This is a genomic window from Streptomyces sp. NPDC006450, assembly GCF_040612195.1.
Taxonomy (GTDB): domain Bacteria; phylum Actinomycetota; class Actinomycetes; order Streptomycetales; family Streptomycetaceae; genus Streptomyces.
Genome location: NZ_JBEXPT010000009.1, coordinates 57,672 through 108,433, shown reverse-complemented (window position 1 = coordinate 108,433; position 50,762 = coordinate 57,672). Strand labels below are relative to the sequence as shown.

43 protein-coding genes (1 of these 43 only partly in view) are annotated in these 50,762 nt (G+C 71.9%); 21 read left to right on the top strand and 22 right to left on the bottom strand.

Annotated features, from left to right (window positions below; all coding sequences use genetic code 11):
* Positions 1–36: 36 nt before the first annotated feature.
* Positions 37–441 carry a transglycosylase SLT domain-containing protein gene (locus tag ABZY57_RS06260; protein WP_356508667.1) on the top strand — a complete coding sequence of 135 codons (405 nt, stop codon included), beginning with the start codon at positions 37–39 and terminating at the stop codon, positions 439–441.
* A 129-nt stretch (positions 442–570) separates the two neighbouring features.
* On the opposite strand, the gene ABZY57_RS06255 is transcribed toward ABZY57_RS06260, so the two are convergent.
* The 3 genes from ABZY57_RS06255 to ABZY57_RS06245 all read right to left on the bottom strand — a co-directional run bounded on the left by ABZY57_RS06255 (position 571) and on the right by ABZY57_RS06245 (position 6,036).
* Positions 571–3,432 (bottom strand): helix-turn-helix transcriptional regulator, encoded by a 2,862-nt coding sequence (locus tag ABZY57_RS06255; RefSeq protein WP_356508665.1) that lies wholly within the window; start codon positions 3,430–3,432, stop codon positions 571–573.
* A 95-nt stretch (positions 3,433–3,527) separates the two neighbouring features.
* Entirely contained in the window at positions 3,528–4,385 is an 858-nt protein-coding gene (locus tag ABZY57_RS06250) for a dienelactone hydrolase family protein (RefSeq protein WP_356508679.1), read from the bottom strand.
* A 463-nt stretch (positions 4,386–4,848) separates the two neighbouring features.
* Positions 4,849–6,036: a helix-turn-helix domain-containing protein gene (locus ABZY57_RS06245; RefSeq protein ID WP_356508663.1), complete on the bottom strand. Its 1,188-nt coding sequence runs from the start codon at positions 6,034–6,036 to the stop codon at positions 4,849–4,851.
* 187 nt (positions 6,037–6,223) lie between these two features.
* Here ABZY57_RS06245 and ABZY57_RS06240 point away from each other — a divergent pair, with 187 nt between their 5' ends.
* The 5 genes from ABZY57_RS06240 to ABZY57_RS06220 are packed head-to-tail and all read left to right on the top strand — an operon-like array spanning position 6,224 to position 11,099.
* Complete coding sequence (locus ABZY57_RS06240) at positions 6,224–7,021, top strand: ABC transporter ATP-binding protein (RefSeq protein WP_356508661.1); 798 nt, start codon at positions 6,224–6,226, stop codon at positions 7,019–7,021.
* Positions 7,009–7,809, top strand: a complete 801-nt coding sequence (locus tag ABZY57_RS06235) for an ABC transporter ATP-binding protein (protein ID WP_356508659.1) — start codon at positions 7,009–7,011, stop codon at positions 7,807–7,809. The genes ABZY57_RS06240 and ABZY57_RS06235 overlap by 13 nt, the downstream gene beginning before the upstream one ends.
* Complete coding sequence (locus ABZY57_RS06230; protein ID WP_356508657.1) at positions 7,806–8,696, top strand: branched-chain amino acid ABC transporter permease; 891 nt, start codon at positions 7,806–7,808, stop codon at positions 8,694–8,696. Before ABZY57_RS06235 ends, ABZY57_RS06230 begins: the two co-directional genes overlap by 4 nt.
* 40 nt (positions 8,697–8,736) lie before the next feature.
* Entirely contained in the window at positions 8,737–9,831 is a 1,095-nt protein-coding gene (locus ABZY57_RS06225) for a branched-chain amino acid ABC transporter permease (RefSeq protein ID WP_356508677.1), read from the top strand.
* Entirely contained in the window at positions 9,828–11,099 is a 1,272-nt protein-coding gene (locus tag ABZY57_RS06220) for an ABC transporter substrate-binding protein (RefSeq protein ID WP_356508655.1), read from the top strand. The genes ABZY57_RS06225 and ABZY57_RS06220 overlap by 4 nt, the downstream gene beginning before the upstream one ends.
* Before the next feature lie 116 nt (positions 11,100–11,215).
* Here the strand turns inward: ABZY57_RS06220 and ABZY57_RS06215 are convergent, their stop codons facing one another.
* Complete coding sequence (locus ABZY57_RS06215; RefSeq protein ID WP_356508653.1) at positions 11,216–12,004, bottom strand: GNAT family N-acetyltransferase; 789 nt, start codon at positions 12,002–12,004, stop codon at positions 11,216–11,218.
* 114 nt (positions 12,005–12,118) lie between these two features.
* Positions 12,119–12,322, bottom strand: a complete 204-nt coding sequence (locus tag ABZY57_RS06210) for a cold-shock protein (protein ID WP_243336897.1) — start codon at positions 12,320–12,322, stop codon at positions 12,119–12,121.
* Positions 12,323–12,628: 306 nt separating this feature from the next.
* Here ABZY57_RS06210 and ABZY57_RS06205 point away from each other — a divergent pair, with 306 nt between their 5' ends.
* Entirely contained in the window at positions 12,629–13,021 is a 393-nt protein-coding gene (locus tag ABZY57_RS06205; protein WP_356508651.1) for a TOBE domain-containing protein, read from the top strand.
* A gap of 6 nt (positions 13,022–13,027) precedes the next feature.
* Complete coding sequence (locus ABZY57_RS06200) at positions 13,028–13,816, top strand: sulfite exporter TauE/SafE family protein (RefSeq protein WP_356508649.1); 789 nt, start codon at positions 13,028–13,030, stop codon at positions 13,814–13,816.
* A gap of 25 nt (positions 13,817–13,841) precedes the next feature.
* Here the strand turns inward: ABZY57_RS06200 and ABZY57_RS06195 are convergent, their stop codons facing one another.
* Together ABZY57_RS06195 and ABZY57_RS06190 are read right to left on the bottom strand one after the other, a co-directional pair.
* Complete coding sequence (locus ABZY57_RS06195; RefSeq protein WP_356508647.1) at positions 13,842–14,441, bottom strand: hypothetical protein; 600 nt, start codon at positions 14,439–14,441, stop codon at positions 13,842–13,844.
* Positions 14,438–14,812: a PadR family transcriptional regulator gene (locus ABZY57_RS06190; protein ID WP_356508645.1), complete on the bottom strand. Its 375-nt coding sequence runs from the start codon at positions 14,810–14,812 to the stop codon at positions 14,438–14,440. Before ABZY57_RS06190 ends, ABZY57_RS06195 begins: the two co-directional genes overlap by 4 nt.
* A gap of 198 nt (positions 14,813–15,010) precedes the next feature.
* On the opposite strand from ABZY57_RS06190, the gene ABZY57_RS06185 reads away from it, so the two are divergent.
* From ABZY57_RS06185 to ABZY57_RS06170, 4 genes are all read left to right on the top strand, one after another.
* Entirely contained in the window at positions 15,011–15,994 is a 984-nt protein-coding gene (locus tag ABZY57_RS06185; RefSeq protein ID WP_356508643.1) for a helix-turn-helix domain-containing protein, read from the top strand.
* A gap of 45 nt (positions 15,995–16,039) precedes the next feature.
* Entirely contained in the window at positions 16,040–16,720 is a 681-nt protein-coding gene (locus ABZY57_RS06180; RefSeq protein WP_356508641.1) for a class I SAM-dependent methyltransferase, read from the top strand.
* A gap of 216 nt (positions 16,721–16,936) precedes the next feature.
* Entirely contained in the window at positions 16,937–19,084 is a 2,148-nt protein-coding gene (locus tag ABZY57_RS06175; protein ID WP_356508639.1) for a glucose PTS transporter subunit IIA, read from the top strand.
* 148 nt (positions 19,085–19,232) lie between these two features.
* Positions 19,233–20,084 carry a PRD domain-containing protein gene (locus ABZY57_RS06170; protein WP_356508637.1) on the top strand — a complete coding sequence of 284 codons (852 nt, stop codon included), beginning with the start codon at positions 19,233–19,235 and terminating at the stop codon, positions 20,082–20,084.
* 10 nt (positions 20,085–20,094) lie between these two features.
* On the opposite strand, the gene ABZY57_RS06165 is transcribed toward ABZY57_RS06170, so the two are convergent.
* Complete coding sequence (locus ABZY57_RS06165; RefSeq protein ID WP_356508635.1) at positions 20,095–20,781, bottom strand: response regulator transcription factor; 687 nt, start codon at positions 20,779–20,781, stop codon at positions 20,095–20,097.
* Positions 20,778–21,947: a histidine kinase gene (locus ABZY57_RS06160; RefSeq protein ID WP_356508633.1), complete on the bottom strand. Its 1,170-nt coding sequence runs from the start codon at positions 21,945–21,947 to the stop codon at positions 20,778–20,780. Before ABZY57_RS06160 ends, ABZY57_RS06165 begins: the two co-directional genes overlap by 4 nt.
* Positions 21,948–22,081: 134 nt before the next feature.
* On the opposite strand from ABZY57_RS06160, the gene ABZY57_RS06155 reads away from it, so the two are divergent.
* The gene (locus ABZY57_RS06155) at positions 22,082–23,002 is read left to right on the top strand and encodes an ABC transporter ATP-binding protein (RefSeq protein ID WP_356508631.1); all 921 of its coding nucleotides are present in this window, start codon (positions 22,082–22,084) and stop codon (positions 23,000–23,002) included.
* Positions 22,999–23,862 carry an ABC transporter permease gene (locus ABZY57_RS06150; RefSeq protein WP_356508629.1) on the top strand — a complete coding sequence of 288 codons (864 nt, stop codon included), beginning with the start codon at positions 22,999–23,001 and terminating at the stop codon, positions 23,860–23,862. The genes ABZY57_RS06155 and ABZY57_RS06150 overlap by 4 nt, the downstream gene beginning before the upstream one ends.
* A gap of 118 nt (positions 23,863–23,980) precedes the next feature.
* Here ABZY57_RS06150 and ABZY57_RS06145 read toward each other — a convergent pair whose 3' ends face one another.
* The 4 genes from ABZY57_RS06145 to ABZY57_RS06130 all read right to left on the bottom strand — a co-directional run bounded on the left by ABZY57_RS06145 (position 23,981) and on the right by ABZY57_RS06130 (position 27,752).
* Entirely contained in the window at positions 23,981–24,979 is a 999-nt protein-coding gene (locus tag ABZY57_RS06145) for an endonuclease/exonuclease/phosphatase family protein (protein ID WP_356508627.1), read from the bottom strand.
* 356 nt (positions 24,980–25,335) lie between these two features.
* Positions 25,336–25,716: a hypothetical protein gene (locus ABZY57_RS06140; RefSeq protein ID WP_356508625.1), complete on the bottom strand. Its 381-nt coding sequence runs from the start codon at positions 25,714–25,716 to the stop codon at positions 25,336–25,338.
* A complete protein-coding gene (locus tag ABZY57_RS06135) occupies positions 25,713–26,300 on the bottom strand; it encodes a TetR/AcrR family transcriptional regulator (RefSeq protein WP_356508623.1) in 588 nt (195 codons plus the stop codon). The genes ABZY57_RS06140 and ABZY57_RS06135 overlap by 4 nt, the downstream gene beginning before the upstream one ends.
* A 99-nt stretch (positions 26,301–26,399) precedes the next feature.
* Positions 26,400–27,752: an MFS transporter gene (locus tag ABZY57_RS06130; RefSeq protein WP_356508621.1), complete on the bottom strand. Its 1,353-nt coding sequence runs from the start codon at positions 27,750–27,752 to the stop codon at positions 26,400–26,402.
* Between the two features lie 70 nt (positions 27,753–27,822).
* Here ABZY57_RS06130 and ABZY57_RS06125 point away from each other — a divergent pair, with 70 nt between their 5' ends.
* The 3 genes from ABZY57_RS06125 to ABZY57_RS06115 all read left to right on the top strand — a co-directional run bounded on the left by ABZY57_RS06125 (position 27,823) and on the right by ABZY57_RS06115 (position 30,009).
* Positions 27,823–28,836: a helix-turn-helix domain-containing protein gene (locus ABZY57_RS06125; protein WP_356508619.1), complete on the top strand. Its 1,014-nt coding sequence runs from the start codon at positions 27,823–27,825 to the stop codon at positions 28,834–28,836.
* A 177-nt stretch (positions 28,837–29,013) separates the two neighbouring features.
* Entirely contained in the window at positions 29,014–29,427 is a 414-nt protein-coding gene (locus ABZY57_RS06120) for a VOC family protein (RefSeq protein ID WP_356508617.1), read from the top strand.
* 147 nt (positions 29,428–29,574) lie between these two features.
* A complete protein-coding gene (locus tag ABZY57_RS06115; RefSeq protein ID WP_356508615.1) occupies positions 29,575–30,009 on the top strand; it encodes a YdeI/OmpD-associated family protein in 435 nt (144 codons plus the stop codon).
* Positions 30,010–30,111: 102 nt separating this feature from the next.
* Here the strand turns inward: ABZY57_RS06115 and ABZY57_RS06110 are convergent, their stop codons facing one another.
* Positions 30,112–31,386 (bottom strand): FAD-dependent oxidoreductase, encoded by a 1,275-nt coding sequence (locus tag ABZY57_RS06110; protein ID WP_356508613.1) that lies wholly within the window; start codon positions 31,384–31,386, stop codon positions 30,112–30,114.
* Positions 31,387–31,720: 334 nt separating this feature from the next.
* On the opposite strand from ABZY57_RS06110, the gene ABZY57_RS06105 reads away from it, so the two are divergent.
* Together ABZY57_RS06105 and ABZY57_RS06100 are read left to right on the top strand one after the other, a co-directional pair.
* A complete protein-coding gene (locus ABZY57_RS06105) occupies positions 31,721–33,190 on the top strand; it encodes a phosphatidylinositol-specific phospholipase C domain-containing protein (protein ID WP_356508611.1) in 1,470 nt (489 codons plus the stop codon).
* Between the two features lie 264 nt (positions 33,191–33,454).
* Complete coding sequence (locus ABZY57_RS06100; protein WP_356508609.1) at positions 33,455–35,788, top strand: helix-turn-helix domain-containing protein; 2,334 nt, start codon at positions 33,455–33,457, stop codon at positions 35,786–35,788.
* Positions 35,789–35,863: 75 nt separating this feature from the next.
* On the opposite strand, the gene ABZY57_RS06095 is transcribed toward ABZY57_RS06100, so the two are convergent.
* The 5 genes from ABZY57_RS06095 to ABZY57_RS06075 form a co-directional block, all read right to left on the bottom strand.
* Positions 35,864–36,190: a hypothetical protein gene (locus ABZY57_RS06095; protein ID WP_243336993.1), complete on the bottom strand. Its 327-nt coding sequence runs from the start codon at positions 36,188–36,190 to the stop codon at positions 35,864–35,866.
* A 121-nt stretch (positions 36,191–36,311) separates the two neighbouring features.
* Positions 36,312–37,739: a GH1 family beta-glucosidase gene (locus ABZY57_RS06090; RefSeq protein WP_356508607.1), complete on the bottom strand. Its 1,428-nt coding sequence runs from the start codon at positions 37,737–37,739 to the stop codon at positions 36,312–36,314.
* Between the two features lie 92 nt (positions 37,740–37,831).
* Entirely contained in the window at positions 37,832–38,752 is a 921-nt protein-coding gene (locus tag ABZY57_RS06085) for a carbohydrate ABC transporter permease (RefSeq protein WP_356508605.1), read from the bottom strand.
* Positions 38,749–39,756 (bottom strand): sugar ABC transporter permease, encoded by a 1,008-nt coding sequence (locus ABZY57_RS06080; protein WP_356508603.1) that lies wholly within the window; start codon positions 39,754–39,756, stop codon positions 38,749–38,751. The genes ABZY57_RS06085 and ABZY57_RS06080 overlap by 4 nt, the downstream gene beginning before the upstream one ends.
* An 85-nt stretch (positions 39,757–39,841) precedes the next feature.
* Positions 39,842–41,146, bottom strand: a complete 1,305-nt coding sequence (locus ABZY57_RS06075) for an extracellular solute-binding protein (protein ID WP_356508601.1) — start codon at positions 41,144–41,146, stop codon at positions 39,842–39,844.
* A gap of 242 nt (positions 41,147–41,388) precedes the next feature.
* On the opposite strand from ABZY57_RS06075, the gene ABZY57_RS06070 reads away from it, so the two are divergent.
* Positions 41,389–44,166, top strand: coding sequence for a glycosyl hydrolase (locus ABZY57_RS06070; RefSeq protein WP_356508599.1), 2,778 nt, complete (start codon positions 41,389–41,391; stop codon positions 44,164–44,166).
* Between the two features lie 151 nt (positions 44,167–44,317).
* Here the strand turns inward: ABZY57_RS06070 and ABZY57_RS06065 are convergent, their stop codons facing one another.
* The 3 genes from ABZY57_RS06065 to ABZY57_RS06055 form a co-directional block, all read right to left on the bottom strand.
* Entirely contained in the window at positions 44,318–45,355 is a 1,038-nt protein-coding gene (locus ABZY57_RS06065) for a LacI family DNA-binding transcriptional regulator (protein WP_356508597.1), read from the bottom strand.
* Between the two features lie 224 nt (positions 45,356–45,579).
* Positions 45,580–45,741, bottom strand: coding sequence for a carbohydrate-binding protein (locus ABZY57_RS06060; RefSeq protein WP_243337014.1), 162 nt, complete (start codon positions 45,739–45,741; stop codon positions 45,580–45,582).
* Positions 45,742–45,861: 120 nt separating this feature from the next.
* Positions 45,862–48,234 carry a bifunctional serine/threonine-protein kinase/ABC transporter substrate-binding protein gene (locus tag ABZY57_RS06055; RefSeq protein ID WP_356508594.1) on the bottom strand — a complete coding sequence of 791 codons (2,373 nt, stop codon included), beginning with the start codon at positions 48,232–48,234 and terminating at the stop codon, positions 45,862–45,864.
* 296 nt (positions 48,235–48,530) lie between these two features.
* Here ABZY57_RS06055 and ABZY57_RS06050 point away from each other — a divergent pair, with 296 nt between their 5' ends.
* Positions 48,531–50,762, top strand: partial view of a SpoIIE family protein phosphatase gene (locus ABZY57_RS06050; RefSeq protein WP_356508592.1) — the 5' portion only. The gene runs 396 nt beyond the window's last position; 2,232 of the gene's 2,628 nt are visible here — the first part of the coding sequence; the start codon lies at positions 48,531–48,533; its stop codon lies off the right edge, out of view.

The window sequence follows — 50,762 nt, the reverse complement described above, 5'->3', positions numbered from 1 at the left end:
CCGCGACCGCCCGTGTCCCCGTCGAAAGGTCCGTCCGTGTCCAACGCAGTCATCCGCCGCATCGCCGCTTCCAAGAAGACCCTCGCGGGTTCCGTCCTCGCCCTGGGCGTCGCCGGCACCATGCTGGCCGCGGTTCCCGCGCAGGCCGCCCCGATGAGCGCCAAGGCGATCGCCCAGCAGATGATCAAGGACCCGGCCCAGTTCGCGGCGTTCAACAACATCGTCTCCAAGGAGAGCGGCTGGGACCACACCGCCACCAACTCCTCCTCGGGCGCCTACGGCCTGGTCCAGGCCCTGCCGGCCTCGAAGATGGCCTCGGCGGGCTCGGACTGGAAGACCAACCCGGCCACCCAGATCAAGTGGGGCCTGGACTACATGAACGACCGCTACGGCAGCCCCGAGGGCGCCTGGACCTTCTGGCAGAACCACCACTGGTACTGAGCCACCAGCGGACAGCGGAACACGGAAGCGCGCGGCCGGACTCTCCGGCCGAGCGCTTCCGCATGCGTACGAGCCCCCGGGCTCACCGCTCCCGCCCGCCGACCGCAGCCGGCCCGGGTACGTGAGCTTTCACGACTGCCCGCCGCCCCTTTCGGCCCGGTCCACCAGACGTGAGAGTTCCGTCCGGGAGCGCACTCCGAGCACGGCGAAGACGTTGCGCAGGTGGTGGTCGACGGTGCGCGGGCTGACGGAGAGGCTCAGTGCCACCTCCCGGTTGGTGGCGCCCTCGGCCACACAGCGTGCGATCCGCAACTGCTGCGGGGTCAGCAGGGCCAGCCCACCCGCCGGCACGGGGGCGGGCGCGTCACCGGTGGCTCGCAGTTCGGCACGGGTCTGCTGGGCCCAGGCCGGGGCCCCGCAGCGCTCGAAAGTGACCAGCGCGTCCCGCAGCCGGTTCTTCGCCTCGGCCGGACGGCGCCGACGGCGCAGCCACTTCCCGTACAGCAGCTGGGTACGAGCCCGCTCGAAGTCACCGTGCACCGTGTCGTGCCGGGTCAGTGCCAGGGAGTAGAGCGCGTCGGCGGTGTCGTCCGCCGGGGCGATCAGGGCGCGGCACCGGGCCAACTGCGCCGGTGCCTGCGGGTCGGTGCCCTGGTCGGCCCAGAGGGCGAACTCCTCGACGGCCGCCTCCGCTTCCGCCGAAGCCCCTGACTGCACGGCCGCTTCCACGAAGCACGGCAGGGCGAGCATGCGGACGGCGAAGTGGCCGCGCCCTGGCCCCGGCCTGGTCAGCGGGCCGAGTCGGGCGGCGGCCTCGAAGGGCCGGCCGCGGCACAGGTCGGCGCGCGCAGAGGCCCACTCGGCCAGGGTGACGGCTTGGAGGAGCCCGTGCGGGCGTGCGATCTCCACGGCGGCGCCGGCGTGCGCGGCGACCGCTGCCGCGTCGTCCTCGACCGAGGCGACCAGGGCCAGGATGGCGTGCTGACCGGCGGCCACGTTGCGCTGGCCGGCCCGGTGGGCGGCGCGGAGACCTTCCTGCGCGTGGGCCCTGGCCCGGGCGTGCTGACCGGCCCGCAGCTCGGCGTAGGCGAGATGTTCGAGGATCCGGGGGGTGAGGGCGGTCAGCCCCCGCGACCGGGCTTCGGCCAGGGCCCGCGCGTTGGCCCGGCGCGCCGCCTCGATGTCGCCGAGCACCAGCGCGGCGACACCGGCCCGCAGCAGCCCGGCGGGGTCGTCGTCGTGGCGCGCCCGGTCGAGCACCCGGCGCAGCGGCGGCGCGGCCTCGGCGAGGTCTCCGTCGAGCGCTGTGCGCAGGCCCGTCCGGAAGTCGCGCCTCGGATCCTGTGGGGACGATGCGGACCAGGCCTGCGGGACCGGCCGTACTGACGGCACGTGCCGGACCGGTGCGTACGGGGCGGCCCGAGGCGGTGCGCAGGCAGCGGCGGGGTCCGACGGCGCGGCCGGGAGCGGGGCCTCGGCGAGGGCGGCGATGCAGGCCTCGGCGTCGCCCGAGGCCCACGCCGCGTCCATCGCCTCCATCCGGGCTTCCAGGGCCCCCTCCGCGTCGGACGGGTCGAGCCGCTCCGCGGCCATCAACAGTGCCTGGTAGGCGTCGCCGACCGGCCCGTCCCGCAGCGCGAGGCTGCCCCGGACCAGTTCCGTGCGGCCGTGCACCGTATCGGACGCGCCCTCCCCGGTGGCCGCCAGCAGCCTGCGCGCCCTGTGGGGATGTCCTGCCAGGCGGGCGTACTCCGCCGCGGCGGCCAGTCGGGCGGTACGGGAGTCCGCATGGGCGGTGAGCTCGGCGGCCCTGGACAGCGCGGTCGAGCGTTCCATGCCGGACGTCGGAGTACCGGGACCGGCCGCCGCGACGAGCTCGGCCGCGAGCGGGCCGTCGGGGCCCTGCGCGGCCAGTGCGAGGTGGAGCAGGTGGCGAAGGCGGTGCCGGTCGGCGTCGATGACCGAGGCGAGCAGGGCGTGGGCGGCCCGGCGCCGTGACGACGGTGCGCCGGTGTACACGGCCCGCCGGAGCAGGGAGCCCGCGAAGGTGATGCGGTCGCCGTCGTGGTGCACCAGCCTCGCCGCCTCGGCCGGGTCCAGTGCGGCCGGGCCCAGTCCGGCCGCGCGGGCGGCACGCAGGACCAGGAAGGCGTCCGCGCCCGCCGCGTCGGGGTCGGGTTCGTGTGCGGCGGCCGCCAGGAGCAGGACCTGTCGCGTGGAGGACGGCAGCGGGGCGAGGCGGCTGCCGAAGGTGGCCCACAGGGCGCCGCCGTCCACGAGCGGGCGGGGCAGCGGCCGGTGCCCGCCGAGCTGATCGGGCGTCAGCCGCTGGGCGAGGGCCGTCAGGACGGCCGGGTTGCCTTCGGCCTCGGACAGCAACTCCGAGCGTACGGAGGGGTCCAGGCCCTCACCGGTGAGGTCACGGAGCAGGGCGGTTGCCGCGCCGTCGCCGAGCGGGCCGAAGCGGACCACGGGCAGCCCCGCGAATTCGGGATCGTCCGCCCGGTGCTCCGCCACCGAGAGCAGGAGCCCGATCGGGCGCGCGGGGTCGGGACGCCGTGCGGCCGCGCCGAGGGCGGCCCGCGAGGGCCCGTCCCACAGGTGTACGTCGTCCACGCAGACGAGCAGCGGCTCTTCCTCGGGGACGTACTGCCTCAGCAGTGCGGGCAGTCCGGCCGGCCGGACCGATCCGCACGCGGCCCGCGGCGGGGCCGCGCCCCTTCGCTCGGCCGCCGCGCACAGCAGTGCGTGCACGCCGTCGTAGGGACGCGGCTCACCGGGGAGGGGCCGGGGGCGCAGGACCGGCCCGAGCGTGAACGAGTCACCGGCCCAGGCGAGAAGAGCGCTCCGGCCCAGTCCCTGCTCCGCCACGAGCAGCAGCGCCCCGCCGTGTCGGGACCGGAGCCGATCCGACAGAGCGGCCACGGCCGCCAGTTCGGTGGTCCGGCCGTAGATCCGGCAAGGACGTGCCGCAGTCGTTTGTCCGGTCACGCCGGTGAGGTTACTGCTGTGTAAACAAGGGGGGAAGACCGGACGCAGCAGGTGGGGGGCCGAAGCGGAACGGCCTCCCGCCTGCCGGGTGCGGTTCAGGAAGTGTGGGGGCAGTTGCCCCGGTACTCCTCGATGGTCGAGCTGGGGCTCGGCAGCGGGCAGAGGAACTGCTCGTAGCGGGTGTCGTTGTCGATGAACCGCTTCAGCCACGACACGCTGTACTTGGCGATGGTGGTGTCCGAGGTGTTCGGGGTGAAGTGCGTGGCGTTGTTCAGCTCCAGGTACGCCTTGTCGAGGGAGCTGGGCAGGCTCGTGTAGAAGGGCTCCGAATGCGTGGCGACCGGTGCGATCGTGTCGCCGTCGGCCCCGACGATCAGGGTCGGTGTCTTGATCTCCGGCCAGGACTTGTCGGTGTTCCAGCCGGTGAGCGCGATCGCCGCCTGCAGCGAAGGCCTGCTCTTGGCGGCCTCCAGTGTGCCGCCGCCGCCCATGGAGTGGCCCATCACCCCGAGCCTGCTGCCGTCGATCCTGCTGCGGACGGTGCTGCGCCCCGTCAGGTAGTCCAGGGCGGAGAGCAGTTGGCGCCCCCTGCTGTCGGGCTGGTCGAGGGTCGTGAGCGTGTCGATGGTCAGGACGACGAACCCCTGGGATGCCAGGCGTGGACCGAGCCAGGCGATGGACGACTGGGTCGCGGTGAAGCCGGGTGAGATCACCACGGCGCCGAAGGTCCCGTCCGCGGTGGACGTGGGGTAGTAGATGGTGCCGCCGCCGAAGCCGGTGACCCCCAGGGAGGAGACGTTGGTCTGCGACACCGCGTAGGAGCCGCGGAGGGCCTCGATGCTCGCGTTGGTCGGCGCGGGGCCCCGCTCGTACGGGTTGGCCGCGGCCTGTGCCCCGGGCGCCGTGAACGTGGCGATCGCGCCGATCGTCACGAGCGCCGCCAGTGCGGACACGAGTGGACGGAGCCGCGTCCCGCTGCCGACGGGGTCGACGGACCGCCCCCTCGTACCGGTGGCGCCGTGGTCGGAGTGGGCCTGGTGGGCGTTCTCGAAGTGGTGCTGCTGCACGACGGAGTCGTCCTCTCGGTCGTGGCGGAGCCGTTCCGGCGGTGGCCCGTACCCGGCTGCGTGCCGAGTCCGTGCCGCCTGACGGTGGTTCCCGCCGCTGTCGCTGGCCGGACCACTGTCACGGCGCACTCCGCGACCGCACATCGGTGGAATCACCGGTCTCGCCGACGCAATCACCGGTCTCCTCGGTGGACGTACCGGGGCGCCGCAGGACGTACTGGTCTCGTCGACTGGTGCACCGCTCACACCGGCCGGGCGCACCGTCCGCCGCCCGACGCCGCGCCCGACGCCGCGCCCGACGCCGCGCCCGACGCCGCGCCCGACGCACCGGTCACGCCGCCGGGCCCGCTCAGCCTCCCGACAGCCGGTACGCGTCCCGCGCCAGGGTCAGCGCGATCAGGTCCCGGGGGCGGGAGAGGGACTTCGACGTCAGGTGTTCCAGCCGGCGCAGCCGGTTGAAGACCGTGTTGCGGTGGCAGTACAGGCGGCTCGCCGCGCGGCCCGCGGAACCCTCCGCCGCCAGCCAGGCGTCGAGGGTCTCCAGGAGCATCGCCCGGTCCGCCGGGTCCAGGTCCAGCAGCGGGCCGAGCACCGCCTGCACCAGCTCGGCCGACAGCTCGGGCTGGCGCACCACCAGGGCCGTGGGCAGCCGGTCGGTCAGCCGTACCAGCACGCGTTCGTCCTGGCCGCAGGTCCGCAGCGCCGTCTCGGCCAGCCGCCGGGCCCGGCCCAGTTCGGCCAGGCCGTCCACCACCGGGCTGATCCCGCCGGGCCCCGGGCAGCGATCCGCGAGCTCCGCCGCCAGATCGGCCGGCGAGGAGTCGCCCAGCGCCACCACGGCCAGCTCCCGTTCCGTGCGCATCCGCCAGAACAGCCGCATCCCGCCCGCCGCCACCACCCGGTGGACCGAGTCGCCGCGGTCGGCCGGCAGCACCACCACCGCGTACCGCCCCTGCTCCGGCAGGTCCAGGGCGAGCGCCACCTGGGCGGCCAGGGCCGGTGCGGTGTCCCCCTCCAGCAGGGCGTCCAGCAGTGCCTGTGCCCGCTCGTCGCTGCGCCGGCGCATCTCCACCTCCGCGGTGCGGTACGCCTCCGCGGTCGCGGTCGCCTGCTGCTCGATCCCCGCCCACATGGCCCCGGCGGCGCGGGCCAGCACGGGCAGCGCCTCCGGCTCCTTCTCGGTGACGATGTCCAGCAGCGCGTCCCAGGTGAGCCGGCCCGCCCTGCGGTACGCGTAGAGCAACAGGTCCAGAGGCAGCCCCTGCTCGGCCCGCCGGCGGCCCAGTTCCTCCGCGTACGCGAGGTCCTTGCGCGGGACGGACCGGGATGCGGCGAAGGCCTCGATCCCGTAGTGCATGGCCTCGCTGACCTGTTGCCAGTGTTCGTCCCGCGGAACGGCCAGGTCGAACAGCGGCGAGTGCTTCGCCAGGTCCCTGATGAGCTGGTCGGTGAGCCCGGGGATGTCGGCGATCAGTACCTCCGCCGCCGACACCAGGACCGACCACTCCTGTTCCGTGCGCGTTCTGCGTCCACCCATGGCCGCTGAGGATGTCACCCCGCCTCCGCAGCCGTAAGGGGCCCGCACGACAGGTCTGTGCGTCTGCACAACGCGCCCCTGCCCCGGCTGGTCATCGGCAGCGATTCCGCATCCGCCGGTGGACGCCCGCCCCGGCCCGGTGCTGATGTGTGCGCCAGCACAAGGCCACCCAGAGGAAGGAGAGGACGTGGGTTCGCTACAAGTGCGTGCACTGTCCATCGGCTACGGGCCGGTCCGGGCACTGCGCTCCGTATCGCTCGACGTGCCCGCCGGCGCGGTGGTCGTCGTACTCGGCGGGAACGGCGCGGGGAAGTCGACGCTGCTGCGCGCGGTGTCCCGGACGCTCGGGTTCCACCGGGGGGCCGTCACGGGCGGGAGCATCTCCTTCGACGGGAGGCCGCTGGACGGGCTCACCCCGGACCGGGTCGTCGCCGCGGGAGTGGTGCAAGTACCCGAGGGGAGAAAGGTGTTCACCCGGATGACCGTCGCGGACAACCTCCGTGCCGGAGCCCTGGGCGGCCGCGCGGGATCCCGCGCCGATACGGCCCGTTCCCTGGCTCGGGTGCACGAGCTGTTCCCCGTACTGGCCCAGCGGGCGCGGCAGCGGGCCGGACTGCTGTCCGGCGGCGAACAGCAGATGCTCGCCCTGGGCCGGGCCCTGATGGCCCGCCCGCGCCTGCTGCTGCTCGACGAACCCACCCTCGGGCTCGCACCCAAGATGGCCGCCACCATCGCCGAGACCATCACCGAGATCAACGCCTCGGGCGCCTCGGTCCTCCTCGTCGAGCAGAACGCCGCCCTGGCACTGCGACTCTCCTCGCACGCCTACGTCCTGGAGGTCGGCGAGGTCACCCTCGACGGCCCGGCCGCCGAGCTGGCCGCCTCGGACGAGGTACGGCGCCGCTACCTCGGCATCACCGACGAGGCCGCGCCCGACCCGGCCACCACCGGGGCACCGCGGGAACTGCGCAGGTGGTCCGCGTGAACGCCCACGCCTCCCCACCGCCGCTCACCGTCACCGACGTCACCGTCCGCTTCTCCGGCCTGACCGCGCTCGACTCCGTCTCCTTCACGGTGGAGCCCGGCAGCGTCCACGCCGTCATCGGACCCAACGGAGCGGGCAAGTCCACCTGCTTCAACGTCCTGTCCGGGGTCTACCGGGCCACCGGCGGAAGCGTCCGGTTCGGCGCCGCCGAGCTCACCGGCCTCGCCCCGCACGCCGTCGCGGCCCTCGGGATCGCCCGCACCTTCCAGAACCTGGCACTCCCCCCGCACACCACCGTCGCCGACAGCCTCCTGCTGGGGCGCCACCGGCTGATGCGGACCGGCTTCCTGGCCGCCGGACTACGGCTGCCCGCCGCAGCGCGCGAAGACCGCCTGCACCGCGAACGGGTCCGGGAGATCGCCGAGTTCGTCGGGCTGGAGGGCGACCTCACGGCGCCCGCCGGCTCCCTCCCGTACGGAAAACAGAAACTCGTCGAGCTGGCCCGGGCCCTGTGCATGGAACCCCGGCTGCTGCTCCTCGACGAACCCGTCGCCGGCATGACCGCCGACGAGAGGCAGCGCACGGCCGCCGTCATCGCGGGCGTCCGGGACGGCCTCGGCATATCGATCGTGCTGGTCGAACACGACATGGGGGTGGTGATGCGGCTCGCGGACGCGGTGACCGTACTCGACTTCGGCAGGCGCATCGGCGGCGGGACTCCCGCGCAGGTGCAGAACGACCCCGCGGTGGTCCGCGCGTACCTGGGAGAGGAGGAGCCGGCCGCATGACCACCTTCCTCGAACTGCTCCTCGGCGGGCTCTCCATGGGCTCCGTCTACGCCCTGATCGCCCTCGGCTTCGTCGTCATCTTCAAGGCCACCGAAGTGGTCAACTTCGCGCACGCATCCCTGCTCCTGGCCGGCGGGTACGTCACCGCGACCCTGCACGAGGAGCTCGGATTCTGGGGCGCCCTCCTGGCCGGCGCCCTCTCGGCGGCAGCCGTCGGGGCGGCGATCGAGTTCCTGGTGATGCGGCGCTACCGGGGCCAGGACCAGAGCGTGCTGGCCATCGTCACCATCGGCGTCGACATCCTCCTCATCACCGACCTCACCCGGCGCCTCGGCACCGACGTGCTCTCCCTCGGCGACCCCTGGGGCGACCGCGTGGTCCACCTCGGCGCGGTCACGGTGCCCCAGACCCGGATCGCCGCCATCCTCGCCGCCGGGTTGCTGATCACCGTGTTCCTGCTCGTGTTCCGGCACACCTCCTGGGGCGTGGCCATGCGCGCAGCCGCAGAGCAGCCGGAGACGGCCGCACTGATGGGTGTACGGCTGGGCCGGGTCTCGCTCGCGGCGTGGGCCGTGGCCGGGGCGCTGGCCGCCGTCGCCGCCCTGTTCCTGACGGTCTTCCCCACGCCCGGCCTGGAGCGGGCCACGTCCCTCGCCGCCCTCAAGGCCTTCCCGGCCGCGATCCTCGGCGGCCTCGACTCCACCTCCGGCGCACTGGCCGGCGGCCTCATCGTGGGAGTCACCGAGGCCCTGGCCACCGGCTACCAGGGCCAGTTGACCTTCCTCGGCCGGGGCATCGGCGACCTGGCCCCGTACGTGGTGATGGTCGCGGTCCTGCTGATCCGTCCCGCCGGACTCTTCGGCACGAAGGAGCTCGCCCGTGTCTGACACCCGCAGCCCCGTGCTGCAACCCGAGGCCGCCGCCCCGGTGGCTGCCACCCGGCCGCGGCTGCCCGGCGCACGGAACGCGGCAGCGGCGGCCGCCGGCCTGGTGCTCCTCGCGCTGCCGTTCTACCTCGACCGGTTCTGGCTGCAGGCCGGGCTGTTCGCCATCGCCGCCGCCATCGGGGCCATCGGCCTCAACCTGCTCACCGGAGCCACCGGACAGCTGTCGATGGGACACGCCTTCTTCCTCGCCGTCGGCGCCTACGGGTACTGCGCGCTCGCCGGGGACGGCAGCACGGTGGGCAGTCACACGCTGGTCGGTCTCGGCCTGCCCAGCTGGCTCGCCGCGGTCCTGGCCGTCGCCCTCGCCGGGGCGGTGGGCGGCCTCTTCAGCCCCATCGCGGGCCGCCTGCGCGGCGCGTACCTCGGCATCGCCACGCTCGCGCTGATCTTCATCGGCCAGCACGTGCTGTTCAACGCCACCAGTGTCACCGGCGGGTTCAACGGCCGGGCCGTGGAGCCGCTGTCCCTCTTCGGGTTCACCTTCGACGACACCGAGTCCGTCATCGCGGCCGTCCCCTTCCAGTCCGCCGAGAAGCTCTGGTACGTGGGCCTCGCCGCCCTCCTGGCCGGCGCCCTGTTCGCGCGCGGCGTCCTGCGGGGCCGGCCCGGCCGGGCCATGAACGCCCTGCGCGACCACAGCATCGCCGCAGGGGTGATGGGAGTGCCGGTCGCCCGGTACCGGGCCGCGGTGTTCGTCCTGTCGTCCATGTACGCGGGTCTCGCCGGCGTCCTGCTCGCCCTGGTCTTCCAGCGCACCGTGCCCGACTACTTCGGCATGGTGCTGTCCCTGGAGTACCTCGCCATGATCGTGATCGGTGGCCTCGGCACCGTCTCGGGCGCCGTCGTGGGCGCCGTCTTCGTCTCCCTCCTGCCCCAACTCCTCACCCGCTACAGCGACGCCCTCCCGCTGGTCTCCGCACCCGGAACGGGCGGCGTCTCGCCGGGCGAGGCCTCCCGCTACCTGTACGGAGCGGCCGTCGTCGTGGCCGTCCTGTTCCTGCCCGGTGGTCTCACCGGCATCACCCGGATCGTCCGGACCCGCACCCGCACCACACCCCCGAAGGAGCGAACGTGAACAGAAGAAGGCACGCTGCCGCGGTCCTGGCAGCCGCACTCGTCCTGACCGGCGCCGCCGGGTGCAGTGGCAAGGCCAAGCCCGCCGCGGGCACCGAGGGCGACAAGCCCGCCGCGGGCGGGGTCAAGGCCGGAGCAGGGGTGAGCGACAAGACCATCAAGCTCGGCGCGCTCACCGACATGACCGGCGTCTACGCCTCCCTCGGCAAGAGCGTCACCCAGGCCCAGCAGCTGTGGGTGAAGCAGACCAACGCGGCGGGCGGCATCTGCGGCCGCACCATCGAGCTGACGGTCCGCGACCACGGCTACGACCCGCAGAAGGCCCTCGCCGCCTACACGGAGCTGGAACCCTCGGTGCTGGGCTTCGCCCAGTTCATCGGCTCCCCGTTCGTCTCCGCCGTCAAGCAGCGGATCGACGGCCAGGACAAGGGGCTGGTCATCCCCCAGGCCTGGTCCGCCTCACTGCTCGGCAGCCCGTACATCCGTACGGTGGGCGCGACGTACGACGTCGAGACCATCAACGCCGTCGGCTTCCTCCTCGACCAGAAGCGGATCGCCTCGGGCGACAAGATCGGGCACGTCTACTTCGAGGGCGACTACGGCGAGAACGCGCTGACCGGGGCCAAGGCCATCGCCGCGGAGGCCGGGCTGACCGTCGTCGAACAGAAGATCAAGCCGACCGACAACGACATGACGGCCCAGGTCGCCGCGCTCAAGCAGGCCGGGGTCAAGGCCGTGGTCATCAGCGCCGGCCCCCGCCAGGCCGCCTCGCTCGTCGGAGTCGCCGCCGCGGGCGGCTGGGGCGTCCCGATCGTCGGCAACAACTCGGCCTTCGCACCGCAGCTCCTGGCCACCCCGGCGGGCGCGGCCCTGCAGAAGGACTACTACGTCGCCTCCTCGGCCCTGCCGATCGGCTCGACCGAGGCGGGCCCGGCCGCCCTGGCCGCCGCGTACAAGGCGGAGTACCCGGACGCGGGCCTGGACAACGGCGTGGTGGCGGGCTTCACCGCCGGCACTCTGTTCGGGGAGGTCCTGAAGAAGGCCTGCGCCGACAAGGACCTGACCCGCGAGGGCATCCGGGCGGCGCTGCTGAGCCTGAAGTCCTACGACAACGGCTTCGGCATCACGCACGACTTCTCGGATCCGAAGGCCCCCTCCACCCGGCAGAGCGTGATCATGAAGCCCGACGCGACGGTCCCGGGAGGCATGAAGGTGGTCAAGGAGGCCACCGCGGCGCCCGCCGCGACGAAGTTCACGCCCGCCTCCTGAGCACCTGACACGGAAGGGCCGGCGCCGCCCCGACCAGCGTCGGGGCGGCGCCGTTCCCGGTGGCCGGGGACTTCTGCGGGACCACGCGGGTCGAAGGGCCGCGGCCCGCCACTTCCCTACGGGCGGGCCGTGAAGGCCGCCTCCGTGAATTCCGTGACCTCGCTGAAGCCGAGCCGGCGGTAGAGGCGGACGGCGGTGGCGTTGTCCGCACGGACGTTCAGTCCGATGTGGTCCACGGTCCTGGCCAGCCGCCGGCACAGCGCGGCGACGCAGGCGCCACCGGCGCCCTGTCCGCGGACCCGCGGGTGCGTGGTGACGTTCCCGAGCGCGGCGACCCGGTACGGGGCCGAGTGGACGTGGACGCCCGCCACGGCGACCAGTTGCCCGTCCTGGCGGGCGCCGAGGTACTGGCCGGTGTCGAGCATGCGGTGGTCGAACCAGTTGCCCGGGTACGCCTGTTCGAACAGTTCGAGCAGTTCCGGGAGGTCGTCCCGGCTCAGCGGAGCGGGCCGCCACGGTCCGGCGGGATGACGGTCGGCCAGTTCGGGCTCGGTCAGCGCCATCCGGAGCAGGGTGCTGCGCGACTCCACGGCGTACGCGGATTCCAGTGCCTTCGCGGCGTTTCCGGTCAGATGCCCGAGGAAGCGCCGGGGGAGTACGGGCAGCAGCGCCTCGGCCAGTTCCTCCAGGGCGGCCGCTTGCTCCGGGCGGGTGAACCCCAGCAGCGTCGGGACGTCACCGACCGCGTAGAGGAGCGCCACCGGCCCGTCCTCGGTAACGGTGTACCAGCTGGTGTGGGGCCACGGCAGGTCGTCGAGGTCGCCGAGCTCCATCAGATTCATGGCCGGATCCCGTGCGAAGCGGGCGGCCAGGTCCGATCTGTCGTGAAGGCTGTGCAGGATCACCCGCACAGAGTACGGCGGGACCCGCACCAACTTGACGCCGAGGTGTGTGGCCACGGGCGGCGGACGCAGTGACGCCCCGCACCGAAACGGCGCGGGGCGTCAGGATGCTGCGGCTCAGAGGGGACGGATGTCCTCGGCCTGCGGGCCCTTCTGGCCCTGGGTGACCTGGAACTCGACCTTCTGGCCCTCCTGGAGCTCACGGAAGCCCTGGGCGTTGATGTTGGAGTAGTGGGCGAAGACGTCGGGGCCGCCGCCGTCCTGCTCGATGAAGCCGAAGCCCTTTTCCGAGTTGAACCACTTCACAGTTCCGGTGGCCATTTGCTGCTCCCTGTCGGGGACGAGGGCCCTCGCTTGTGAGGACCCTTGGGTGTGGGTTGCCTGCCCTGGTCCTCCGACGCTTGGTGAAGCGGTACTTCGGACACACGACTGCCGATCACGAGGCATGATCTACCCACTTGCCCGAGGAGGGCAAACCGATGATCGGTTTGCCCCGGCATCGGGTCCCTCCCCGGGAGGAGGGACCCGCCCCACGGCGGTGTTCGCACCCCGCCCGGCGAGCCCGCCGGGGCGCGGGCCCGAGGGCGGCCGGCCTGCCCACGACCCGCTGCCTCTAGGGTGGCCCCCATGGAGTCGTACACGATGGGGCAGGCCGCCGAGCTGCTGGGTGTGAGCGTTGACACGGTGCGCCGATGGGCGGACGCGGACCGCTTCCCGACCCACCGGCAGGGCAACCGGCGGATCGTGGAGGGGCCGGATCTCGCCGCGTTCTGCGTGGAGGTCGCCCACGAGGGCGCCGATGGCGAGGGCACCCCGTACTCCTCGGCGCGCAACGCGTTCCCGGGGATCGTGACCGCGATCAAGCTGGGGGGCGTCTCGGCGCAGGTGGAGGTCCAGGCGGGGCCGCACCGGGTGGTGTCGCTGCTGACCCGGGAGGCAGTCGAGGAACTCGGCCTGGAACCGGGCGTGACGGTCACCGCCCGGGTGAAGTCGACCAGCGTGCACGTCGAACGCGGCTGAACGGCTTTGGAATGGGGAGCTGGCCTGGCCGGACTGGCCACCGGCCTGGTCATCGCGGTGGTCACCGCACCGGTCGGCGTCTCCGGGGCGGTGTTCCTGCTGCCCGTACAGCTCAGCGTGTTCGCGGTCCCGAGCCCGGCGGTCACACCGACCAACCTGCTCTACAACGTCGTCGCCGGCCCCGGCGCGCTCCTGCGCCACCACCGCACGGGCACCCTGCACGGGCCACTGGTACGCCGGCTGGTCCTCGGAACCCTGCCCGGCGTGGTCATCGGCGCGGTCATCCGGGTGTTCGCGATTCCGGGTCCGGTCGTCTTCAAGGCCCTGGTGGCCGCTTTCCTGCTCCCGCTCGGACTGTGGCTGGTCATCCGCACGCTCCTGCCGTCCCGGCGGTCCGGACGGGCCCGTGACGCGCTGTCGCCGCGCGCCGTGACCGGCCTGGCCCTGACCGTCGGCGTGGTCGGCGGGATCTACGGCATCGGCGGCGGCTCCCTCCTCGGCCCCGTCCTCGTCGGCCGCGGCATGCCCGTCGCCCAGGTCGCCCCGGCGGCCCTGGCCTCCACCTTCGCCACCTCCGTGGTCGGCGCCGCCACGTACGCCCTGCTGGCGCTCTCCGGGCCGGGCAGCATCGCGCCGGACTGGTTCCTCGGCCTGGCCTGCGGCGCGGGCGGACTCATCGGCGGCTACTTCGGTGCCCGCCTCCAGCCCCACCTCCCCGAGACGGCCCTCCGGCTCCTCCTGGGCACCCTGGCCACCGCCGTCGGCACCCTCTACGCCGCGCAGTCCCTCGCCTGAGGCCCCCCGTACGCGCAGCGGCGCCTCAGGCGCGACGGATCCGCCAGAGCCATGCCGTCGTGCCGGCCAGCAGGACGAACGTCGCAAGGTTGGCCAGGTTGGCCGCGGTGTCGCTCGCCGGTGCGGCGACGAGCAACTTCCAGATGCCGATGGCGAGCGTCGGCAGGACCGCGGCGAGCACGACGCCGGTCGTCTTCTGGGCAGGGGTCCAGTGCACCGAGGTGCAGAGGAGCACCGCGCCGATGACGCGGAACAGGGTGCTCAGGAACCCCGTGACGGCGCTGTAGGGGAGGACCGCGGCGACGAGGAAGGGGACGGTGAGCATCAGGAGCGGGACCAGGGGGTGCACCTTGCCCCGCCGGACGGGTGCCCCGGCGCCGCTCCGGGCCGGGGGACCGGCGACCCCGTCGCCCGCCTCGGCCAGTGCCGTCGCCGCGATCGTCCGGGGGTCCCCCAGCTCCGCCAGGACCTCGCCGATCGTGACGTGCGGACGTTCGGCGCGCGTCACCTCGATGTGTTCGGAGAGGTCGGCGAGGAGTTCCCGGCGACGGTCGGCGGGCAGTGCGGAGGCCTCGCGCTCCACGGCGCAGAGGTAGTCGCGTACGGGGTCGGCCGAGGTCTTCATGCGGGATCTCCGGTGGAGTGGTGCGGGGTGGCGAGGAAGGCGTCGACGGCGTCGCGGAATCCGGGCCAGACGCGGGTGAACTCGTCGAGCGCGGCACGGCCGCTGTCGGTGAGGGCGTAGTAGCGACGGGGCGGTCCGGAAGCGGACTCCTGCCAGGTGGTGGTGACCAGGTCGTCGCGGCGCAGCCGGGAGAGCAGCGGGTAGACCGTGCCCTGGCTGGTGGCCAGGGTGCCGGAGTCCTCCAGGGCGTGGAGGAGCTCCACGCCGTAGCGGGGGCGGTCCCGCATCAGGGCGAGTACGCAGTACTCCAGGACCCCCTTGCGCAGCTGGGCGGCTGCCCGGGCCTGCTTGGTCGAATCACCTGGTTCCATGCGATGCAAGATACCTGGTGAGGCAACCAGCTGGCTAGGGGGGGCGGAATCCGGGCACGGGTCCGTGACCGGGCACGGGCCCGTGACCTCGCCGGATTCGCGTGACCGATACTTGATCGCGTGACGGGGGGAAGCGCGGTGGTGGGACAACCGGTGAAGGACTGGTTCACTGCCAGGTCAAAGGGTGTGGGTGAGCGCATGGGTTCGCTGGTGGCGTCGGAAGCCGTCGAGGCGCGCGAGGACAGGTTCGACTGGTTCTGCGAGACGGTGTCCACCGATCTGATGCCGGTCATGCTCACCACCCCGCACACGGCCGACTTCCGCGCGAAGATCACGGACCTGGATCTCGGAGCGGTGCGGCTGTCCTCCCTGGCGTGCTCACCGGTGCTCTCGCGCCGCACCTCGGCCCACATCCGGCGGGGCGATCCCGAGCACTTCCAGCTGGCACTCGTGACGCAGGGACGCTTCACCATCTCCCAGCGGGGCCGCGATTCCGTGGTCGCCGGGGGACTCGTGCTCACGGACACGTCACGACCCAGCGAAGGGGCCGTCGCGGGCGGGCAGATAGAGGCGATCGTGCTGCAGATCCCCCGCCCGGCCCTGGCGCTGCGCCCGAACCGGGTGGACAGCCTCCTCGCACGGAACCTGGCCGCGGACACGGGGCCGAGTGCGATCCTTGCCGACTTCCTGCGCACGCTGCTCACCCACGGCCCGCGCTGCCGCCCCGAGGAACTGCGCGAGTTGGGGTCCATTGCCCTCGACCTGGCCACCGCGTGCCTCGCGCAGCAGCTGGGCGACCCCGGCGAGGCGCCTGCCGAGGCGCGCACCCGCGAGACCCTGCAGCGGATCCACCGCTTCATCGAGAACAACCTCGGCGACCCGGGACTGACCCCCCAGGCGATCGCAGACCGGCACAACATGTCCCTGCGCGCCCTGCACGCCCTCTTCGCCGGCCAGGACCTGACCATCGCGGCACGCATCCGCGAAAGCCGGCTGGAGCGGGCCCACGCCGACCTCGCACGAGGGGATCTGAGCGGCCGGCCCGTTCAAGTGATCGCGGCCCGCTGGGGATTCTCCAGCGCCACCGCGTTCAGCCGGGCATTCCGCGAAACCTACGGAATCACCCCTACCGAACACCGGGCGTCGTCCCCGGCCGCCCCGGGGCAGGCCCCGGAGGGGTAGGCCCCACGGGGCGGGTCGCCTTGCGCGGATGTTAGCTTCCTCACCGTGGCGGATCACCAGGACGAGACCAGGGCGGCCTACGACGGCATCGTCGAGCTGTACGCGTCGATGTTCGCCGACCGGCTGGAAACGCAGCCCTTCGCGCGAGCCATGATCACCACCTTCGCCGAGCTGGTGCGAGGCACGGGGAACCCGCGGGCGGCCGACGTGGGGTGCGGCCCCGGTCACCTGACGGCCATGCTGCACGACCTGGGACTGGACGCCTTCGGGCTCGACCTCTCCCCGGCCATGGTCGACCACGCCCGCCGGGCCCATCCGGCGCTGCGGTTCGACGAGGCGCGCATGGAGGCCCTCCCCGTCGAGGACGGCGCGCTCGGCGGCGTCCTGGCCCACTACTCGATGATCCACACGCCGCCCGGGGAGCTGCCCGCGCTGCTCGCCGAGCAGGTCCGCGTCCTGGCACCCGGGGGCCTGCTCCTGGTCTCGTTCTTCGGGACCGACGGACGGGACCCGGTCCGCTTCGACCACAAGGTGGCGCCCGCCTACAGCTGGCCGGCGGACCGGCTCGCCGCATTGCTGACCGGAGCCGGACTCGTCACGGTCGCCCGGCTGCTCCACGACCCGGCCTCCGAACGCGGCTTCCTCGACGCCCACTTGCTGGCCCGCCGGCCTGCCGCGCATCGCACCACGGCGGCGCCGTCCATCGCACGCACTTCCCGGTGTTAAGGTTTTGTCTGATCGATCCCGATCGCAGGATTGTTACTCCCCGAGGACGCCACCTTCGTCGCCACGCGACGCCGAGGCGGTGTGCCGCTCGAGGGGAGGCAAGGCCTGGGTAGCGCCGTGTGCGCGACCCGGGCCTTTTTTGTTGCCCGGAATCCGGGCGGGAGAGATCGCGGACCGAAGCAGGATGGCAAGAGCCCCAGGATGCAAGGACGCATCATGAACACACCCGTAGCCGGACCCGGCACGCTCGCGGAGCAGATCCTCCGCGGCGTCGGCGGAGCCGAGAACATCGAGAGCCTCACGCACTGCGCGACGAGGCTGCGCTTCCAGCTCCACGACGGGGCGAAGGCCGACGCGGCCGCGCTCGATGCCCTCGACGGCGTCATGGCCACCGTGCCGCAGTCCGGTGACCGCCTGCAGATCGTGATCGGCGGAGCCGTCGCACGCGTCTACTCCGAGATCATGAACCTGCCCTCGATGAGCGGCGCGGGCACGCCCGGCCCGAAGTCCGACGCCGACGTCAAGGCCGCGATGCGGGCCAAGAGCCGCGGCCGCTACGCCTGGGTCGACAACTTCTTCGAGTACCTGTCCGACTCCTTCCGCCCGCTCATGGGCGTCCTGCTGGGCTCCTCGCTCATCATCGCGATCGCCTCCGTCCTCGACGCCCTCGGCTTCGTCGACTTCCGCGCCGCGGACAAGTCCGCCACCTGGGTGTTCGTCGACGCCATGTGGCGCTCGGTGCTGTACTTCCTGCCGATCATGGTCGCCTACAACGCGGCCAAGAAGCTGAAGATCGACCCCTGGGTGGGCGCCGCGGTGATGGCCGCGGTGATGACCCCGAACTTCACGGGCATGCTCGACCCGAAGTCCGGCATCCCCGGCATCACCTGCACGACCAACGGCACCCTGGGAACCCAGGAGTGCGTGGCGCACGTCTTCGGACTGCCGATGCAGCTGAACGACTACGGCGGCCAGGTCTTCGTGCCGCTGCTGATGGTCGCCCTGCTCGCCCTGGTCTACAAGGGCCTGCAGCGCGTCTTCCCCGAGGCCGTGCACCTGGTCTTCGTGCCGTTCTTCAGCATGCTGATCATGATCCCGATCACCGCCTTCCTCATCGGCCCGCTGGGCGTCTGGGCCGGCAACGGCCTCGGCGAAGGCCTGTCCTGGCTGAACGGCAACGCCCCGATCGTCTTCGCGATCCTCATCCCGCTGCTGTACCCGTTCCTGGTGCCGCTGGGCCTGCACTGGCCGCTGAACGCGCTCATGCTGGTGAACATCAACACCCTCGGCTACGACTTCATCCAGGGCCCCATGGGCGCCTGGAACTTCGCCTGCTTCGGCGCCACCGCCGGTGTCCTGCTGCTCTCGCTCCGCCACCGGGAGAAGGAGATGCGCCAGACCGCCACCGGCGCCCTGGCCGCGGGTCTGCTCGGCGGCATCTCCGAGCCGTCCCTCTACGGCATCCACCTGCGCTTCAAGCGGATCTATCCGCGCATGCTCGTGGGCTGCCTCGTGGGCGGTGTGATCGTGGGCGTCCTGGGCGGCGTGGACACCAAGGCCTTCGCCTTCACCTCGCTGCTGACCATCCCCGTCTTCTCTCCGATGGCCACCTACGGCATCGCGATCACGGCCGCGTTCTTCGTCTCGATGGCGCTCGTGTACTTCTCCGACTTCCGTACCCCGGAGGACCGCGTCCAGGCCAACGCCGAGCGCGACGCCGCGGAGGCCGTCTCCCGTGGGGAGGCCGCGGCAGCCGACGACCGCGAGCTCGTCGCCGTCGGCGCCGCCACCACGGCGGGCGCCACCACGGCCGCCGCGGGTGCCTCCACCGCCGCCGCGGGTGCCTCCACCGCCGCCACCGGCTCCGCATCCGCTGCCGCGGCCGGTGCCCCCGCTCCCACCCCCGCCAGGGGCATCGAGCTCGCCGCGCCCGTCGCGGGCCGTGTGGTCGGCCTCGACGAGGTCGGGGACCCCGTCTTCGCCTCCCGTGCGCTCGGCGAAGGCGTGGGCATCGAGCCGGCCGACGGCCGCGTCGTCGCCCCGGTCGACGGAGAGCTGGTCATCGTCGCCGCCACCGGCCACGCCTTCGGCATCCGTACCGCGGACGGCGTCGAGGTGCTGATCCACATCGGCATCGACACGGTGAAGATGGGGGGAGAGGGCTTCGACGTCCGCGTCGAGTCCGGCCGGCAGGTCTCCGTCGGCGACCTGCTCGTCGAGGTCGACCTCGACGCCGTGCGCGCGGCGGAGCACCCGACCGTCACGCTCATGACCGTCACCAACACCGCCGACCTCGGCTCGGTCGAGCCGCACACCGGGCAGACCGTCGCCGCCGGTACCCCCGTGGTGACCGTACGGCGCTGACGACCGCCACCGGTACGACGCGGGCGCGCGCCACCTCGTGGGTGCGTGCCCGCGTCGTACCGGTTCGGGGGAGAGGGTGGCGTAAGGGGGGCAGACAATGCGGGATCATTGGGCAGAACCGGACCGCGAACGAGAAGGAGAGCAGACGTTGAAGGCGCTGCGTGTCCTCAATAACAACGTGGTCCTCGCGCGCGACGACAAGGGCCAGGAGGTCATCCTCACCGGGCGCGGCATCGGCTTCGGCTCCCGCCAGGGCAAGCCCGTCGACCCCGCGCTGATCGTGCGCGTCTTCGTACCGGCGGACGGCCGTGATCCCGACCACCTGAGCGAGGTCCTCTCCCTCATCGACGAGGAGGTCCTGCGGGCCGTCGTGATCGCCCTCGACGAAGCGGGCATCGAGGGGCGCGAGTCCACCCGGCCCACCCTCGCCATCGCCGTCGCCGACCACGTGGCCGGTGCGCTGGACCGGGCCGCGCGCGGCATCGTCATCGAGTACCCGCTGCGCGCGGAGGTCCAGGCCCTGTACGCATCCGAGTACGCCCGGGCGCAGCGCCTGCTGGATGCGATCAACGAGCGCGTGGACCCGCGGCTGGAGGACTCCGAGGCGATCGCGCTCGCGTTGCACCTGGTCAACGCGGGCTTCGCCACGGGCGACCTGTCCTTCACGTACACGATGACCGGGGTCATCCAGCAGATGCTCGCCGTCGTGCGGGAGCGGTACGGGCTGTCCGTCTCGCAGGAGTCCATGAGCGCGGCGCGGTTCATCACCCACGTGCGCTACCTCTTCGTGCGCATCCAGCAGCACCGGCAGCTGAAGGGACACGAGTCCACGATCGGCGAGGGCATCCGCCGGCACTACCCGGAGGCGACCCGCACCGCGCAGCAGTTGGCCACGATCGTCGAGCTGCGTCTGGGCGAGCGCCTGAGCGAGGACGAGGTCTCCTACCTGGCACTCCACGTGGCCCGCATGACCACCGAGCCGGACGGCACCGCCGCATAGGCGGTTCACCTCACCTCGGGGGCGCGACGAGGCCGAATTCGTAGGCGAGTATCACGAGCTGGACCCGGTCGCGCGCGTCGAGTTTGGTGAAGAGGCGCGCGAGGTGGGCCTTCGCGGTGGCCACGCTGATGGTGAGCTCCCCGGCGATCTCCGCGTTGGACAGGCCGCGGCCGACGAGGGTCAGTACCTCGCGCTCCCGGTCCGTGATGCCGTCGACGACCACCCGGCGGGCTCCCGGGCCGCCGCCCGGCCGGACACCGGGGGAGGGGTCGGGCCGCGCCGCGAACTCCTCGATGAGGCGGCGCGTGACGCTCGGCGCGATGAGGGCGTCCCCGGCGGCGACGACCCGGACGCCGTCGAGGATGGACTCGAGCGGCATGTCCTTGACGAGGAAGCCGCTCGCGCCGGCGCGGAGCGCACCGTAGACGTACTCGTCGTCGTCGAAGGTGGTGAGGACCAGGACGCGGGTCGTCGACCGCGGATCCGCGTCGATCCGGCGGGTGGCCTCGATCCCGTCCGTGCCGGGCATCCGGATGTCCATGATGGCCACGTCCGGCCGCAACCGCGCCACCAGCTCCACGGCGTCGTCGCCGTTCCCGGCCTCCCCGACCACCTTCAGGTCGGGGGTGTCGGCGATGAGGACGCGCAGCCCCGTACGGATCAGCGGCTGGTCGTCGATCAGCACGACGCGGATCACCGGCCCGCCTCCCCGGGTACCGGCAGCAGGGCCGCCACGCGGAAGCCGCCGCCCGGGAGCGGCCCGGCGCTGAACTCTCCGTGCAGCAGGCCGACTCGCTCCCGCATGCCGACGATGCCGTAGCCGGAACCCCCCACGCCGCCCCCGCGGCCGAGGTCGACGACGTCGACGGCCAGCTCGTCACCGCGGTGGTCGACCGTCACGGTGCAGTCCCGGGTTCCGGAGTGGCGCACCACGTTCGTGACCGCCTCCTGGACGATGCGGAAGGCCGCGAGGTCCACGTCCGGGGGCAGTTCGCGACCCTCCCCCCTCCGGCGGACCTCGACCCGGACACCGGCGGCCGCGCTCCGCCCGACCAGTTGGCCGAGGGCGGCAAGGCCGGGGGCCGGCTCCAGCGGCGCGGACTCCTCCTCGCCCTTGCGCAGCGCGCCGAGCATGCGTCGCAGACCGGCGAGTGTCTCCCGGCCGGTGGCCTCGATGGCGTCGAGCGCCTTGCGCGTCTCGGCGGGCTGGGTGTCCATGACCCGGCTCCCCACGCCGGCCTGGATGGTGATGATGCCGATGTTGTGGGCGACCATGTCGTGCAGTTCCCGGGCGATCCGCAGCCGCTCCGCGGTGACCGCCTGCCGCGTGGCCTGGGCGCGTACCGTCTCCGCGTGCGCCCGGTCCTGACGGATCGTGTTGCCGATCAGCCAGGCGATGACGACGGTCGATGCGAGCCCGGCCGGCGCCGAGGGGTTGAAGAAGTTGCCACGGGCCAGCTGCCAGGCCGCATAGCCCGCCAGGGTGGCGGCACAGAGCAGGGCGGCGGTCGCCGAGACCCGCCGTGAGCGGGTCGCGGCGGTGTAGCCGACGGCCGCGTCGGCCAGCAGGAACAGGACGAAGGTCGTCTCGCGCACCGCCATCCCGAGCGAGAACACGGAGCCCGCGAGCGCGATGGCCACGGCCGCCAGGGGCGCGCGGAACAGCAGCAGCGCACCCAGGGTCGTGACGACGGCGGTGACCAGGAGCGGCGCATCCTCCATGTTGCCGTTGTACTGGACCAAGTGCCGCAGCTCGTCCGGCCGTTGCAGCGTGCGCACCAGGATGAGGGTCACCCAGAAGGCGCCCACCCACGCACCCGGTGGCACGCGTCTGAGCAGGGGCGGACGAGGAGGAGCGGTCATCGGCCGATCGTAACCTGGCCCGTTCTGCCGGGACATCGGCCCACGGACCTCATCCTCCGGGCTACCGGCAAGGCGCCGCGGTGTGAACCACCGGCCGACGCGGGGACCGTACCCGCACCGGCAGCGTGGACCTCGTGATCGAATCGACTCGACTGACCAAGCGGTACGGCGACACCCTCGCCGTCGATGACCTGAGCTTCACCGTGGAACCGGGCCGGGTGACGGGATTCCTCGGCCCCAACGGCGCGGGGAAGTCCACCACCCTGCGGATGATCCTGGGCCTCAACACGCCGACCGGCGGGACCGTCACCGTGGACGGGGTCCCCTTCTCGCACCGCCCGCGCGGACTGCGCCACGTGGGCGCGCTGCTGGACGCCCAGGACGTGCACGGCGGACGGAGCGCGCGGGCGCACCTGTCCGCCCTGGCCCGCGGCAACCGCATCCCCCTGCGCCGCGTGGACGAGGTCCTGAGGGAAGTCGGCCTGACGAAGGCGGCGGGCCGCCGGGTCGGCGGGTTCTCCCTCGGGATGAAGCAGCGCCTCGGCATCGCGGGCGCCCTGCTCGGCGATCCGCCGGTGCTGCTCTTCGACGAGCCCCTGAACGGCCTCGACCCCGAGGGCGTGCTGTGGGTGCGCGGGCTGTTCCGGCGGCTGGCGGCCGAGGGCCGTACCGTCTTCGTCTCCAGCCACATGATGGCGGAGATGGAGCACACCGCCGACCGGATCATCGTCATCGGCCGGGGCCGGCTGATCGCCGACGCGAGCCTGGCGGAGTTCTCGGCGCGTCACGCATCCCGGGGCGTGACCGTCCAGACCCCCGACCCGACGGCTCTGGCTGCCCTGGAGGCCGTACTCGTCGCCGAGGGCGCGTCGGTGCACCGGGAGAACGGTCCGGCCGTCCGCGTCACCGGCCTGACGGCGGCCCGGATCGGCGACCTCGCCCACCGGCACCGCATCGTGCTCCACGAACTGGCCACCCCCACCTCGTCCCTGGAGTCGGCCTTCATGTCCCTCACCGCCGACAGCGTCGAATACCCGGCGGGAGAAACCCGATGAGCACGCCGACCCGGTCCGGCACAGGGCCGTCCGCGCGGGCGGCCGAACACGCGGCAGGGTTCGCCGACCTGCTCGCAGCCGAGTGGATCAAGATGCGCTCGCTCAGGTCGACCTACTGGGTACTCGTCCTCAGCGCCGTGGCCGCGATCGCGATCAACGTGAACGCCGTCCACTCCGACTTCCCGTACATCGACCAGCCGCGCCCGCTGCTCCCCGGCGAACCTCCCTACACCTACGACCCGTTGTTCCACGGCCTGAGCAGTGTCGCGTCCGATCTCCTGGCACTGGCGGCGGGCGCTTTCGGCGCCATCACGGTCTTCGGCGAGTACGCCACCGGAATGATCCGCACCACGTTCGCGGCCGTCCCCGACCGGCGAGCGGTGATCACGGCCAAGGTGTCCCTGGTCGCGGTGATCACGCTCGCCCTCGGTGCGACCGTCTCCACGGCCTCCTTCTTCACCACCAACGCGATGCTGGCATCCCGCCACGTCGGGCTCTCGATCCACGACCCCGGCTGCCTGCGGGCCGTGGCGTCCTACGCCCTGGTCATCCCGGTCTGCGCACTCGTCGGGATGGCCTTCGGAGCCGTCCTGCGCCACGCGACGGCCTCGATCGTCGCCGTCGTGGGGATCCTCTTCATCCTGCCCCTGCTCTTCGGCGGCGACAGGTACCGGCCCTTGAAGGAGATCGGCAACCACCTCCCGCTCGCCGCCCAGGCACGGCTGGCCCTGAACCCGGACGCCTCCACCAGTCTGGGCGCCCACCCGGGCACGATCACCGGCTCCTGGATCGCGCTCGCGGTCTGGGCGCTCGTCTCGGTGATCGTCGCCGTCTCGGTCGTACGGCGCCGGGACGTCTGAGGATGTCTGATGACGGCTCAGGACAGCTCAGGACAGCTCAGGACAGCTCAGGACGGCTCAGGACGGCTCCGCGCCCGGCGAAGCCCGGCGGCAGGCCCACGTCCGGGCGCGCCGTTCCTCAACGCAGTCGGAGCACGCTCCTGACGCCGGCGTGGTCGGAGGGCCACAGTCCTGACGGGGTGCGGTCGGCCCGGGCGTGGCCCACCCGGTGGGCCGTCAGCGCCGTGACCTTGCCGCGGAGGAGCACGTAGTCGATGCGCCGCGTGAGGGAGGAGGTGGGGTTGCGCAGGTCGGAGGCCTGGCAGCAGGTGAATCCGGGGTCGCGGGGCCGGACGGCCGTCCAGGCGTCGGTGAATCCGGCGGCCAGGAGGCGGTTGTAGCTCTGGGTGTCGCTCCCCGGTGTCGCCCCGACTCCGCCGGCGGCCGAGTTGAGGTCGCCGAGCAGCACGGTGGGGAGCGTGGTGTTCAGCGGGCCCGCGAGCAGTTCGCCGGCCTGCGCCTCCTGGACGGCGGGGGCGGAGGGCTCGAGATGGGTGCTCACCACGCGGGCGGTGCGGCCGCGCAGCGTGGCGTCGGCCGCGACCCAGCCCCGCTCGACCCGCAGGGCCGGTTGGGGCGGGCAGCCCAGCACGGGGCGGCAGATGGGCAGGTGGCTCTGGAACCGGGCGGACTGCGGGTTGGCCACGGAGAAGGTGCGTGCCGGCAGGTCGGTGCGGGCCAGGAGCACGTCGCGGTCGGTGAGGCGGATGTCCTGCAAACCGCTGGGCGTGGAGCGCGGGGCCTCGAAGTCGCTGCCGACGGTGATGGCGGCCACGGCCGCGTAGTGCTTGCCCCGGGCGGAGAGCTCATCGAGAAGGATCTGCAGGAAGTCGTACTCGACGTGAGTGGCGCTGCCCGGTCCGGCAGGCGTCTGGCTGCGCCACAGCACGGCTTCCTGGACACCCACCACGTGCGGATCGCTTGCGGCGATCTCGTCGGCCAGCGCTTCGGCTCGCTCGGGGAAGTTTGTCGCCTGGACGTTCGCCCACACCGCGGTCGCCGCGGCGACGAGCCCCTGGGGGCTGGTGGCGGCGAGAACGGGCGCGAGGTCGGCGCCGAGGTAGAGGTTGCGGGTCATGACCCGAAGAGAAGCCCCGCCACCTTCGGCGGCCGAGGCCGCGCCGAGTGACCCCGGTGCGAGGAGTGCGAGCGCGCACAGGGCGGAAGTGAACCAACGGCGAGCCATCCGGACAGCCCTTTCGGTCGAAGCGGGCGAATCCCCGCATACGCGCCGAAATCTAGGATGCCGGCCGGCGTGCGGCGATCCCGCTGTGGGCCGGGCGGCCTACGGTGCACCCGGACGCGCCGGAGTCACCTGGCCCGAACGGGCTCTGGCGGACCCCGCGGAGGGGGCCCGCCGGAGGGCGGGGGAGCGCGGGAAGAGATGCCCGGGTCGGGTCCGGTAACGCGTCGGGCAGCGGTTCCGGGGACGGGCTACGCGGCACCCGCCGCTGCCAGCATCGCGACGGGCAGGAGCAGGATCCACTGCGGCAGGCGGAGCAGTGGCCTGGGCCAGCCCACGGACAGGGTGACCACCAGGAAGGCTGCCGCGTACGCGACGAAGTGCGCGGCCACGAACCACGCCACCAGGCCGGTCCCCGGCGTACCGTCCGCCTGGGAGAGGTACAGCAGGGCGAGTCCGGAGAGCGCCAGGTCGACGCTCACCATGTGCCAGACGGCGTGCAGGACACGCTTGGGCTCGTCCGCGAGCCCGGAGGCGAGCAGCGGGCGCACCACATCGCGGCCCCCGCCGATGACGTGCACCGCGGCCACGCCGACAGCGGTGATGCCCGCCGCGAGAAACCAGTTGTTCATCGGACCTCGATTCCCTTGGCCACGACAGCGGCCAGGCGTGCGGCCAACTGCTGGTCGGGGAGTTCCCCGACCAGCCCTACGTGGAAGAACACGGCTCCTGCCAACGTGTCCAGGACCAGGTCGACCGGCGTCGCGGCCGCGATCTCCCCGCGCGCCACGGCGCGTTCGAAGACGATCAGCAGTCGTTCCTTGGACGGGGCCAGGAAGTCGCCGCGGATGCGCGCCTTCAGTTCCGGATCGGCGGCGAAGTCGGCGAGCAGCCCCGGGAGTGCCCCCGCGGCGGCAGGCGCGCTGAACTCGTCGACCAGGCCCTGCAGCAGCACGGTCAGGTCCCCGGCCAGGGTTCCGGTGTCCGGGGGCGGAGCGTCATCGGTGGTCGTGAAGACGGCCTCGAAGACCAACTCCGGCTTGCCCGGCCACCGCCGGTAGATCGTGTCCTTGCCGACACCGGCCCGCGCGGCCACCGCCCCGATCGACGTCGCGGCGTAGCCGACCTCGACCACCAGATCTGCCGTCGCGCCGATGATCGCCTCGTGCGACCGGGGATCCCTGGGACGCCCTCTGGAGGGCGGAGAGGAACTCATGGCATTTACCTTACGGGTCGTCCCGTAAGGTAAACAAGGGGCCGGCACCGACTGGATCCGGGCGTGGGTGCGGAGCGAGACCGCCGACGTGCCGGCCGGTCATCCTCCGTCCGGACCGACAGGCGCCGTCGGAATGCCGCTGTCCGTGGGGGTGGCGCGGCGCAGGGTGCGGATCGCCGGGATCGAGAGCAGTGCCACGCAGCCCGCCAGGCAGGTACCCCCCGAGACCAGCAGCAGCCTCTCCGGGGACGCCAGCTCCGTGGCCGGCCCCGCCAGGATCTGACCCAGCGCGATTCCGGACACCGAGCCGGCCAGCTCGTACGCGGTGACCCGGTTGAGAACCGCCTGCGGCGTGTGCGTCTGCACGCTGGTCGCCCACATCACCGACCAGAACGCCCAGGCGCCACCTCCGAGGACGTGGCACGCCAGCAGCACCGGAAGCCCGGCGCCCCACGCCACGCAGAGCGGCACCCCGGCGAACAGCACCATGGCCATCGCGCCGGCGGCCAGCGGTCGGGCCGGGCGCAGTCGCAGTGCCAGCAAGCCGCCGAGCACCGTTCCGACACCGAGGAAGGAGACCGACAGGCCGTAGGCATTCGGGCCGAGCCTGCCTCCGATCAGCGCCGAGCTCAGCGGCACCAGCGGGCCGAAGAGCAGCACGCCGTAGGCAACCCAGATCAGGATCACCGCCCACATCCAGGTGCGGGAGCGGAACTCCTGCCAGCCCTGGCGCAAGTCACGGCGGAGCGAACTCCCCCGGGTGGCGGCGGAGTCCCCGTCGGCCGGAGCTCCCTTGGACGTGCTCACGGGGGCGAGGCGGATGAGCCCCAGGCACAGAGCGCTGAGGACGAAGGTGCCCGCGTCGATCGCGTACACGGTCCCGGCACCGGTCAGCACGATCAGCAGCCCCGCCAAGGCAGGGCCGAGCAGTTGGGCGAGCGCGTCGGCGACTTTGAGCGTGGCGTTGGCGCGCTGCGGTTCCCGGGCGACCAGCGGGACCATCCCGTTCACCCCCGGCTGGAACATCGCGACGGCGGCACCGGCCAGCGCCGCCATCGTCACCAGCAGCCAGAACGGCGGCCTCCCGGCGAAGAACGCGGCAGCCAGTACCCCCTGGGTAAGCACCCGGACGAGGTCTGCGCCGACCATCATCCGGCGCGCGCCGATCCGGTCGGCGAACACCCCGCCGAACAGGACGAGGAGGACGAACGTCCCGGTCCAGGTGCCGAGGACGAGGCCGACTCCGGAGATCCCGTACAGCGGGCCCACCGCGAGCGCGGCGGCCACCGGCATCATCGCGTCGCCGACCAGGGACACCGCGCGGGCGGCGAAGTAGAGCGTGAACTGCCGGTCCCACAAGGGGGGCCGGGCGGCTGGTGCGTCGCTCCGGACGGTCCGGAGCTGGGTTTGCGCCTCGGTCTGGGCCTGTGTGTGCGTCTCTGCGGTGGTCACAGGACGATGCTGGACTGGACCAATCGATCACCCCAGTGTCCTGAACGACACGATGGGGTACTTTCGCGCCATGACGCCTCGTTCGCTGCCGAAGCCCCCGGCGCTTCACCGGGTCGTGGCCGTGTTGCAGCCCCCTCAGTCGGCCTTCCCGCTCGCCTGCGCGTCCGAGGTGTTCGGCGACCACAGCCCGGCGATCCCCTCCCGCTACGCGTTCGAGGTCTGCACCGAGCACCCCGGCCCGGTGCGAACCCAGGCCGGGTACGACCTGCTGGTCACCACGAGCCTGGACGCGTTGGAGCGCGCGGACACCGTCCTGGTCCCCGGCTGGCAACAACCCGTCGGCACCGAGGTATCGGCACGGCTGATCGCGGCGGTCCGCCGGGCGCACCGCCGGGGCGCGCGAGTCGTCGGCATCTGCTCGGGCGCCTTCGTACTCGCCGCCGCCGGACTGCTGGACGATCGGCGGGCCGCGACCCACTGGGCCCAGGCGCCGGGGCTGGCCGCCCGGTTCCCGAGGGTCCGGGTCGACCCCGCAGTGCTGTACGTGGACCACGGCGATGTCGCGACCAGCGCCGGATCGGCGGCCGGCGTGGACCTCTGCCTGCACCTGGTGCGCACCGACCAGGGCGCCGCGTACGCGATGCGGATCGCCCGCCAGATGGTGATGCCGCCGCACCGCGAAGGCTGCCAGCTGCAATACGCCGAACTGCCCACCTCCGGACCGGTCACCGACTCTTTGGCCCCGCTGCTGGAATGGCTGGCCGGGCGGCTGGACCAGCCGGTCAGCGTCGCCGAGATGGCAGCCCGCTCCCAGGTCTCGGCCCGCACGCTGACCCGGCGCTTCACCGAGCAGTTGGGGATCAGCCCCGGGCGCTGGCTGCTCGACCGGCGCATCGCCGCCACCCGGGCCCTGCTGGAAGAGACCGACCTGCCCGTGGAAACCATCGCGCACCGGGTCGGCCTCTCCTCGGCCGTCAACCTGCGCAGGCGCTTCCACGAAGCCCTGCGCACCACACCCGCTGCCTACCGGCGCGCCTTCCGAGCGGACGGGGCCGCGCTCGGGACCGAACCGGCGACACGGTGACACGGTGAGGTCTGCGGGGACGTCCGGGGGGTGTCCGGATCGATCAGGAATCGAGAAGCGCGGTTCACGGAGCCGCCCCTAACCTGATGACCACGGCCGGCGAACAGGCGCCGATGTGACGTCCGGGCCGTGTCCCGGACGTCCGGCACCCATACACCTACAGTGCAGGAGCAAGGCATGAAAGCGCACGTCAGCTCGATCCTTCTTGGCGTCCGGGACATGGACCGGGCCAAGCAGTTCTACACCGAGGGACTCGGCTGGAAGATCCAGAACGACTTCGGCATCTCGGTGTTCTTCGCATCGGACGGTGCGTCACCCGTCGGCTTCTACAGCCGTGAAGGCCTGGCCGAACAGGTGGGCACGGACCAGGAAGGCAGCGGCTTCAGCGGACTGGTCCTGACCTACGTCGTACGGAGCGAGACGAGGGTCGACGAGATCATGGCGGAGGCCCAGAAGGCCGGCGCCAAGGTCCTCAAGCCCGCCGGCGCTCTGCCGTGGGGCGGGTACGGCGGCACCTTCGCCGACCCGGACGGCTACATTTGGAGTCTCGGCTACAGCGCCCAAGGAACCGACCAGCCCTACGCGGAGTAGCCGCGATCCTTGTCTCAGGGCCGTCCGGGACGGCGGAGCGCGTGCCGCTGCCGTCCGGACGCCCGTGACCCGGGTACGGGAAGCGGGAGCGGCGATCGGAGCCGGGGCGGGATCCGCGGTGAACCGGCAGGACGACAGGAGAAGACCTTGAAGTTTCGGACCTACGTTGAGCCCCCCGAGCCCATGCGGGGTCTCGAAGTCCCGTCCGAGGTGGTGGCAGCGCTCGGCGAGGGCACGCGGCCGCCGGTGACGATCACCATCAACGGGCATTCCTGGAAGAGCCGGCTCGCCCACCTGCGCGGCCGCCACTTGATCGGCCTCAGCCATGCCAACCGGCGGGCCGCGGAAGTCGAGATCGGTGAGGAGATCGAGGTCGAGGTCGAGCTCGACACCGAGCCGCGCGTCGTCGTCGAGCCTGAGGACTTCACCCAGGCTCTGGACGCCGAACCGGCCGCCCGCGCCGCCTACGACAACCTGACGTACAGCCGCAAGCGCGAGCACGTGCGCGCCATCGAGAGCGCGAAGATGCCCGAGACGCGCCAACGGCGCATCGACAAGGCCATCGCCACCCTGCGGGGCTGACCCCCGAAAGCCCCGCGCGCTGCCGTGGCCGGCCGCTCCGGGCCCCGGCCACGGCAGGCTGGACGACGGCCCCTCCCGCCGGCGCCTCCAGATCGACAGGCTCTAGCGGGCGCCGTCCGACGCCTCCCGGACCGGGTCCGCGGAGCCGCGCACCGACTCCGCCGGCGGCCGCTCGCGCAGGGCCCCGTACGCGATGAAGTAGGCCGGCACCCGGTTCAGCCACCGCGAGTCGGTGACGAGCTCCGTCAGCCGCTTCGCCACCTGCGGGTGGCCGAACGCGACGCGCCCGGCCAGCAGGGGTTCGATGACCCGGGCGTGGGCCAGGCGCTGCAAGCCCTGGGTGGCCACCGTCGTGGGCATGCGGCGGCGCTGTACGCGGCGCACGTCGTGGAGGCCCACGGTGCCCGCGCGCAGCGGGCCCACCAGGTGGCGGGCCGCGGCCACCGCGTCCTGCACGGCGAGGTTGATGCCGATGCCGAAGACCGGCGACATGGCGTGGGCGGCGTCGCCGATGCACAGCAGCCCCGGCCGGTGCCAGCGCCGAAGCCGGTCCAGCCGTACGTCGAGCAGCTTGACCTCGTCCCAGGAGGTGAGGGCGTGCGCCCGGTCGGCCAGCCACGGGACGGCGTCCGTGAACTGGGCCATGAACCGGTCCAAGCCCTCCGCGCGACGCTGGGCGTCGGTTCCCTTGGGGATGAGCCCCGCGATCTGCCAGTAGTCGCCGCGGTCGATGAGCGCGCTGAAGAACCCTTCGCCCAGGCCTCCCACGAGCCCGCTGGGATCGCTCTCGTGGCGCGGCAGCCGGAACCACCAGGCGTCCATCGGGCACGGGAAGTCCTCCAGGCCGAGCTCGGGCAGCGCCCTGGCGAAGGACCCGCGGCCGTCGCAGGCCACGGTCAGCGTGGCCCTGAGCTCACCGGTCGCGCCGTCCGCGGTGCGGTACCGCACGCCGGTGACCCGGCCGCGTTCCCTCAGGAAGGACGTCGCCTCGGTGTTCATGCGCAGCCGGAAGGAGGGTTCCCTGGCCGCCTCGTCGGCGAGGAGGTCGAGCAGGTCCCATTGCGGCACCATCGCGATGTAGTTGTACTTCCCGGGCAGCGCCCCGATGTTCCCGATCGTGACGAGGGAGCGGTCCGCCCCGATGGGCAGTTGCACCGAGGTCACCCGCCGCTGAGGCAGCCGGGCGAAGCGTTCGGCGAGGCCGATGTCGTCCAGCAGCGACAGGGTGGACGGGTGCACGGTGTCGCCGCGGAAATCGCGGAGGAAGTCGCCGTGCTTCTCCAGCACGGTCACCTCCACCCCGGCCCGGGCCAGCAGCAGGGCCAGCACCATCCCGGCGGGGCCGCCCCCCACCACACAGCAGGTCGTACGGTCCACGGCAACCATTCCCTTCGCCGGCATCGCGGTTGCGTCCCGGACGACGTATACCCCACCGGGCGCGGCGGTTGCGGTAGCGCCTTGCGGGTCGGTGGGTCCGGCGACCGGCCGGGGGAGGGACGCAGGACTGCCCGGCAGAAGTAGGCGGGGTACCTACTTCTGCCGGTGGAACCGCATGGTCCGGCCCCCTCCCACCGTGTTGGCTCGACGCGGGACGGACGGCGGGGCCGGGCGGCCGGGCATCACGGTGCCCCGGCCCGCCCGCACCGCCGTCCGGCAACCGGTACCGCCGTCCGCTCCGGTTCCGACGACCGTCTTGACCCTGGGGAACGACATGCTTGCAAGAGGCTTCCGCGCGCTGCGAAGGCTGGCCCTACCCGTTCTGTCGCTGGTCTTCCTGGCCGCGATGCTGCCCACCCCGACGACCGCCGCGGCGGCGTCCGGGAGCAAGTACGGAGACGCCCGCCTCGACCAGTGGTCGTCGCTGACCACCCACAACTCCTACGCGACCTCCGGGGTGGCGCCGCCGAGGAACCAGTCGCGCAGCATCTCCCGGCAGCTCGACGACGGCGTGCGCGGGCTGATGCTCGACACCTACGACATCGCCTACGACCAGGAGGGCAACGTCGACCTGATGCTGTGCCACTCCACGTTCTCCTGCTACGAGAGCTTTCGCAGCGGGCTCAGCACCGTGGTGGACTTCCTCAAGGCCCACCCGGACGAAGTGGTCACGATCTTCCTGGAGAACTACGCCAGCCGCGCGTCGCTCACCCAGGCGGTCACCGACGTGCTGGAGGCCGACAACGCCAAGGGCCTGCTGTTCTCGCCCACCCAGTACGACATCGACAGGCGGAACTGGCCGCGGCTGCGCGACATGGTCTCCGACAACCGCCGCCTGGTGGTCTTCCAGGACAGGTGGGGAGACGACGTCCCGGTCAAGTCCGGTGACGGCAGCAAGGAGTACGGGCGCCTCATGTACACCTGGAACCGCACGGTGGAGACGCTCTACGACTACGACGGACGGCCCAGCGGCTGCGCATCGCGCAACAGCAACCCGGTGGGGCAGAACCCCATGCCCGGCACGGCCCTGACGCCGCTGTTCACCATGAACCAGTTCGACTCGAGCGTGCTGAACCCCGAGGCGAAGTCGTCGGGCGACAACGGCTCGGCGCTGAAGAACCGCATCGACAAGGACTGCCGCCCCGCCGCGGGCCGCAACCCGAACTACGTCGCCGTGAACTTCTACGAGAAGAGCGACACCAGCGGCGTCACCCCGATGTCCGTGGTCAACGAACTCAACCGCAACGCCCACGTCTTCGCGCCGCACCCGGCGCTGTGGACCGTCACCCCGAACAGGCAGTTCATCGGGCAGACCTATGAGACCACCGCACCGAACCGGTGCATGGTGCGGGGTGAGAACTTCCCCGACGGCACGGGTGGCGTGATGACACAGCGGGCCTGTGCGAGCCCGGCGCCCAGCAGCCAGCAGTGGACCGTCCCGCTGCCGCCCTACGACAGTCAGAACTACTACTGGATCAAGGCGGGCAACGGCAACTGCCTCACCGTCCCGTGGAACCTCGGCGTGCCCCCCGGCAACGGCATGCAGCTGTTCTGGTGGCCGTGCGAGAGCCGGTGGGCCTCGGACAACCAGCTCTGGGAGGTCATGCCGGCGGAGCAGTACGGCGGGCGGCGCGCCACCTACTTCATCAACCGGTGGACCGGCAAGTGCCTGACCCTGGACCCGGCGACGACCGGTGGCAAGGCCGGCAAGGTCACGCAGGACGTGTGCCCGACCCGCGGATGACCCCCCGGCCCTGATCCGGCCTCCTGTCACCCACGCCCTAGCGGTGCCCGAAGCGGCCCGGCCGAGCAATCGGCCGGGCCGCTCGTGCTTTCCGCATGGAAACGCAGGCGGCGGACGCGGTGCGGCGGTGCCCGGCCGAGCAGGGCGGTCCGCCCACGCCGCGTACGGACTTCCACCGGCAGAAGGAGGAGGGAGCGTCTTGGCATACTTCTGCCGGTAGGACCCGCCGACTCGGGGGGCCGCGCTGACCAGGGGATTCGATTCATGAGCAACGAAGGGTTCGCTGCGCGCCTGCATGCCCTGCGAACGGGTGCGGGGCTGAGCCAGGAGGAACTTGCGCAGGCCGCGGGAGTGAGCGTACGGGCTCTTTCGGACCTGGAACGCGGACGCTCCCGGGGGCCGCAGCGCCGCACCGTCCAGGCCCTCGCCACCGCCCTGGGCCTGGACGGTCCGGCCGCCGCCGAACTGGAACACACCGCCGGCCTCGGCCGCCCCCGCCGCCGGCCCCGCTCCGAAGCCGGGCCCGCCACCCAGCCGGAGACACGGACCGTCCCGCACCACCCCCTCCAACTGCCGCGCGATCTGGGTGACTTCACCGCCCGCGACCAAGCCCTGAACCGGCTCCGCGCCCTGGCCGAACACATCGACCCCGCTCAGCCACCCGTCGCTGTGATCAGCGGACAGCCCGGCCTGGGCAAGACCGCCTTCGCCGTCCACGCCGCCCACACCCTCACCCCGCACTTCCCGCACGGCCAGTACGGCCTCGACCTGCGCGGCATGGACCCCCACCCCACCCCGCCGCGCGACGCGCTCGCCCGGCTCCTGCGGGCCCTCGGCGCCGTGGACAGCGCCATCCCCACCACCACCGAGGACCGCAGCGGCCTCCTGCGCTCCTTACTGCGCAACCGCCGGATCCTCCTCCTCCTGGACAACGCCGCCGACGAGAACCAAGTCCGCCCGCTGTTGCCCGGCCACAGCTCCTCCCTCACCCTCATCACCAGCCGCAACACCCTGGCCGGCCTCGAAGCGGTCCACCGCCCCGAACTCGCACTGCTGCGCCGCGAGGAAGCCGTCGAACTCCTCACCCGGGTCATCGGACCCGAACGGGTGAGCCGTGAGAGTCAGGCCGCCCGCGATCTCGCCGACCTGTGCGGACACCTCCCCCTGGCCGTCCGCATCGCCGCACAACGCCTCGCCGCCCGGCCGGGCGAACACCTCGCCAAACTCGCAACCCAGCTCGCGGAAAGCACCACCCGCCTGGACACCCTGCAAGCCGGCTCACTGCAGGTCCGCGCCGCATTCGCACTGTCCTACCGGCAACTGCCCCCAGCCACCCGCACCGTCTTCCGCCGCGCCGCGCTCGCCGCCGGCCCCGACTTCAGCCCCCGGAGCGCCGCCCTGCTGGCGGGACTGCCCCTGCGCCAAGCCGTCACATGCGTTCGGGACCTCACCGACGCCGGACTGCTCCAGCCCCACCCCACCGCCGACCGCTACCGCTTCCACGACCTCCTGCGCCTCTTCGCCGCCGAACAACTCGCAGAGGAGGACGAGCCCGCGCACCTCACCAGCGCCCAGAACCGGGCCGATCTCTGGACACTGCACCGCGCGACCGCCGCGGCCCAACTCTTCGACACCGCACCCCACCCCGACACCAGCCCCACCCCCGATCCGGATCCCGCCACCGCACCTGCCGACCACGAACAGGCACGGGTCTGGCTGGAGGCCGAGAAGGCCGAGTGGCTCGCCGCGCTGGGGCGCGCCCGAGCCCGGGGCCTGGACCAGCAGGTCATCGACACCGCCGAGGCGATGCACTGGTTCTCCGACCGCACGCCGCACTGGGAAGCATGGGCACAGGTCTTCCAGTGGGCCGTCGACTCCGCCCGCGCTCTGGGCAGCACGCGCGACGAGGCCGTCCACCTCAACTACCTGGCCTGGGCCTACAACATGTGTCTCTACGACCACACCGCCGCGCTGAGCACCGCACGGGCAGCCCTGGCCGCGGCGCGCGAAAGCGGTGACCAGCTCCAGATCGGCTGGGCCCTGGGCTACGCCGCCGGCGCCCTGCACCGGCTCGGGCGAACGGACGAATCCATCACCTGGCTCCAAGAAGCCGCCGACCACCTCGGCAAGCAGACCGGCCCGGAGAGCCGCCTTGCCGAACTCACCGCGCTCAACTCCCTGGGCCAGCAACTGCGCCAGACCGGCCGAGCCCGGGAAGCCCTGGCCATCCACCGGCGCAGCGAAGCCATCTGCCACACCGGCGTCCCGGGCAAGCCTCCGGAACTGATCGGCCTCTACCTCGCGGTAACCCGCCAGCACATCGGCAACGACCTCGCCGCCCTCAAGCGATGGAACGAAGCGGAAGACCTCCTGCGCCACGCCCTCACCCACTTCCAGGCGGCACAGATGCCCGCCTGGAGCGAACCGGCCCGCCTGGACCTCGGCATCGTCCTGCGCCATCTCGACCGGCGCGACGAAGCCCACGCGGTCCTGACCACCGCTCATGACGCGCTCGTCCGGCTGAACAACCCCCGCAGGTCCGAAGCCGCCGAACAGCTCCACCTGGTCCGCGACGACGCACCCGGCCCGACCGGCTGAGAAGGGCCGAGCAGGTCCTGCGGTATCGACGTCCTGCGCATGCCGCGCCGCACCCTGGCGGCGCCCGGTTGGCGGTCAGGGCGACTGCTGACCGTCCTCGCGGGCGAGACGCAGGGCGAGCTCCTGCAGGATGGCGTCGGTACCGGGCTCCGCGCCGGTTTCGTCGTAGGCGTAGGCGACTGCCGCGAAGGCGGCGATGAAACCGTTGACCAGGGCGCTCAGCGGGGCCGAGAGCTGATCGAGCACGGCGCCGCCGACTTCCTCGGGATCGGCTCCCGCCGGCACCAGGAAGTGACCGGGGGTCACTTCCGCCAGCAGGTCGGAGGCGAGGCCTTCGCCGACATCCGCGCGCAGGGCGGTGAGCGCGGCAATGGCTTTGAGTTTGATCTCGTTTTCGTGCACGGCTCGAGACTACGACGCGGGCGGCGCCGCTTTCGGTGCCCTGCTCCTCGGTCGTGCGCGTGGTTGGACGCCGGCGGCCCCGGGGAGGCCCCAGGGCCGCGAAAAGCAGGAGGGATCCTCCTCAGCCCCGCGCCAGCCCGTTCCGCGCGATGACCTCCGCGTACCATCGCGCACTGTCCTTCACCGTCCGGCGCTGGGACGCGAAGTCCACGTGGACGATGCCGAAGCGCTTGCTGTAGCCGTACGCCCACTCGAAGTTGTCCAGGAGGCTCCACAGGAAGTAGCCGCGGACGTCCACGCCGTCCTCGATCGCCCGGTGCACGGCCGTCAGGTGCGCGTCCAGGTACGCCACCCGCTCCGGGTCGTGGACCTGCCCCTCCGGATCGGCGTAGTCGTCGTACGCCGCCCCGTTCTCCGTCACCAGGAGCGGGAGGTGCGGGAGTTCGTCGCGCAGCCGGGTCAGCAGCTCGTACAGGCCGTTCGCGTCCACCGGCCAGTCCATCGCCGTACGAGGGCCCGCCGCCGGGGTGAACGCCACATGCTCCTCCGCGCCCGCCCAGGGGGCGGGGGAAGAGGAGGAGCCCGCCGAAACCACGCTGGGGGAGTAGTAGTTGATGCCCAGCGAGTCGATGGGAGCGGACGTGACCTCCAGGTCGCCGTCCCGGACGAAGGACCAGTCCGTCACGCCCGCCGTGTCCTCCACCAGGCCCTGCGGCAGCCGCCCGTGGAAGACCGGGTCCAAGAAGATCCGGTTCGCCACCGTGTCGATCCGGCGCACCGCGTCCCGGTCCGCTGCCGTGTCCGTCAGCGGGCGCAGAACGTGGAGGTTCAGGGTCAGGGAGATCTCGGCAGTGGACGGGAGGCGGTCACGCAGGACCCGGACAGCGCCGCCGTGCGCCAGGTTGAAGTGATGGGCCGCGCGCAGTGCGGCGAGGTCACTGGTGCGGCCGGGGGCGTGGACCCCGTTCCCGTACCCGAGGAACGCCCCGCACCAGGGCTCGTTCAACGTCGTCCAGGTCGGCACCCGGTCGCCCAGCGCCCGGGCCACCAGGTCCGCGTACTCCGCGAACCGGTGTGCGGTGTCCCGTTCCGGCCAGCCGCCCGCGTCCTCCAGCTCCTGCGGTAGGTCCCAGTGGTAGAGCGTCGCGACCGGCCTGATGCCGTTCGCCAGCAACTCGTCCACCAGGCGGCGGTAGAAGTCCAGGCCGCGCTCCACGGCCGGGCCCCGGCCCATCGGCTGGACCCGGGGCCAGGAGACGGAGAAGCGGTAGTCCGTGACGCCGAGCTCCTTCATCAGCTTCACGTCGTCCGGCATCCGGTGCAGGTGGTCGGCGGCGATGTCACCGGTGTCGCCGTTGCGTACCTTGCCGGGCGTGCGGCTGAAGGTGTCCCAGATGGAAGGCGTCCGGCCGTTCTCGGCGGCCGCCCCCTCGATCTGGTAGGCGGCGGTGGCCGTGCCCCAACGGAATCCGGTGGGGAAGCGCAGTCCCGTACCGGCCCCGGGACGGGTGCCCGTGGAGGTCGCCGGGCGGGCATCGACAGCGGTCATGAGACGGACACTCCAGGAAGTAGGGGGGGAGGGGACGATCGGATGGGGCTGAGGGGGCCGAGCTCCGGCCGTTGCCGAAGGGCAGGAACGGGTCAGCCCTTGACCGCGCCCTGCATGATGCCGCCGACGATCTGCCGGCCCAGCAGGCCGAAGACGAGCAGGACCGGCAGTGTGCCGAGCAGCGTGCCGGCCATGATGACCGACTGGTCGTTGACGTAGCCGCCGCCGAGCTGCCGCAGCGCGACCTGCACGGTCGGCTCCTGTGAGGACAACGCGATGACCGGCCAGAAGAAGTCGTTCCACGCCGTCATGAACGTGAGCATGCCGAGCACCGCCATCCCCGGCCGCGCGATCGGGATCACGATCGACCAGAAGATGCGGGCCGTGGAGGCCCCGTCCACGCGGGCCGCCTCGATCAACTCGTCCGGCAGCGACTGGATCAGGTACTGGCGCATGAAGAACACCCCGAACGCCGACACCAGACCGGGCAGGATCACCGCCTGGAGCTGGTTCACCCACTGGAGTTCGGCGATCAGCATGAACAACGGGATCACGCCGAGCTGCGGCGGGATCATCATCGTCCCGATCGTCAACGTCAGCAGGGCACCCCGGCCCCGGAACTTCAGCTTGGCGAAGGCGAACCCGGCCAGCGTGCAGGAGAGCACCGTGCCCACGGTGATGGCCCCGGAGACGATCAGCGAGTTCAGCAGCGCCTTGCCGATGTCGGCCTCTTCGAGGACCGCCTCCACATTCTTCATCAGGTTCGGGCCCGGCAGCAGGCTCGGCGGCACCCGTGCCAGGTCCGCGTTGGACCTGCTGGCCGCGACGATCGTCCAGTAGAAGGGGAACGCCGAGATCAGCAGCGCGAAGCCGAGGACGAGGTAGGCGAGCCAGCCGCCCGTCATCGTCCTCCCGGCCCCGCCGCGCTTGCGGAGCCAGGGGCGCCTGCCGGGCCGCTCCCGCGGAGGGCGGCGCTTCTCGGGCGCGGTCGGCGGTGGGGCGAGCGCGGTCATCGGCCGGCCTCCTTGCGTGCACGGCGGCGCGCGATCAGGGCATTGACCCCGACGAGCACCACGATCAGGACGAACATCACCCAGGCGATGGCCGCGGCCCGCCCCAGGTGGAAGAAGCCCCAGCCCTGCTCGTACATGTACAGGCCGAGGGTCTGGTACTGGTGCGAGATGCCGCCGGAGATCGACCCCTCGAACAGCAGCGGCTCACCGAAGAGCTGGGTCGCGCCGATCGTCGAGATGATCACGGTGAAGACGATGGTCGGCCGCAGCCCGGGAAGGGTCACGTGGATGAACTGGCGCCAGCGCGACGCCCCGTCCATCCCCGCGGCCTCGTACAGCTCGTGCGGGATCGACTGCATGCCCGCCAGGTAGATCAGTGCGTTGTAGCCGGTCCAGCGCCAGATCACGATCGTCGACACGGCGATCTGCGAGGCGACCGTGCCCGTCTGCCAGTCCACCGGGTCGATGCCGATGAGCCCGATCACGTAGTTGATCAGCCCGAAGTCGCGGCCGAAGAGCTGCGCGAAGACGAGCGTGGCGGCGGCCACGGACGTCGCGTAGGGGAGCAGGACCGCGGTCCTGATGAACGTCCGGCCGCGCAGCTTGTAGTTGAGCAAGTGGGCCAGGCCCAGTGCCATCGCGAGCTGAGGGACGGTGGACAGCACGCCGATGGTGAACGTGTTGCGCAGCGCGGTCCAGAAGTACTCGTCGGTGAAGAGCGCGGTGTAGTTGGCGATGCCCCGCCACTCCATCTCGCCGCTCGTCTGGAGTTCGACGCGGTAGAGGGAGACGAACGCCGTGTAGAGGAGGGGGAAGAGGCCGAAGGCGAGGAACAGGGTGAAGAAGGGGGCGACGTAGGCGTACGGGGAGGCCTTGCGCCAGGTACGCCGCAGAGCGGCTGCCGGACCGTCGCCCGGGTCGGTCCCGGGGCCGGAAGCGGATCCGGGACCGGCTCCGGCTCCGGCCCGGCGGGGTCCGGCCTTCGCGAGGGAGGTGGGGGACACGATGCGGCCCTTCGGGATCGGGGCGGGAGGGATGACAGGGTGGGAGGGTTGACGGGCGCGGGAGGGGTACGGCGTGCGACCGGTGTCAGCCGATCACGTTCGCCACGCCCTTCTTCGCCGTCTCCCATGCCGTGTCCGACGAGACCCCCTTGCGCTCGACCTCGCTCAGCGCGTTCGTCAGCTGCTGCATCACGTTCTGGTCGTGCACGCCCAGCACCTGGACCGGGGACGCCTTGGCCGCGTCACCGAAGATCTGACCGATCGGGGCGTCCGAGAAGTACGGGTCCTTGGCGTCCGCGATCTTCGCGATCGCGCCCGTCGAGGAGGGGAAGTTGCCCTGCTTCTGGAAGACCTTCGCCTGCTGCTCGGGCGCGGTGAGCCACTCGATCAGTTGGTACGCCTCCTTCTTGTGCTTGGCCGCACGCGGGATCGAGAGGTACGAGCCGCCCCAGTTGCCCGCTCCGCCGGGGAGCTTGGCGACGTCCCACTTGCCCTGGCCCGCGGCACCGGCCTGGCCCTTGACGTAGCCGAGCATCCAGGCCGGGCACGGGATCGTGGCGAACGAACCGGCGGCGAAGGCTTGGTTCCACTGCGGCGACCACTGGTCGAGCTTGGCGCTCAGGCCGGCTTCGGCGGCCTTCACGGAGGTGTCCCAGGCCGTCCTGACCGCCGGGTTCGTCTCGTAGACCAACGTGCCGGAGGCGTCGTAGTACCGCTCCTTCTCCTGGCCGATCATGACTCCGTAAAGGGATCCGATGCTGTCCAGCCACGCGCTCGTGGCAGGTGCCTTCTTCTTGTACTCCTTGCCCAGCTCCAGGTAGCCGTCCCACGTGGACCACTTCTTCGCGAGCTCCTCGCGGTCGGTGGGGAGACCGGCCTGCTTGAAGAGGTCGGTTCGGTAGCACATGGCCTCGGGGCCCACGTCCGTGCCGAGGCCCAGGACCTTGCCGTCCTTCGTGGTCGCCGCCGACCACTTGGCCTCGGCGAACTGGCCCTTGAGCTTGTCCGCCCCGAACGCCTTCAGGTCCTCGAACTTGTCGGACTGCTGCTGGGTCACCGACGCGATCCGGCCCACCTCGACGCCCTGCACGTCCGCGAGACCGCCACCGCCCGCGAGGCGGGTCTGGAGCGACTTCCAGTAGTCCGCCTCGTCCTGGGTGTCGCTCTGCTTGATCGTGACGTCGGGGTGGAGACTCTGGTACTCCTCGTAGAGCCCGGCCTCCTTGAAGCCGAAGGACCCGAAGAGGTCGACCGTGAGGGTGACCTTGCCGCCCGCGCCGTCGGAGGAGTCCGGTGGGGCGCTGGATCCACAGGCGGCGAGGAGGGCCCCTGTGAGGACGACCGCACCCAGGCGGGCTGTGGCTCTCTTGGCGGCTCGGGCGATGGGCATGGGAAGCCTCCCTTGACTTCGGGATGAACAGAGCGCTTTGAGAGCGCTCTCAGTGCGTGCGTCTGGAGCGTCCCCCACCGCCTGCTCCCCGTCAAGAGTCGAACGCATAACAGCTTGGTGTTCCCTCCAACTGCCCGCAGTGCTGGTTCTCTTGACACTGAGGTTTCAGGAGATTTACGTTCCTTGGCACTTGAGAGCGCTCTCGAACGCGCTCTTCCCCCCACTGATCGAGGTGCTGTTTCGTGCAAGCCTCCCTCGCCAGACCTGCAGCGGCGACGCTCCTGGCCATCGCCCTGGCCGCCGTCGGCCTGGGTTCCGCCGCCTCCCCCGCGGTCGCCGCCACCATCCCCGCGGGTTCCGGCAGTTACACCGATGCCCGGCCCGCGGGTACGTCCGGACCCACCACGAACACCGGTGCCCCCGTCACCCCCAAACTCACCGCCGCCGCCCGGGACAAGCCGGTCCCGACCAACGACTGGTGGACCTCGCTCGCCTACCAGCGCTACGGCGACAACCCGTACTCCACTCCCATGTACGGTCACCCCCTCACGTACCAGGCCAAGGCCTCCGGCCTGGAGGTCGGCTACCCGACCGCGCCCGCGATCGTAGGTGACGGCCGGCAGTACGAGTACGCCCACAAGGCCGACCTCACCGTCGGCCTCACGGGCCTGAACTCACCCGACACCAAGGCCGACGCCTGGTCGGACTGGACGGTCACCCCGTACTGGGCGGACGGCTCCCGTACCTTCCGGGCCACCATCGGCCACGGCATGCCGTTCGTATACGCCAAGGGCTCCGGCGGCGACGCCCGCATCACGGCCGCTTCCACGCCCACCGTCTTCGCGGACAACGGCAACGTCCTCGGCATCACGGTCGCCGGGCACCACTACGCGCTCTTCGCCCCGACCGGCGCCGACTGGAACGTCTCCGGCACCACGATCACCGCCGGACTCGCGGGCAAGGACTACTTCTCGCTCGCGGTCCTGCCCTCCACGGACGCGCTGGCGACCTACCGCAAGTACGCGTTCAGCTTCGTCACCGGCTCCCAGGTGGCCTGGCAGAACGCCGGCGGCGACGTCCGGGCGACGTACACCCTGACCACGGAGGCCAAGGAGGGCACCGAGCGCGGCACGCTCCAGGCCCTCTACCGCCACCAGTGGCTTCACACCACCGACGCGCTGACCCCGTACACGTACGTCTCACCGCGCGGCACCATGAAGGTGCGCGAGTCCGCCTCCTTCACCACCAGCCAGAAGAACAACGGCGTGGTGCCCGCCCTGCCCGCCTCCAGCGGCGTCGACCGGGCGCGGCTGACCGGCTACCTCAACGAGGTCGCCAACGCCTCCGACCCGTTCTCCGGGGCTTCCGACACCTACTGGACCGGCAAGGCGCTCGGCCGGCTCGCCCAACTGGTTCCCGTGGCCGACCAGATCGGCCAGACCGCGACCCGCGACAAGCTCCTCGGCCTCATGAAGGGCCGGCTCCAGGAGTGGTTCACGGCCGGCGGGGCGAGCGAGTTCAGCTACGACAGGGACTGGAAGACCCTCACCGGATACCCGGCCTCGTACGGCAGCGACACCGAACTCAACGATCACCACTTCCACTACAGCTACTACGTCTACGCGGCGGCGATCATCGCCCAGTACGACCAGGCCTGGGCGGCCGACTCGGCCTGGGGCACGATGATCAAGCACCTGATCCGCGACACGGCCAACCCGAGCCGCACCGACTCGGCGTACCCCTTCCTGCGGGGCTTCGACGTGTACGCGGGCCACAGCTGGGCCTCCGGCCACCAGGGCTTCGCGGCGGGCAACAACCAGGAGTCCTCGTCGGAGTCCATCAACCTCAGCGCCGGTCTGGTCCTCTGGGGCGCGGCGACCGGCGACACCTCGCTCCGCGACCTCGGCAGCTACCTGCTGACGACGGAGTCGGAGGCGATCACCCAATACTGGTTCGACGCGAGCGAGCAGGTCTTCCCCGCTGCGTACAAGTACGGCACGGTCGGCATGGTCTGGGGCAGCGGCGCCGCGTACTCCACCTGGTGGACCGCCAACCCGGAGGAGATCCACGGCATCAACGTCCTTCCCGTCACGGGCGGTTCACTCCACCTGGCCCGTGAGAAGGCCGCCATCACCCGGAACATCGCCGAGATGGAGCGCGAGAACGGCGGCCCGGCCCAGGAGTGGCGCGACCTGCTCTGGGAGTTCGAGGCGCTGACCGACCCGGCTTCGGCGAAGACCAAATGGGACGGCATCAACGGCAATTACACCCCCGAGCAGGGTGAGTCCAAGGCGCATACCTACCACTGGATCAACACGCTCAGCACACTGGGCGCACCGGACATGACGGTCAGCGCAGACCTGCCGACCTCCGCCGTCTTCACCAAGAACGGCACGCGTACCTACACCGCGCACAACCACGGCTCCACCGCCCGTACGGTGACCTTCTCGGACGGCAAGACCCTTTCCGTTCCGGCCCGTTCGACGGCCACGGGCACCGGCGCCGGCGGAAACCCGGACCCGGAGGAGCCGGGCCCGTCCACCGGCAACACCTTCCGTCTCAAGACCGGCGGCATCCTCACCACCGCCACCACCGACCCGGCCGGCGTGGACACCCTGGCCTCGGCCGACGGCGTCAACCGGGACGGCACCCCGTACCGGCCGACCGTCTACGAGGTGAGGCAGGTCAACGGCAAGGTCACCGCCGGGGCCGCAACCACGTTCCGCCTCCGGGTGGACGCGGGCACCAAGGTGGGGCTCGCCCCGCAGGTCCGGGTCAGCTACGACCTGTCCGGTGACGGCACCTTCGACCGCACCGAGACCTTCCGCTACTTCGCGACCGATCCGGTCGCGGGCTGGGAGGAGTACACGCAGGCCGTCGGCGCGCAGGCCGTCACCGGCAGCCTGGGCGAACTCAGGAACGGCACCGTCCGCCTGGAGATCTGGAACGCGCTGGGCAACGGCACGTCCCAGGTCCAGACGGGCACGGACGCGGCGGTGCTGAGGATCCCGTACGTGTGATCCCGTTGATGCCTCGTCATCCACCGCCGTGCGATCCACCGCGCGGATGAACCAGATGTACGGGCACGATCGGTGCGGCGGGTCCCCGGCTCCTCGGGCGGGGACCCGCCGTACGCGTTCGCGTAGGCGTGCGCCAGGGGCAGGGCCAGGCTCAGGCCGAGGCCCGCCGGACCAGCATGGTCGGGGTGATCACCGAGTCCGGGGCCGCGCCGTTCCCCGCACGGTCGAGGTTGCGCAGCAGCAGCCGTGCCATCAGCCGCCCCTGGCCCTCGATGTCCTGGTTGACGGTGGTCAGCGGCGGGTCGGTCTCCTTGGCCACCGGATCCATGTCGTCGAACCCTACGACGGCCACCTGCCCGGGCACCGTGATCCCGCGCTCCCGCAGGACCCGTAGAGCCCCCGAGGCCATGAGGTCGTTGGCGACGAACACCGCGTCCAGGTCGGGCCTGCGTTCCAGCAGCTCCGCCATCGCCCGCGCCCCGCTCTCCACGGTGAAAGCGCCCTCGGCGACGAGCGTCGGGTCCATGTCCAGCAGCACGTCCCGGTAGCCGTCGAGACGGTCCATCGCCGAGGTCTGGTCGGGCGGCCCGCCGATGTGCGCGATCCGCTCCCGCCCCAGGTCCCGCAGGTACTGCACGGCGACGCGGGCCCCGCCCCGGTTGTCGGCGTCGACGTACGGAACGGCCCGTTCGCCGGGGTCGGCGGTCCATCCGGGCCGGCCCCCGAACACGGTCGGAATCCCGGCTCGCCGGGTGATCCCGGGCAGCGGGTCGTTCGTGTGCAGCGAGAAGGCGAGAGCGCCGTCCACGTGCCCGCCGGACAGGTACCGGGTGATCCGGTCGAAATCTCCCGGCCCCTCCACCAGCAGCAGCACGAGCTGGGTGTCGTGGGCGGTCAGCTCCTTGCTGATGCCCCGGATCTGCTGGGAGAAGAAGGGGTCCGAGAAGATCCGCACCTCCGGCTCCGCGATGACGACGGCCACCGCGCCCGTCCGCCGGGTCACCAGCGTCCGGGCCGCGTGGTTGGGTACGTAGCCGAGCTCGTCGACCGCCCGGAGCACCTTGTCGACCAGCGGTTTGCGGACCCCGTCGCCCCCGTTGACGACCCGCGAGGCGGTGGCCCGGGAGACTCCCGCACGCGCCGCGACGGCTTCCAGGGTGGGGCGGGACCCGGGGGACTGCTCGGGCAAGGCGGTCGCTCCTCGTCGACGGGGGCGGCGACACGCAAGGTGGTGCGGACCTGTGCCGTCGCCGGATCGTCTACAGCTTAGCGCCGGGACGGGCGGATGGCTGAGAGCGCTTCCAAGCGGGGCCTGCCCAGCTCACCGCGGGCTGGGAGCTGCCCGGCGAACGCGTCCGGCACCGCTCGGGGAAGGTCGGCACGCGGGTGCGGCGGGTTGAGCGTGCGGGCCGCTCAACCGGCGTAGGGCTGCCACATCTTGACGGTCGTGGCCGGATTGCTCGCGGAATTGGACTTGTGCGTCACCAGGCACCGGTACTGCCTGCCGAAATGAACGACACGGTCGTTCTCCGCGTACTGCCGGTTGACTTTCCATTCCGAGAATCCTGCTGCCATGTGACGCCGCCTTTCATCGGGCCGGCACACTGCCGGCCCGCGAGAAGCATCGCACCCTCCTGAGCAGGGCAGACACCCGATCCTGTCGGCCCTGGCCGCCGCGGCCCCGTCCGGGACGGTTCAGGGGGCACCGGGGCCGCTCTTCACGGTCGTCCAGCTGCCGCCCTTCACCGCGTACACCGTCAGCTGCCGGTTGACCGTGTCGCCGTACTCGTCGAAGGCCACGCGCCCGGTGACTCCGTCGAACGCCAGCCCCGACACGGCCTGCGGCATCTTCGCCCGGGCGTCCTGAGGGAGGACTCCGCCGTGGGCCTTCATGACGGCCTTCACCGCTTCGATGACGGCCCAGGTCGCGTCGTACGCGTAGGGGCCGTACGAGCCGGCCGCCTCCGGGTAACCCGCCTCCTGGTACTCCGAGAGGAAGTCCCGTCCCTTGGCCAGCTCCTCGGCGGGAACGCCGATGCCGGTGGCGAGGTCGCCCTCGGCCTTCGGATTCGTCGTGATGAACTGCTGGTCGAAGACGCCGTCGCCGCCCATCAGGGGGATGGTCACGCCCGCCCGCTTGAGCTGCTCGGAGAGCGGCCCGGCGGTGTCGTAGTAGCCGCCGAAGTACACGGCATCGGCGCCCGAGGCCCGCATCTGGGAGGCCAGGTAGGAGAAGTCCTTCTGCGCGGGATCGACGCGGTCCGTACCCACGACGGTTCCGCCGAGCTTCGTGAACGCGGTCCTGAACCCGGAGGTGAGGCCGGTGCCGAAGGCGCTGCCGTCGTCGATGACGTAGAGCTTCCTCTTTCCGGCCTCGTCGTGGAGGTACTGGGCGGCGAACGGCCCCTGGTCGACGTCCGTGGCGACGGTTCGGAAATAGGTCTTGTACGGACGGGACTTGGAGCCCTTGGCCCAGTGGGGGCCGAGGGTCAGCACGGGGTCGGTGTTGGCCGGTGACACGTTGAGGAGGTTCGCCTGCCCGAGCGGTTCCGCCATGGTCTTGGCGACCGAGGAGGTGAGTGGCCCGACGACGCCGAGCACCTTCGCGTCGTCGACGAACCGAGTGGCGTTCGGCCGGCCCTTGGCGGGAGAGGCCTCGTCGTCCAGCGCTTTGATCTCGAACTTCACGCCGGGTACGTGCCCGGTACGGTTGGAGGTCCGGACCGCCAGGTCGGCGGAGTTCTTCATGCCGACCCCCATGGCCGACAGGTCGCCGCTGAGCGGTGCGTCCACTCCGATGACCACGGTGACGGGGGAGGCCGCGGAACCGCTGCCGGACGCCCCGCCGCCGGGCGGGGTGTCACGGGTCAGTTTCCAGGTCAGAACGGAGCCGGCCGCCAGCGTGACCATGGCGACTCCCACTACGGCGGAGCGCCGCGTGAGGGCGCGCCGACGGGAGGACGCACCCTCCTCCCGCCCCTGCCGGTCCCCCCAGCCGAGCGAGATCAGGTCCTCGGCCGGGGGTACGGCCACGGGCGGAGTGGTCGGCCGCTCCGGTACGGGCCGGCGGAGGGTATCGGCCGTGTGTGCCGGTTCCCGGGCCGTGGGCGTCGGCAGGGGTGACGGCGTCGGCAGCTCCGCGTCCGGCTCGGTCGGGGTCGGAGCGTGCTTCGTCGCCGCCTCGGGGACGTGTGCCGGTTCGGGCTCGCGCGGGGCCTCCGCGGCCGCGTCCGCCCGGGACCGGGAGGACTGCAGCGCCGACGCCAGCAGCTCGGCGGCCTCGGCGGCGCCGACGCGTTGCGCAGGGTCCTTCGTGAGGAGCGCGTCCAGCAGGGGCGCCAGCGGGCCGGCGTGGGCCGGCGGCCGGTGGGGGCGGGTGAAGACGGCTACGGCAAGGGCGTGGAGCCCGTCGGCCTCGAACGGCGGGCGTCCCTCGACGGCGTGGTAAAGGGTGGCGCCGAGCGCCCACAGGTCGTTGGCGGGGGTCGGGCGCCTGCCCTCCAGCTGCTCCGGAGGCATGTAGTGCGGGGTTCCGATGACGGTCCCGCTCTGGCTGAGCTTGGTCGTGGCGTCCGCCAGGTGGGCGATGCCGAAGTCGGTGAGGACGACGCGGTCCTTGGTCAGGAGCACGTTGTCCGGCTTGATGTCGCGGTGGATGATCCGTGCGCCGTGTGCTTCGGTGAGCGCGCCGAGCAGGGCGGCCCCAATCTCCGCGACGCGCTGCACGGGCAGCCGGCCCTGCTCGCGGATGGCCGCGGCGAGGGACTGCCCCCGGATGAACTCCATGACGATGACGGGGGCGCCGTGGTGCTCGACGACGTCGTGGATGGTGATGATCCCGGGATGGCTGAGAGTGACCGCCGCGCGGGCCTCTCCGGTGAAACGCCTGAGCAGCGTCGCGCGGTCGCCGTCGTCCAGTCCCGCCGGGAAGAGGATCTCCTTGATGGCGACCTCGCGTCCGAAGAGCTGCTGGTCGATGCCGCGCCAGACCCGGCCCATGCCGCCCTGGCCGATGGGTTCGACCAGCTGGTAGCGGTCGGCGATGAGTTCGGAATTCTGGTCGGTCACGCGCACACTCTAGGACCCGTTGGACCGGCCGGGTGACGGAACCCTGGCCTGATCCAGCGCCCCGTGCCCGGGGGGCGCGGGAAGGCATCCGGGACGGAACGCCCCGCAGCGCGCGCAGCGTGCCCGGTCGTCCGAAACGTCCGCGAGGTTCGGGGCACGTCCAGGGGGCCGCGGGGGCCCAGAGGTGCTACAACTGGGTGCGTGACCCTTCCTTGCCACTCGTGCCGGGCGTGTCGGTGCGGTCACTCCTAGGCAACAGACTCCGAAGCGTCGCCGGACAGGTTTTCGTCCTCCAGGTGGCGATCGTGGTGTTGCTCGCCGCCGGAGCGCTCCTGTCCCTCCTGCTCCAGTCGCGGCACGACAGCGACCGGGAGGCACGCAACCGGTCGGTTTCCGTCGCGCAGACCTTCGCCCACTCCCTGGGCCTCCAGGACGCGCTCGAGACGTCCGATCCGTCCGCCATCCTGCAACCCCTCGCCGAGACGACGCGCAAGGCCGCCAACGTGGACTTCATCGTGGTGATGGACACCAACGGCATCCGCTACAGCCATCCCCAGCCGGACCGCATCGGAGAGAGGTTCGTCGGCACGATCGAGCCCTCGCTCGCCGGAGAGGTCCACACCGAGAGCGTGCAGGGTCCGCTCGGCAAGGAGATCCAGGCGGTGGTGCCGGTCACCGCGCCCGACGGCCGCGTCGTCGCACTGGTCTCGGCGGGCATGACGGTGAAGAACGTGACCGGGGTCGTCGACCGTCAGCTCCCGGTCATCCTCCTGGCCATCGCGACCGGCCTGGCCCTGGCCACCGGCGGCACCGCCCTGATCAGCAGGCGGCTGCGCCGGCAGACCCACGGGCTCGGCACCCAGGAGATGACCCGCATGTACGAGCACCATGACGCGGTGCTCCACGCCGTCCGCGAGGGGGTTTTGATCACTGACGGCGACGGGCGGCTACGGCTGGCGAACGACGAGGCCAAACGGCTGCTCGGCCTGCCGGAGGACGCCGAGGGATGCCGCATCGTGGACGTGCCCGGCCTGGACCGCCGGATGGCGGACCTCCTGCTGTCGGGCCGCGTGGCCACCGACGAGGTGCTCGAAACGGGCGACCGGCTGCTCGTGGTCAACCAGCGGCCCACCCACCCCCGGGGCCGCCAGGAGGGCGCCGTGGTCACCATCCGGGACTCCACCGAGATGCAGGTCCTGACGAGCCGGGCCGAGACGGCCCGCCGACGGCTCAAGCTGCTGTACGACGCGGGAGGCGACGTCGGAACGAGCCTCGACGTGGTGCGGACCGCCGAGGAACTCGCGGCCGTCGCCGTGCCCCGGTTCGCGGACTTCGTCACGGTCGACCTGGCCGACTCGGTGCTCGACGGCGAGGAACCGGGCGGCAATGCCGACATGCGGCGCACGGCGGTCAGCGGGATCCGCTCCGACCATCCGCTCTACCCGCGCGGGTGGCTGATCGAATTCCTTCCGTCCACCCCTCAGGCGCGCGGCTACGGCACCGGTCAAGCGGAACTGGTGCCCTACCTGGCCGACGCGCCGGGCTGGCACGCCCAGGACCCGCCGCGAGCCCAGGCCATCATCGATTACGGGATCCACTCGCTCATCGTGGCCCCACTCCGGGCACGGGGCGTCGTACTCGGGGTGGTCAACTTCTGGCGGTCGCAGAAGCCGGAGCCCTTCGACGAGGACGAGCTGTCACTGGCCGAGGAACTCGTCGCCCGTGCGGCGGTCAGCATGGACAACGCCCGCCGCTACACCCGTGAACACGCCCTGGCGGAGACCCTCCAGCGCAGCCTGCTGCCGCGCGCCCTGCCCGAACAGAGCGCCGTGGACGTGGCGCACTTCTACCTGCCCGCCCAGTCCGGGGTGGGCGGCGACTGGTTCGACGTGATCCCCCTGCCGGGCAGCCGGGTCGCGCTGGTCGTCGGAGACGTCGTCGGGCACGGACTGCACGCCGCAGCCACCATGGGGCGCCTCCGCACGGCGGTGCACAACTTCTCCACCCTCGACCTGCCGCCCGACGACATCCTCGCCCGCCTGGACGACCTGGTGCAGCGCATCGACCGCGACGGCGCCGCCGACGACCTGGACGGCGGCGTACTGGGCGCGACCTGCCTGTACGCCGTCTACGACCCGGTGTCGCAGCGCTGCACCATGGCGCGGGCAGGGCATCTGCCACCCCTCCTCGTCGCTCCCGACGGCACGACGAGCATCGTGGACCTGCCGGCCGGGCCCCCGCTGGGGCTGGGTGGCATTCCGTTCGAAACCGCGGAGTTGTACCTGGCGGAAGGCAGCCAGCTCGTCCTGTACACGGACGGGCTGATCGAGGAGCGGACCCGGGACATCGGCGAGGGGCTGGAGCTGCTCCGCGCGGTGCTGAGCCATCCGGACCGGGACCCGGCGGAGAGCTGCCGGGCCGTACTCGATCTCCTGCTGCCGGCCCGTCCGACCGACGACGTGGCGCTGCTCATCGCGCGGACGCGGACCCTCGGCCCGGACCGGGTCGCGGAGTGGGACATGCCGTTC

Bases quoted from the DNA above. Each gene is read 5' to 3' on its own strand.
- ABZY57_RS06245 (WP_356508663.1), bottom strand. From the start codon at position 6,036: ATGGGTGGACGCAGAACGCGCACGGAACAGGAGTGGTCGGTCCTGGTG.
- ABZY57_RS06230 (WP_356508657.1), top strand. From the start codon at position 7,806: ATGACCACCTTCCTCGAACTGCTCCTCGGCGGGCTCTCCATGGGCTCC.
- ABZY57_RS06210 (WP_243336897.1), bottom strand. From the start codon at position 12,322: ATGGCCACCGGAACTGTGAAGTGGTTCAACTCGGAAAAGGGCTTCGGC.
- ABZY57_RS06205 (WP_356508651.1), top strand. From the start codon at position 12,629: ATGGAGTCGTACACGATGGGGCAGGCCGCCGAGCTGCTGGGTGTGAGC.
- ABZY57_RS06195 (WP_356508647.1), bottom strand. From the start codon at position 14,441: ATGAAGACCTCGGCCGACCCCGTACGCGACTACCTCTGCGCCGTGGAG.
- ABZY57_RS06190 (WP_356508645.1), bottom strand. From the start codon at position 14,812: ATGGAACCAGGTGATTCGACCAAGCAGGCCCGGGCAGCCGCCCAGCTG.
- ABZY57_RS06185 (WP_356508643.1), top strand. From the start codon at position 15,011: ATGGGTTCGCTGGTGGCGTCGGAAGCCGTCGAGGCGCGCGAGGACAGG.
- ABZY57_RS06175 (WP_356508639.1), top strand. From the start codon at position 16,937: ATGAACACACCCGTAGCCGGACCCGGCACGCTCGCGGAGCAGATCCTC.
- ABZY57_RS06160 (WP_356508633.1), bottom strand. From the start codon at position 21,947: ATGACCGCTCCTCCTCGTCCGCCCCTGCTCAGACGCGTGCCACCGGGT.
- ABZY57_RS06150 (WP_356508629.1), top strand. From the start codon at position 22,999: ATGAGCACGCCGACCCGGTCCGGCACAGGGCCGTCCGCGCGGGCGGCC.
- ABZY57_RS06145 (WP_356508627.1), bottom strand. From the start codon at position 24,979: ATGACCCGCAACCTCTACCTCGGCGCCGACCTCGCGCCCGTTCTCGCC.
- ABZY57_RS06140 (WP_356508625.1), bottom strand. From the start codon at position 25,716: ATGAACAACTGGTTTCTCGCGGCGGGCATCACCGCTGTCGGCGTGGCC.
- ABZY57_RS06135 (WP_356508623.1), bottom strand. From the start codon at position 26,300: ATGAGTTCCTCTCCGCCCTCCAGAGGGCGTCCCAGGGATCCCCGGTCG.
- ABZY57_RS06125 (WP_356508619.1), top strand. From the start codon at position 27,823: ATGACGCCTCGTTCGCTGCCGAAGCCCCCGGCGCTTCACCGGGTCGTG.
- ABZY57_RS06120 (WP_356508617.1), top strand. From the start codon at position 29,014: ATGAAAGCGCACGTCAGCTCGATCCTTCTTGGCGTCCGGGACATGGAC.
- ABZY57_RS06105 (WP_356508611.1), top strand. From the start codon at position 31,721: ATGCTTGCAAGAGGCTTCCGCGCGCTGCGAAGGCTGGCCCTACCCGTT.
- ABZY57_RS06100 (WP_356508609.1), top strand. From the start codon at position 33,455: ATGAGCAACGAAGGGTTCGCTGCGCGCCTGCATGCCCTGCGAACGGGT.
- ABZY57_RS06090 (WP_356508607.1), bottom strand. From the start codon at position 37,739: ATGACCGCTGTCGATGCCCGCCCGGCGACCTCCACGGGCACCCGTCCC.
- ABZY57_RS06085 (WP_356508605.1), bottom strand. From the start codon at position 38,752: ATGACCGCGCTCGCCCCACCGCCGACCGCGCCCGAGAAGCGCCGCCCT.
- ABZY57_RS06075 (WP_356508601.1), bottom strand. From the start codon at position 41,146: ATGCCCATCGCCCGAGCCGCCAAGAGAGCCACAGCCCGCCTGGGTGCG.
- ABZY57_RS06060 (WP_243337014.1), bottom strand. From the start codon at position 45,741: ATGGCAGCAGGATTCTCGGAATGGAAAGTCAACCGGCAGTACGCGGAG.